Annotated in this window: 49 protein-coding genes (2 of these 49 only partly in view); 17 read left to right on the top strand and 32 right to left on the bottom strand. The window is 61.0% G+C overall.

Annotated elements, in window-relative coordinates; translation table 11 throughout:
- The 3 genes in view from J3P81_RS07255 to J3P81_RS07245 are tightly spaced (at most 22 nt apart) and all read right to left on the bottom strand, a layout consistent with a single transcriptional unit that may run on beyond the window.
- Positions 1-5,833 carry the 5' portion of a hemagglutinin repeat-containing protein gene (locus J3P81_RS07255; protein ID WP_434562909.1) on the bottom strand. 4,250 nt of this gene lie to the left of the window's left edge, so only the first 5,833 of its 10,083 coding nucleotides appear in the window; its start codon is at positions 5,831-5,833; its stop codon lies beyond the left edge, outside the window.
- Positions 5,721-6,350 (bottom strand): filamentous hemagglutinin N-terminal domain-containing protein, encoded by a 630-nt coding sequence (locus J3P81_RS07250; RefSeq protein ID WP_434562907.1) that lies wholly within the window; start codon positions 6,348-6,350, stop codon positions 5,721-5,723. Before J3P81_RS07250 ends, J3P81_RS07255 begins: the two co-directional genes overlap by 113 nt.
- A gap of 22 nt (positions 6,351-6,372) precedes the next feature.
- Positions 6,373-8,079: a ShlB/FhaC/HecB family hemolysin secretion/activation protein gene (locus J3P81_RS07245; protein ID WP_434562905.1), complete on the bottom strand. Its 1,707-nt coding sequence runs from the start codon at positions 8,077-8,079 to the stop codon at positions 6,373-6,375.
- Between the two features lie 245 nt (positions 8,080-8,324).
- Here J3P81_RS07245 and J3P81_RS07240 point away from each other — a divergent pair, with 245 nt between their 5' ends.
- Complete coding sequence (locus J3P81_RS07240; RefSeq protein ID WP_434562903.1) at positions 8,325-8,600, top strand: hypothetical protein; 276 nt, start codon at positions 8,325-8,327, stop codon at positions 8,598-8,600.
- Between the two features lie 223 nt (positions 8,601-8,823).
- On the opposite strand, the gene J3P81_RS07235 is transcribed toward J3P81_RS07240, so the two are convergent.
- Positions 8,824-10,170 (bottom strand): DEAD/DEAH box helicase, encoded by a 1,347-nt coding sequence (locus J3P81_RS07235; protein WP_434562901.1) that lies wholly within the window; start codon positions 10,168-10,170, stop codon positions 8,824-8,826.
- A 192-nt stretch (positions 10,171-10,362) separates the two neighbouring features.
- Here J3P81_RS07235 and J3P81_RS07230 point away from each other — a divergent pair, with 192 nt between their 5' ends.
- Entirely contained in the window at positions 10,363-11,661 is a 1,299-nt protein-coding gene (locus J3P81_RS07230; RefSeq protein WP_420766657.1) for a mechanosensitive ion channel family protein, read from the top strand.
- A gap of 28 nt (positions 11,662-11,689) precedes the next feature.
- On the opposite strand, the gene J3P81_RS07225 is transcribed toward J3P81_RS07230, so the two are convergent.
- From J3P81_RS07225 to J3P81_RS07210, 4 genes are all read right to left on the bottom strand, one after another.
- Entirely contained in the window at positions 11,690-12,652 is a 963-nt protein-coding gene (locus J3P81_RS07225) for an IS110 family transposase (protein ID WP_434560453.1), read from the bottom strand.
- Between the two features lie 288 nt (positions 12,653-12,940).
- Positions 12,941-13,807, bottom strand: coding sequence for a carboxylate/amino acid/amine transporter (locus J3P81_RS07220; RefSeq protein WP_420766658.1), 867 nt, complete (start codon positions 13,805-13,807; stop codon positions 12,941-12,943).
- A 341-nt stretch (positions 13,808-14,148) separates the two neighbouring features.
- On the bottom strand, positions 14,149-14,748 hold the full coding sequence (locus tag J3P81_RS07215; RefSeq protein WP_434562899.1) for an FMN-dependent NADH-azoreductase: 600 nt from the start codon (positions 14,746-14,748) through the stop codon (positions 14,149-14,151).
- Positions 14,749-14,898: 150 nt separating this feature from the next.
- Positions 14,899-15,213 carry a 3-phosphoglycerate kinase gene (locus J3P81_RS07210; protein ID WP_420766660.1) on the bottom strand — a complete coding sequence of 105 codons (315 nt, stop codon included), beginning with the start codon at positions 15,211-15,213 and terminating at the stop codon, positions 14,899-14,901.
- A gap of 50 nt (positions 15,214-15,263) precedes the next feature.
- On the opposite strand from J3P81_RS07210, the gene J3P81_RS07205 reads away from it, so the two are divergent.
- The 4 genes from J3P81_RS07205 to J3P81_RS07190 all read left to right on the top strand — a co-directional run bounded on the left by J3P81_RS07205 (position 15,264) and on the right by J3P81_RS07190 (position 19,490).
- Positions 15,264-16,187, top strand: coding sequence for a LysR family transcriptional regulator (locus tag J3P81_RS07205; RefSeq protein WP_256233402.1), 924 nt, complete (start codon positions 15,264-15,266; stop codon positions 16,185-16,187).
- A 14-nt stretch (positions 16,188-16,201) separates the two neighbouring features.
- Positions 16,202-17,005, top strand: coding sequence for an alpha/beta fold hydrolase (locus J3P81_RS07200; protein WP_434562897.1), 804 nt, complete (start codon positions 16,202-16,204; stop codon positions 17,003-17,005).
- 4 nt (positions 17,006-17,009) lie between these two features.
- A complete protein-coding gene (locus J3P81_RS07195) occupies positions 17,010-17,573 on the top strand; it encodes a peptidylprolyl isomerase (protein ID WP_434562895.1) in 564 nt (187 codons plus the stop codon).
- Positions 17,574-17,657: 84 nt separating this feature from the next.
- A complete protein-coding gene (locus tag J3P81_RS07190) occupies positions 17,658-19,490 on the top strand; it encodes an ABC transporter ATP-binding protein (protein WP_434562893.1) in 1,833 nt (610 codons plus the stop codon).
- A gap of 163 nt (positions 19,491-19,653) precedes the next feature.
- Here J3P81_RS07190 and J3P81_RS07185 read toward each other — a convergent pair whose 3' ends face one another.
- From J3P81_RS07185 to aceK, 5 genes are all read right to left on the bottom strand, one after another.
- Positions 19,654-20,778 carry a GNAT family N-acetyltransferase gene (locus J3P81_RS07185; RefSeq protein ID WP_434562891.1) on the bottom strand — a complete coding sequence of 375 codons (1,125 nt, stop codon included), beginning with the start codon at positions 20,776-20,778 and terminating at the stop codon, positions 19,654-19,656.
- Between the two features lie 130 nt (positions 20,779-20,908).
- A complete protein-coding gene (locus tag J3P81_RS07180) occupies positions 20,909-22,219 on the bottom strand; it encodes an OprO/OprP family phosphate-selective porin (RefSeq protein WP_434562888.1) in 1,311 nt (436 codons plus the stop codon).
- A 374-nt stretch (positions 22,220-22,593) separates the two neighbouring features.
- Complete coding sequence (locus J3P81_RS07175) at positions 22,594-23,715, bottom strand: beta-ketoacyl-ACP synthase III (RefSeq protein ID WP_434562886.1); 1,122 nt, start codon at positions 23,713-23,715, stop codon at positions 22,594-22,596.
- 240 nt (positions 23,716-23,955) lie between these two features.
- On the bottom strand, positions 23,956-27,867 hold the full coding sequence (gene hrpA / locus J3P81_RS07170) for an ATP-dependent RNA helicase HrpA (protein ID WP_434562884.1): 3,912 nt from the start codon (positions 27,865-27,867) through the stop codon (positions 23,956-23,958).
- Between the two features lie 209 nt (positions 27,868-28,076).
- Positions 28,077-29,798 carry a bifunctional isocitrate dehydrogenase kinase/phosphatase gene (aceK, locus tag J3P81_RS07165; protein WP_434562882.1) on the bottom strand — a complete coding sequence of 574 codons (1,722 nt, stop codon included), beginning with the start codon at positions 29,796-29,798 and terminating at the stop codon, positions 28,077-28,079.
- A gap of 130 nt (positions 29,799-29,928) precedes the next feature.
- Between aceK and J3P81_RS07160 the strand changes: the two genes are divergently transcribed.
- Positions 29,929-30,837, top strand: a complete 909-nt coding sequence (locus J3P81_RS07160; RefSeq protein ID WP_420766669.1) for a DMT family transporter — start codon at positions 29,929-29,931, stop codon at positions 30,835-30,837.
- 114 nt (positions 30,838-30,951) lie between these two features.
- On the opposite strand, the gene J3P81_RS07155 is transcribed toward J3P81_RS07160, so the two are convergent.
- The 3 genes from J3P81_RS07155 to cysK all read right to left on the bottom strand — a co-directional run bounded on the left by J3P81_RS07155 (position 30,952) and on the right by cysK (position 34,412).
- Entirely contained in the window at positions 30,952-31,815 is an 864-nt protein-coding gene (locus J3P81_RS07155) for a DMT family transporter (protein WP_434562880.1), read from the bottom strand.
- A 334-nt stretch (positions 31,816-32,149) separates the two neighbouring features.
- Complete coding sequence (locus J3P81_RS07150; protein WP_434562878.1) at positions 32,150-33,088, bottom strand: aspartyl/asparaginyl beta-hydroxylase domain-containing protein; 939 nt, start codon at positions 33,086-33,088, stop codon at positions 32,150-32,152.
- Positions 33,089-33,437: 349 nt separating this feature from the next.
- Complete coding sequence (cysK, locus tag J3P81_RS07145) at positions 33,438-34,412, bottom strand: cysteine synthase A (protein WP_434562876.1); 975 nt, start codon at positions 34,410-34,412, stop codon at positions 33,438-33,440.
- A gap of 126 nt (positions 34,413-34,538) precedes the next feature.
- Between cysK and J3P81_RS07140 the strand changes: the two genes are divergently transcribed.
- The 3 genes from J3P81_RS07140 to J3P81_RS07130 all read left to right on the top strand — a co-directional run bounded on the left by J3P81_RS07140 (position 34,539) and on the right by J3P81_RS07130 (position 37,980).
- Positions 34,539-35,615: a DUF748 domain-containing protein gene (locus tag J3P81_RS07140; RefSeq protein ID WP_434562874.1), complete on the top strand. Its 1,077-nt coding sequence runs from the start codon at positions 34,539-34,541 to the stop codon at positions 35,613-35,615.
- A 306-nt stretch (positions 35,616-35,921) separates the two neighbouring features.
- On the top strand, positions 35,922-36,767 hold the full coding sequence (locus J3P81_RS07135; RefSeq protein WP_053143593.1) for an AAA family ATPase: 846 nt from the start codon (positions 35,922-35,924) through the stop codon (positions 36,765-36,767).
- A gap of 34 nt (positions 36,768-36,801) precedes the next feature.
- The gene (locus tag J3P81_RS07130) at positions 36,802-37,980 is read left to right on the top strand and encodes a vWA domain-containing protein (RefSeq protein ID WP_003198888.1); all 1,179 of its coding nucleotides are present in this window, start codon (positions 36,802-36,804) and stop codon (positions 37,978-37,980) included.
- Positions 37,981-38,098: 118 nt separating this feature from the next.
- Here J3P81_RS07130 and J3P81_RS07125 read toward each other — a convergent pair whose 3' ends face one another.
- From J3P81_RS07125 to J3P81_RS07095, 7 genes are all read right to left on the bottom strand, one after another.
- Positions 38,099-39,019 carry a biotin-dependent carboxyltransferase family protein gene (locus tag J3P81_RS07125; RefSeq protein ID WP_434562872.1) on the bottom strand — a complete coding sequence of 307 codons (921 nt, stop codon included), beginning with the start codon at positions 39,017-39,019 and terminating at the stop codon, positions 38,099-38,101.
- Positions 39,016-39,720, bottom strand: a complete 705-nt coding sequence (pxpB, locus tag J3P81_RS07120; protein ID WP_434562870.1) for a 5-oxoprolinase subunit PxpB — start codon at positions 39,718-39,720, stop codon at positions 39,016-39,018. Before pxpB ends, J3P81_RS07125 begins: the two co-directional genes overlap by 4 nt.
- Positions 39,717-40,469, bottom strand: a complete 753-nt coding sequence (locus J3P81_RS07115; RefSeq protein WP_434562868.1) for a 5-oxoprolinase subunit PxpA — start codon at positions 40,467-40,469, stop codon at positions 39,717-39,719. The genes pxpB and J3P81_RS07115 overlap by 4 nt, the downstream gene beginning before the upstream one ends.
- A 62-nt stretch (positions 40,470-40,531) precedes the next feature.
- Complete coding sequence (locus tag J3P81_RS07110; protein ID WP_420766678.1) at positions 40,532-41,818, bottom strand: MFS transporter; 1,287 nt, start codon at positions 41,816-41,818, stop codon at positions 40,532-40,534.
- Positions 41,819-42,095: 277 nt separating this feature from the next.
- Positions 42,096-42,638: a DUF2937 family protein gene (locus J3P81_RS07105; RefSeq protein ID WP_003184238.1), complete on the bottom strand. Its 543-nt coding sequence runs from the start codon at positions 42,636-42,638 to the stop codon at positions 42,096-42,098.
- A 12-nt stretch (positions 42,639-42,650) separates the two neighbouring features.
- Positions 42,651-43,427: a class II glutamine amidotransferase gene (locus J3P81_RS07100; RefSeq protein WP_420766680.1), complete on the bottom strand. Its 777-nt coding sequence runs from the start codon at positions 43,425-43,427 to the stop codon at positions 42,651-42,653.
- A gap of 31 nt (positions 43,428-43,458) precedes the next feature.
- The gene (locus J3P81_RS07095) at positions 43,459-43,953 is read right to left on the bottom strand and encodes an MFS transporter (RefSeq protein WP_434562866.1); all 495 of its coding nucleotides are present in this window, start codon (positions 43,951-43,953) and stop codon (positions 43,459-43,461) included.
- Between the two features lie 159 nt (positions 43,954-44,112).
- Between J3P81_RS07095 and J3P81_RS07090 the strand changes: the two genes are divergently transcribed.
- Positions 44,113-46,167, top strand: coding sequence for a S9 family peptidase (locus J3P81_RS07090; RefSeq protein ID WP_434562864.1), 2,055 nt, complete (start codon positions 44,113-44,115; stop codon positions 46,165-46,167).
- Positions 46,168-46,297: 130 nt separating this feature from the next.
- The gene (locus J3P81_RS07085) at positions 46,298-46,771 is read left to right on the top strand and encodes a cyclic nucleotide-binding domain-containing protein (protein WP_420766683.1); all 474 of its coding nucleotides are present in this window, start codon (positions 46,298-46,300) and stop codon (positions 46,769-46,771) included.
- A gap of 40 nt (positions 46,772-46,811) precedes the next feature.
- Here the strand turns inward: J3P81_RS07085 and J3P81_RS07080 are convergent, their stop codons facing one another.
- Entirely contained in the window at positions 46,812-47,096 is a 285-nt protein-coding gene (locus tag J3P81_RS07080; protein ID WP_434562862.1) for a hypothetical protein, read from the bottom strand.
- 76 nt (positions 47,097-47,172) lie between these two features.
- Between J3P81_RS07080 and J3P81_RS07075 the strand changes: the two genes are divergently transcribed.
- The 4 genes from J3P81_RS07075 to J3P81_RS07060 all read left to right on the top strand — a co-directional run bounded on the left by J3P81_RS07075 (position 47,173) and on the right by J3P81_RS07060 (position 49,411).
- Entirely contained in the window at positions 47,173-47,859 is a 687-nt protein-coding gene (locus J3P81_RS07075) for a spermidine synthase (protein WP_039593339.1), read from the top strand.
- A 48-nt stretch (positions 47,860-47,907) separates the two neighbouring features.
- Complete coding sequence (locus J3P81_RS07070; protein ID WP_003184246.1) at positions 47,908-48,282, top strand: YajD family HNH nuclease; 375 nt, start codon at positions 47,908-47,910, stop codon at positions 48,280-48,282.
- A gap of 203 nt (positions 48,283-48,485) precedes the next feature.
- Positions 48,486-48,956, top strand: coding sequence for an RNA methyltransferase (locus J3P81_RS07065; protein ID WP_420766685.1), 471 nt, complete (start codon positions 48,486-48,488; stop codon positions 48,954-48,956).
- A 77-nt stretch (positions 48,957-49,033) separates the two neighbouring features.
- A complete protein-coding gene (locus J3P81_RS07060) occupies positions 49,034-49,411 on the top strand; it encodes a YgaP family membrane protein (RefSeq protein WP_434562860.1) in 378 nt (125 codons plus the stop codon).
- A 121-nt stretch (positions 49,412-49,532) separates the two neighbouring features.
- Here the strand turns inward: J3P81_RS07060 and J3P81_RS07055 are convergent, their stop codons facing one another.
- Both J3P81_RS07055 and J3P81_RS07050 read right to left on the bottom strand, forming a co-directional pair.
- A complete protein-coding gene (locus tag J3P81_RS07055) occupies positions 49,533-50,762 on the bottom strand; it encodes a hypothetical protein (protein ID WP_420766687.1) in 1,230 nt (409 codons plus the stop codon).
- Between the two features lie 35 nt (positions 50,763-50,797).
- Positions 50,798-51,247: a YcgN family cysteine cluster protein gene (locus tag J3P81_RS07050; RefSeq protein WP_420766688.1), complete on the bottom strand. Its 450-nt coding sequence runs from the start codon at positions 51,245-51,247 to the stop codon at positions 50,798-50,800.
- Positions 51,248-51,406: 159 nt separating this feature from the next.
- Here J3P81_RS07050 and J3P81_RS07045 point away from each other — a divergent pair, with 159 nt between their 5' ends.
- The gene (locus J3P81_RS07045) at positions 51,407-52,000 is read left to right on the top strand and encodes a nitroreductase family protein (RefSeq protein WP_434562858.1); all 594 of its coding nucleotides are present in this window, start codon (positions 51,407-51,409) and stop codon (positions 51,998-52,000) included.
- A 121-nt stretch (positions 52,001-52,121) separates the two neighbouring features.
- Here the strand turns inward: J3P81_RS07045 and J3P81_RS07040 are convergent, their stop codons facing one another.
- The 6 genes from J3P81_RS07040 to J3P81_RS07015 form a co-directional block, all read right to left on the bottom strand.
- A complete protein-coding gene (locus tag J3P81_RS07040; RefSeq protein ID WP_434562856.1) occupies positions 52,122-53,054 on the bottom strand; it encodes a D-2-hydroxyacid dehydrogenase in 933 nt (310 codons plus the stop codon).
- A 122-nt stretch (positions 53,055-53,176) separates the two neighbouring features.
- Positions 53,177-53,470, bottom strand: a complete 294-nt coding sequence (locus tag J3P81_RS07035; protein ID WP_420766691.1) for a YcgL domain-containing protein — start codon at positions 53,468-53,470, stop codon at positions 53,177-53,179.
- Entirely contained in the window at positions 53,467-54,600 is a 1,134-nt protein-coding gene (gene rnd / locus J3P81_RS07030) for a ribonuclease D (RefSeq protein ID WP_420766692.1), read from the bottom strand. Before rnd ends, J3P81_RS07035 begins: the two co-directional genes overlap by 4 nt.
- Before the next feature lie 121 nt (positions 54,601-54,721).
- Positions 54,722-55,363, bottom strand: a complete 642-nt coding sequence (locus J3P81_RS07025) for a class I SAM-dependent methyltransferase (protein WP_420766693.1) — start codon at positions 55,361-55,363, stop codon at positions 54,722-54,724.
- Between the two features lie 64 nt (positions 55,364-55,427).
- Complete coding sequence (locus J3P81_RS07020; protein WP_434562854.1) at positions 55,428-57,077, bottom strand: phosphoethanolamine transferase; 1,650 nt, start codon at positions 57,075-57,077, stop codon at positions 55,428-55,430.
- A 162-nt stretch (positions 57,078-57,239) separates the two neighbouring features.
- Positions 57,240-57,671: the end of a glutamine synthetase family protein gene (locus tag J3P81_RS07015; RefSeq protein WP_434562852.1), read on the bottom strand. 942 nt of this gene lie beyond the right edge of the window; the window shows 432 of its 1,374 coding nt (coding positions 943-1,374); its start codon lies off the right edge, out of view — the gene reads right to left on this strand; its stop codon occupies positions 57,240-57,242.

The following is a 57,671-nucleotide window of genomic DNA, read 5'->3' as shown; positions in this document are numbered from 1 at the left end:
TCGCGCTGTAGACACTTGTGTTGGCGGAGCGGCCCGTCACGCTGGAAGAAGTGTTCAGGACGACCAGGCTGCTGATGTCGTTGGATGCGGTGAGCTTCGCAGTGCCACCGGCTTGAATGATGGCCGCTGCGACCGATGCCCCATCGGCCTGGACAGCAACCGGCCTGTTGATGCCGTAAAACAGAGAGGGATCGAACTTGCCGACCAGTTCGTTGAATGCCACGGGATCGAACGGTCCGGAGCGCGGGTGTTTCCTGTTGTAGTCCTTGACCTCATCAATGAGTCGATAGAAATACTCACCGGTGATCCAAGTGCCCGCGCCTACTTCATGGCCGGATGTTCCGGAAGCCGAAAGCGCAGCCTTGTTGGTGATGTTGGTACTGGTGATGGACAGGTCGTTGGCCGCCGACACCACACTGTATTGGTTCAGGAAATCTGTGCTGTTGACGGTCAGGTTGCGTCCGGCCAGCAGCGTCGCGGTTGGCGAGTCCTCGCTGACAACGCTTTCTACGGTGTTGTAGATAAACACCGGGCCACGCACTCGCGGGGTATCCGGACCGTCGCAATGTTGGACACACCGGATGGTCATATAGCCGCCGGTGACCTGCTGCGCCATGCTGAACTTGTCGCGCTGGTTGACGATGTTGTCCGCGGCCAGGGTGATATCCCCTCCAGCTTCAATGCTGGCGGAGCTATTGAGCACGTTTTGAGCCGAAGTGCCTGCTGTGGCTCCGCTGACCAGCAGATTGCCCAGACTGTAGACGTCGGCGTAACGGTTGGTAAAGGACGCCGTCCGCAGCTCCATGTTCCGCCCGCTGAACAAGAACCCACGACCGCCATCCGGTGCTTGGGCGTTAAGCAGGGCCTGGGTTGTAACCGTTAGATCTCTAGAGGCCGCTATAGCCCCATAGTTGCTGACGCCGGCGGCCGTCACGCTTAAATCATTGGCTGATGACAACTGCCCGTAGTTGGTCAATTGCCCGCCAACTTTGATAACGGTTGTCGCGCCGCCCGCGATGCTTGCGGCGTCAGCCAACTCCAACTGCCCGGCGTCAGCGGTCAGGTTGCCGAGACTGGTCATTCGACCGCTACCGGAGTATGTCCCGCCAAGCGTCAGCACCAATGTGCCGTCACTGGCCAGCAGTCCGTCGTTGCGCCAGTTACCTCCGCTGCCCACAAAGGCCGTTGTCGCCAGCAATTGTCCCGTCGCGGTCTGGGTGAAATTGTTGACATTGACGTTCAGGGTGCCGGCTTGGAGTACGCTGGTGTTGGTCCAGCTGTCAGCGTTGAGTGTCATGGCTCCGTGCGTAACGAAGCTACCGCCGGCATTGACGACATTGTCGGTGGCGACACCAAAGGTGCCGATGCCGATGTGCAGGACGCTGCCATCGGCATTAAGCAAGTCGCCCACACCCAAGCTCAAATCGGTATTGGCGCTTTCCAGCACACCACTGCGGTTATCGAACAAACCACCGATCTGGAAGTTGGTTTTGCCGCCGGTACCCAACGCACGGATTTTTCCGGTCTGGTTGTCCAGGCTCCTAGCCTTGACCGACAAGGTGCTATCGCTCTCGATGATGCCCAGTCGGTTGTTCAAGGCGCCGGTCAGGTTCAAGTCGATCTGGCTGCCGGCGATCTGGCCGTCGTTGTCGCCGCTGTTGTCAAAATCGTTGGCCGTAACGTTGACTTTGCCTTTGGCGTAGAGGCCACCGTTGCGGTTGTCGAAGTTACCGGTGGTGATGACGACGTCGCCGGTTTGGGCCGAGATGCGTCCGCCGTAGTTGTCCAGGCCACCCAATGCGATAAGGTTCAGGCGCTGGGCCTGGGTGATACCGCCCTGGCGGTTGTTGTTCAGGTCGTAGCCGTTTCTCAGCACGCCGGTCAGGTCGGTTTTCAGCAGGCCTTGCAGGCTGGCGAGCACGCCGCCGCGGTTGTCGAGGTTGCGCGCTTCAACGCTCAGCTCACCGGTCTTGGCCTGGATGCGGCCGCTCTGGTTGTCGATGTCTTGGTCGACGACCAGGGTCAGGTTGCCCTGGCTTTGTACGGTGCCCTTGCCGTTGACGAGGCTGTCGGCGTCGATTTGCACGGCACCGTTCTGACTGTAGATGAGGCCGTCGGCGCTGTTCTGAACCGCGCCGGCGGTGGCCAGGACGAGTGCGTCATTGGCCGCGACAGTGCCGCGATTGCGGTTGTCCAGGCCGCCGATGAGCAAGGTAAGCAGGCTTTGGCTGGCAATCTGGCCGCCCTGGTTGTCGAGCTGCGTGGCGCGCTCGACCCGCAGCGGCCCGGTGCTGGCAAGCTTGCCGTTGGTGTTGGTCAGGGCGCCGAGCAGGTCCAGGGTCACGGCGGCATTGCCGATCAGCGTGCCGCCGGTGTTGTCCAGGGTGGTGCCGGTGAAGGTCAACGCTTGTTGCGCGTTGACGGTGCCGTCCGCGTTGCCCAGGGTCATGGCGTTCATGACCAGGGTCGCGGCGCTGTCGATCAAGCCACCTTGGGCGTTGTTCAGCAAACCACCGGTGACGGTCAAGGTCTGGTCGGCGCCGCTGGACAGAATCCCGCCGCGGTTGTCGATGCTGGCCGCGGTGACGGTGAGTTTTTTCTTGCCGGCCAATGCGCCGTCAGCACTGTTGAGCAGTGCACCGCTCAAGGTCACGCTGACGTCTTCGTCGCGGCTCGACAGCGTGCCGGCGTTGCGGTTGTCCAGGCTCGCGGCGCTCAGGTCGAGGCCTTTGAAGCCCGACATCAGACCGCCCTGGTTGGTTACGTCGCGGGCCTTCACGGTCAGCAAACCGTTGCTGATGAGTTTGCCGGCGCTGCTATTGAGATCGCGAGCCGTCAGGTCGAGGTTCTGGCTACTGGAGATTTCGCCGCCCTGGTTGTCAAGGTCCCGCAGGTTCTTGAGGCTGAGTACACCGGCGGTGGTGATAAGGCCGGCGCCGTTGTTCAGATCGCCAGTGGCGGCACCGAAGTCGATGGCGATGGCGCTGCCCAGCAACGAACCTTGCTGGTTGTTCAAGTCGCGGGTGCTGATGGTCAAGGCGTCAGTGGCGTTGATCAGGCCCTGGTTCTGGTTGACCAACGGACCGGTGAGTTTCAGGTCGAGGTTGGCGCGGCTGGTCAGGGTGCCGCCGCTGTTGTCCAGGCTGGCGGCCTCGACATCCAGCACGGCGGCGGCGATCAGGCCCTTGAGGTTGGTCAGGGCGTTGTCGATGCGCAGGGTCATCGCCTGGTTGCTCAGCAACTTGGCGTTGTCGTTGATCAGGTTTTGCGCGGCCAGGGTGAACGCCTGGACGCTGGAGATTTCACCCCCAGCGTTGTTGACGCCCTTGAGGTTTTTCAGCATCAGCAAGGGGGCGTTGATCAAGCCGTTCTGGTTGTTCAGTTGCCCTTGGTTCAGATCAAGACTCAGCGACGTGTCGCTGAAGAGTTGGCCGCCCTGCTGCTCGAGGCCGGTGACGCTGGCGGTCAGCGCGCCGCTGCTGGCAATGCGGCCGCCGTCCTGGTTGGTCAACTGTTTCGTGGTGAGTTCGAGGTTGGCGCCGCTGCTCAGGCGTCCGGCCTGGCTGTTGTCGAACGCGCCGGTTTCAATAGTGACCGCTTGCTTGGCGCTGATGCTGCCTTGGTTGCGGTTGTCCAGGCTTGCGCTTTTGAGGGTGAGACCGGCATCGGTGACGATGCCGCCGCCCTGGTTCAGCACGGCGTTATCAAGCGTGAGCGCCAGTGCCCCAGCACTGGAAACGCTGCCCAGGGTGTTGATGAGGCTGGCGGCGGTAACGTCGAGCGCCCCTTCGGCGCTCAAGGCGCCCTTGGCGTTGTTCAGGTCGCCGTCGAGGTGCGCGGTGAGGTTCTTTTGGGTCAGCAGCGAGCCGCCGCTGTTATCCAGCGTCTCGCCGGTCAAGGTCAGGCCGGTCTTGCCGGAGAGCAGGCCCTTGGTGCGGTTGAGCACGTCCTGCACCGTCAGGGCCAATGCGCCGTTGGCGATGACTTGACCGCCGTCGCTGTTGTCCAGCGCGTCGCCGGTCAAAGCAACATCGCCGTGGCCAGACAGTTCGCCGCCACGGTTGTCGATCGAACCGACGTTCAGCGTCAGCGTGTCGGTCGCCCCGACCAGCCCTGCCGTGCGGTTGTCCAGCGAGGCGCCGGTCAGCGTCAATCCGCCGAGGGCGATCATCTGGCCGCCCTGATTGTTCACACTGTCGAAAGTGGCCGTGACGTTGGTTTTGCCGGCGACCTGGCCGGCGCCGTTGTTGAGGTGGGTGGCCTCGATGTGCAGGTCACCGTCGGCAATGATCGCGGCGTCCCGATTGATCAGTTGACCGTCCACGGTCATGACCAGGACGCCACGGCTGCTGATCAGGCCATCGGTGTTGTCCAGGCTGGCGCTGTGGGCGTCGATGGATTGGGCGGAAACCAGCCCCTTGATGTTATTGAGCGCCTGGTCGATACGCAGGGTCAGCGCCTGGTTGCTGATCAACTTGCCGTCGCGGTTATCGAGGTTGCGGGCCGCCAGCGTGAACGCCTGGGCACTGGAAATCTCGCCGCCACGGTTGTCCACGTCCTTGAGGTTTTTCAACACCAGGAGCGGCGCGTTGATCACGCCCTTGAGGTTGTTCAAATGGCCGTTGTTGAGGTCCAGGGTCAAGGCTGTTTTGCTGAACAGTTCGCCGCCCTGCTGATCCAGGCCGGTGATGCTGGCGGTCAGCGCCTTGTCGCTGGCGATGCGGCTGGCGGCGCCGTTGTTGACCTGGGTGGCGGTGAGATCAAGGGTGTCGCCGCTGACCAGATAACCGCCGGCGGTATTGTCGAATGTACCCGTGGTCACACGGGTGGCGCCTTTGGCGCTGAGCAGGCCGTTGCTGTTGTCGAGGGCGGTGCCGGTAACTTCAAGGGTGGCGGCACTGGACACTTCACCGTCGTGGTTATTCAACTCCCCGACATTAACCGTCAGGCTATCGTTGCTGCTCACCACGCCTTGGGTATTGAGCACTTTGTCAGCGGTAACGCTCAGCGCGCCGTTGCTCAGCACCCGGCCCTTGTTCTGGTTGTCCAGCGTCCCGGCTTTTACCGTGGTGGTTTGTCCGGCGCTGAGGGTGCCGCCCTGGTTGTTCAGCGTTTGCGCAACATTCGCCGTCAGGTTACGGCTGGCAACAATGCTCTTGCCGTGGTTATCGAGTGTATTAGCCGTAACACTCACATCCCCCGAAGCATTCCGCGTGTTATCCCCATTCACCCCGGCTTCAATAATGCCGTTGTTGCTCAACTGCCCACCGGCATTCAAAACAATCCCATCGCGCGCCGCCAACGTTTGCCGGTTGACCAAATCCCCTTGAGCCTGCGCATTCAACGTCGTACCGGCGTAAACCGGTCCCTTCGCATCAAGACTCGTAGCCTTGACGTTAACCGCCCCGCTGGCCGAGGTATCGACCATGCTCAAATGCCCATTGGCATCGAGCTGGATATCCCCGCCACTGGCAATCAGCTTGCCGTCCAGCTTCACCCCAACCCCGGCCTCGGTGCCGACCAGCTTGATGGCACCAGCGTACATCCCACCCAGCGCCGATGAGTCGATCGCCAGTTCCGGTTTGGCGCTGCCGTCATCGGCGCGGGCGGTAGCGCTCAAGGTGTCAGCGTCGACGTCGTTACGACCGGCGACAATCGTCAGGTTCTTGGCCTGAATTTCGGCATTGATCCTGGCGCTGCGAGTGATGATTTCGAAGTGATCAACGTTGCTGGCATTGAGGCCCGCGCCTTCGATGGCGACGCTGCCCTGGTCCACCTGGTAGCGATCCAACCGACCGTTTTCCACCACCGGTTTGCCGGTGCTTAAGGTCACTTTTGGGCTGTTGATGGAAGCCGCAGCCGTTGCAGGTGATGCCGTAGGGGTTGGCAACGATGACGTGGGCCGATTGCCCCGCCACTTCGGTGTAGCCGCGCAGTTGGCTGGGATTGCCGCCGTTGACTTCGTTGAGGATGGTCGTGGCGGCCGTGCCGTTGAGATTCGGGTTGCCGAGGATGATTCCGCCCAGCTGCGTGGATTGGGTGCGGGACGTGGCGTTGTTGAGGATCACGCCGTTGCCGCCAACGTTGTAATCCTTGAATTTATTGTGTGACAGGCCGCTGCCATTGGGCTTGGCGATGTTGACGATGGGCACGCCGTTGCCCGCCCGGTCCAAGCCGGTGCCGGGCGCGCTGACCACGATGCCGTCGGCCTGGGCCCACAGCGGTTGCCAGAACATGACGTTGGCCAGCAGGAACGCCAAGCCGCGCTTGGGCATGCCGAGAAACCGCTCACGGCTCTCCACCACAGCAGAAGGTTGGCGGGTCAGGAAGGCGTAATGGCGGTCGTCCATGATCGGGTCTCGTTGCAGCTGATTAAATGGATACGTCGAGTTGGAAGTAGATCGGCGCTTCGCGCTCGGTCAGGGCATCCGGGCGCTCCAGGGAATGGGCGAAGGTGACGCTGGCGCTCAGGTATTGGCCGCGGGCGAACAACTCCACCGAGTTGCTGGACATGCGCCCGTGTTCGCTGCCGTTGTAGCGATCACCCCGGATCACACCTTGGTCGTAACCGAGGCTGGTGCCGTATTCGGCGAATACCGGGCGCAACCATTGCAGCGTCACCGGGCGGCTCCAGCGCACGTCGTTGCGCCAGTAGCAGCCGCTGTCACCGGACAATGACTGATCCTTGTAGCCTCGGATCGAAGACAGCCCGCCCAGGCTCATGCGTTGTGGGCTGAACAACACGTCTTCGCTGCGCTGGCCCGTTATCAAGCTGCTGAAACTGAAGGACTCGCCCCACACCTTGAACGGTTGCAGATAGCTGACGGTGGCGGTGTATTTGCGGTAGCGGGCGTCGGCTTGGCCGGGGCCTGGGTCGTTGTCCCCTTGGGCATCGAAAGCACCGATGCCTTGCTGCACACCCAGGTCCAGGTTGACGAAAGCGTTGCCGACCCGGCGACCGTGGTTGATGCCGAACTGGCCTTCGCTGAGGCGATTGCTGCTGACATCGAGTTTGCTGTCCTCGATGTAACTGTTGGTACGCAGGTAGGCCAGGCCGGTGTTGAGGGCGGTCTTGCTCACGGCGTCGCGATGGATCACCCGCTCGACGCGCAGCTGATGGTTCTGGCTGTCGCCGGTCTGCTTGAAGTTGAAGCCATTGGCCGGGGTCTGCGAGCGGTACTCGCTCTGGCTGTAGATGTAGCTGAAATTCCACCAACCCCAGGGCAGGTTGTAAAAGAGCATGGCGTTGTTGGAGGTGTGCTGGTGGTCGGTCATCGCATCGTGACCGCCGCGCAACATCAACTGATCGGCCAGCCCCAGCGGGCTGTCCCATTCAAAACGGGTGCCCCACTGCTGCTCGCCGGTGCTGCGCTGGCCGTCGTTACTGCGGGACAGGCCGGCGCGCCAGGACTTTTGCGGATCGTTGGTGACCAGAACTTCGCTACCGCCGACGTTCTGGCCGGGGGTCAGCTCCATTTTGGCCTGGTTCGACGGCAGGCGGTTGAGCTGATCCACCAGTTGTTCAATTTCCCGCAGGTTGACCAACTCGCCAATCTTGCCGGGAAACGCCATCGCCAGTTCACGCTCGGACAACCGGCTGTTCTCGGCGCCCTTCAGGCCTTCCAGTCGCCCCTCCACGACCAACACGCTCAGGTGCCCGCCGGACAAATCCTGCTGGGGCAGATAGGCACGGCTGGTGACCAGGCCTTTCTCGATGTAGTAGTCGGTGATGACTTTGAGCAGTTCGTTGAGCTGCGGCACGCCCAGGCATTGGTCGATATAGGGCTTGAGCAGGCGCTCGCGCTCGCTGGAGGAAAGGCTGTCGGCGCCCTTGAGTTCAATGGTTTTGATGTGGAAACAACGGGTGTTGGCAGGTGCGGTCGGCTGGGCAGGCTTGGTCTCCTTGCCCGGCAGATCCTTGAGCTCTTCGAGGCGCCGACGCTGATCTTCGAGCAAGCGATTCTGGCGTTCACGGATCAGGTCGGTGTCACCGGGAGTTGGAGCGGCGTGAGCCAGGGAAAGCGGAGAAAGGCACAGCAAAGCCACGCACAACCTCGCCCAAAAGGCGGGTGAGAACATGTTCGATCCCTCGACAAAAGCAATATCAAAATAGTGGCACGATATTAATGAGCCATCATTTTGACGTCAACCAACCGTGCGTGCTTTGAGTTGATCGAGGCGTCCGTTCATCTGTAATCAAGCTGGAGCCGAAAAAGCGAGTTCCGCCACGCCCTAGGACGCCGCCATGGCGATCAAATGAACTTTCCAACGCAGCCCAGCCTCAACCGAATATCCGCCCATCAAAGGAACACGAGGCCCGAGCCATGAAAACCTTCCTCAAACTCACCCTCGCCGCCACTCTCGCCTGCGCCCTGCCGGCCTGGGCGACGTGCACGCCTGAAGAAGCCACCATCAAACGCGAGCAACTGGCGGACAAAGTCGCCAAGCTCACCGAGCAGGACCCATCCAAGGCAAAAGAGATGAACGAAGAACTGCAGGCCATGAACATGGAGACATCCAGCAAGGACGTGCCGGACAAGTGCCAGTTGATCGACAAGCGTCTGCAGGAGTTGGAAGAGGCGCAGAAGAAGGCGGAGTGATGAGTCGGGCACGACCCGCTTTTGTGGCGAGGGAGCTTGCTACCGCTGGGCTGCGCAGCAGCCCCAATAAAAGCCCCCCGTTTGCTCCTGGCACACCGAGTCGCTGGTTTTAGGGCTGCTTCGCAGCCCAGCGGGAGCTTGCTCCCTCGCCACAGGGTTGTGGAATTCCCTCAATAAAAAACCGGACCAAGGTCCGGTTTTTTTATGCAGCGTTAACGCGATTTCACTCAGCCGCCGGCGCCTCTGGCTTGCGGCGCTTGAGCGGGGCCATGCCGTCCTTGCTGATCAGCGACGGCGCGTCGGTCTTCGGGCGGTTGGCGGTCTTGCGTTTGGTCGGAGCCTTGGCGCCGGTCTTTTTCTTGTCGCCCTTGCCGTCGACCTTTTTCTTCTTCACGCCAACGGCCTTGCCCGATGCCTTGACCTTCTTCGGTCCGCTGTAGGTGCCTTTGACTTCCTTGATGGTGCGGCGCTCGAAGCTCTGCTTCAGGTAGCGCTCGATGCTCGACATCAGGTTCCAGTCGCCGTGGCAAATCAGCGAGATCGCCAAGCCATCGTTGCCAGCACGACCGGTACGGCCGATGCGGTGAACGTATTCATCACCACTGCGGGGCATGTCGAAGTTGATGACCATGTCCAGGCCTTCCACGTCCAGGCCACGGGCGGCGACGTCGGTGGCGACGAGGATTTTCACGCCGCCCTGCTTCAGACGGTCGATGGCCAGCTTGCGGTCCTTTTGATCCTTCTCGCCGTGCAGCACGAACGCCTTGTATTCCTGGGCAACGAGGCGGCCGTAGATGCGGTCGGCCATGGCCCGGGTGTTGGTGAAGATGATGGCCTTTTCGTAGGTCTCGTTGGCCAGCAGCCAGTTCACGATCTGTTCTTTGTGCTGGTTGTGGTCAGCGGTGATGATTTGCTGGCGGGTGGTGGAGTTCAGCTGGCTGACCGCGTTGAGCTGCAGGTGCTCGGGGTTGTTCAGCACCTTGGCGATCATCTCGCGCAGGCCCGAACCGCCGGTGGTGGCGGAGAACAGCATGGTCTGCTGGCGGTTCACGCACTCGTCTACCAGGCGTTGGACGTCTTCGGCAAAACCCATGTCGAGCATGCGGTCGGCTTCGTCGAGCACCAGCACTTCGACTTCCTTGAGGTCGAGGTTGCCGGCGTTCAGCTGCTCGATCATCCGCCCAGGGGTGCCGATCAGGATGTCCGGAACCTTGCGCAGCATGGCGGCCTGGACCTTGAAATCTTCGCCGCCGGTGATCAGGCCGGACTTGATGAAGGTGAACTGCGAGAAGCGCTCCACTTCCTTCAAGGTCTGCTGGGCCAGTTCACGGGTTGGCAGCAGGATCAGCGTCTTGATGCTGACACGGACCTTGGCCGGGCCGATCAGGCGATTGAGGATCGGCAGCACGAACGCGGCCGTTTTGCCGCTGCCGGTCTGCGCCGTCACCCGCAGGTCACGCCCTTGGAGCGCGAGCGGAATAGCCGCTGCCTGCACCGGCGTTGGCTCGACAAATTTAAGCTCGGCCACGGCTTTGAGCAGGCGTTCGTGCAGGGCGAATTGGGAAAACACGGGTGCTACCTCGAAGAAATGCAAAAAAACAGCTGCATAGGGTAACGGTTTCGAGCGCGAAGGCCGAGTTTCTTTATGCAAACGGCCGCAAATCAGTGTGTTGTCATGATTGGATTCACGATCAACGGTCACTTCCCGCCGCTTAAAATGCTCTAATTCGCCCCTCGCGCTCATAAAAGAACCGACTCGCCCATGGATATCAAAAAACTCTGGCTCAACCTCCAGGATTTCTGGGGCGCCCTTGATCAACATCCGATCCTGCATTCGAGCCTTGCGCTGGTGTTGCTGCTGGCGATCGCGCTGGTGCTTGGACGGGTGGCGCGCTATTTGATCCTGCACGGCGCCAAGCTGATCGGCCGCCAGCCGGCGCTGCACTGGGTCAACGACCTGCGCCAGAACAAAGTTTTTCATCGCCTGGCGCAGACGACGCCGTCGCTGATCATTCAGTTCGGCTTGCACCTGGTGCCAGGGCTGAGCAAGACCAGCATGATTTTCCTGGGCAATGTCGCACTGTCCTTCACCATCCTGTTCGTGTTGCTGGCCATCAGCGCCTTGCTCAGCGCCCTGCTGGACGTCTACGCCCGCACCGAACACGCGCGCACCCGCTCGATCAAAGGCTACGTGCAGCTCACGAAAATGGTGTTGTACGTGTTTGGCGCGATCATCATTGTCGCCACGCTGATCGATCGTTCGCCGCTGTTGCTGCTGTCGGGCCTGGGTGCGATGTCGGCGGTGATCCTGTTGGTCTACAAGGACACCCTGCTGTCGTTCGTCGCCAGCGTGCAGCTAACCAGCAACGACATGCTGCGGGTTGGCGATTGGATCGAAATGCCACAAGTGGGCGCCGACGGTGATGTAGTGGACATCACGCTGCACACGGTGAAGGTGCAGAATTTCGACAAGACCATCGTCTCGATCCCCACCTGGCGGTTGATGTCCGAGTCGTTCAAGAACTGGCGCGGCATGCAGCAATCCGGCGGACGACGGATCAAGCGCAGCCTGTTCATCGACGCCAGTGGCGTGCGCTTCCTGCATGACGACGAAGAGCAGCGCCTGTCCCAGGTTCGCCTGCTGACTGATTACATCGGCCGCAAACAGGCCGAGCTCAAGGCCTGGAACGAAGCCCAGGGCAACGTCGCGGCGATGTCGGCCAACCGTCGGCGCATGACCAACCTGGGTACCTTTCGCGCCTATGCCCTGGCCTATCTGAAAAGCCACCCCGAGATCCAGCCGAACATGACCTGCATGGTCCGGCAGCTACAGACCACCGCCCAGGGGATCCCGCTGGAGATCTACTGCTTCACGGGTACCACCGTGTGGGCCGACTACGAGCGCATCCAGGGGGATATTTTCGATTACCTGCTGGCGGTGATGCCGGAGTTCGGGCTGGGCTTGTACCAGCAGCCGAGCGGCACGGATTTGCGGGCGGGATTGCTGCCGGCGGCGCTGGGGGCGAGTCACTTGTCGGAGCCGGAGAAGCAGGCGGTCTAAAGCCAACCCCATTCGCCTGTGGGAGATTCTATGTTGCAGGGGAACCCTGCAGCATAGAATTAGAGCGATATTCGCTCTGGTTTTTCATCAGGGCGAATGCCACCCGACACAATTTACGGGCGAGGCTCACCAACGCTTGGGTTCTGGCGAAACCTCTTGCCAAGCAGGACTCGTAGTAAGGCTTCCAGACTGGAGACCGGCAAGCCGCCATTGCTGCGGTGTGTGCCAAGCGTCGCAGCTCGCCATCTCCTTTCTTGCTCAGGTGTCTGGGACTGTGTTTTTTTCCGGAGTCTTTTGGCCTCAGGTCCATCCCTAAAAAGGCAATGAACGCATCGCCGCTGGCGAAGTCACCTCGCATGAATGCGGTCGCCAGGCTTGTTGCCGTCAGTTCGCCCACACCCTCAATGGCTTTGCAGCGGTTGATATTCTCAGTAATCCCCGCCCCTTGGCTGGCTTCACGCAATAACTTCTGAATGGCCCGATCGCTTTGCTTGAAGGCGTCCAGTTGCTGGGTCAGGATATCTTTCAGAAGCGGTTCGCTCGACCAGCTCAGCATGAGGCTGACGCGAGCTTTGATCAGTTCTGCACGCTTGCGTAGCAGGCTTCTTAGCACTTTGTAGGCATCTGAAGGTGGTGTCCAGGCACGTAACCGTTGCTGTTCATTCGTCAGATAACGCGCCAGCAAACGTGCATCACAAGGGTCGGTTTTTGCCCGCTGCCCAATGCTTTCGCGGTAATGGGCCACACGATAGGCATCCACAACATAAACCCTGTGCCCCATCCCATGGGCCAGTTCAGCCGTATCCAGGTGATAAAAGCTGGTGGCTTCCAAGGCAATCAAGCTTTGCGCTGGCAACATTTTGAGCCAACGGACAAGGGCTTCACGATTGTTATCGACGATTTGAATGCTTTTCAGATCCTCGCGATAAGCGACAATTTCAGCCTTGGCGACATCAATACCGATAACCGCTGGAGAGGTAAGGATTGTCATCTCGAATCCTCGGAGCTAGGGTTTAGATGCTTGTCGGGGTCTACCGTAGCGCTGGCTTGCTTCTATCGTCGGTTTTACCGATGAATTCCTTATCGGCGCTTTAGGTAGAAAGGGCGGGATGAGAAGTCTCCCACGGTCCGTACTGGCTAGAGTCGGAATCGAGCTTTTAGTCCTGCCCACCCCTTCAAGTCTAAACATACAAGCGAGCTTGCTCGCGATAGCAGTGTGTCAGAAACATAGATGCTGACTGATACAACGCCATCGCGAGCAGGCTCGCTCCCACAGAGGTCAGCGTGTAACGAGCGGTTGGCGTACCCCCAACCGACTGATCCACACCGCCGCCAGTATCACCGAACCACCCAACACCAACCGCCCCAGCGCCTCGTGCTGGTTCCAGATCAGCAGGTTCACCAGCAACCCCACCGGCACGTGCAGGTTATTCATCACCGCCAGCGTGCCGCCGTTGACCAGGCACGCGCCTTTGTTCCACCAGTAGAGGCCCAACGCGGTGGAAACCAGGCCGAGGAAGACCAGCACGCCCCACTGCAACGGCGCTTGCGGCCAGAAGTCGGCTTTGCCGAACAGCAGGAACGCCGGCAACGCCACCATCAATGCACCGAGGTAGAAATAACCGAAACGCCGGTAATGCGGCAGATCGCTTGGGTGACGCGCCACCAAGTGCTTGTAAAGCACCTGCCCGGCCGCGTAGGTGAAGTTGGCCAGTTGCAGCAGCAGGAAACCCATGAAGAAGTCCGGGTTGATCCTGTCATAACGAATCACCGCCGCACCGGCCACGGCCACCAGTGCCGCAACCAATGCCCAGGGATTGAAGCGCCGATTGAGGGCGTCTTCGATCAAGGTCACGTGCAGGGGTGTAAGGATGGTGAACAGCAGCACTTCCGGCACCGTCAACACCCGGAAACTCAGGTAGAGGCAGACGTAGGTCACACCAAACTGCAAGGCACCGATCAAGAGCATGCCGCGCATGAACGACGGCTCGACCTGGCGCCAGCGCGTCAGGGGGATGAACACCAGCCCCGCCAGCACGACCCGCACCAGCACCGCGAAATAACTGTCGACATGCCCCGCCAGGTATTCGCCGATCAGGCTGAAGGAAAACGCCTGGATCAGCGTTACAAAAAGTAGATAGCCCATACCGCCCCTCGTTTTGAATGGCGGCGAAGATAGCGGGTTTTGATGGTTGTCGCGAATCTCCGAACACTGAACCCTGTGGGAGCGAGCTTGCTCGCGATAGCGGCAGGCCGGCCAACATCTACATGGCTGATCCACCGCTATCGCGAGCAAGCTCGCTCCCACATGGGCATTCAGCGAATGGAATATCCCAGACAAAAAAAAGCCCGATCTCGCTTAAGCGTTCAATCGGGCGGGTGCACTCAGGAGCTGTGAAAGTGCGAAGGGAGGTTCGATGCGCAAAACGGTTTGAAGGGAAGCGCCGAGTCACTAGAACACCCGGCGATTATCCGAAGATTAACGGCTCAGGCGACCTGGGAAAGCTTGGCGTTGGCCTGGTTCAAACCCTTCTCCTGGAAGTCGCCACCCAGGTTCATGCCCTCGGCGTGAATGAAGGTCACGTCGTGGATACCGATGAAGCCCATGACCTGGCGCAGGTACGGTTCCTGGTGATCTGTGGCGCCGCCGGCGTGGATGCCGCCGCGAGCGGTGAGCACGAAGGCGCGCTTTTCGGTCAGCAGACCTTGAGGACCGGTGGGAGTGTATTTGAAGGTCACACCAGCACGCAGCACATGGTCGAGCCAGGCTTTCAAAGTGCTGGGAATGGCGAAGTTGTACATCGGCGCCGCCATCACCAGGACGTCGGCGGCCAGCAGTTCGTCAGTCAGTTCGTTGGAGCGTACCAGCGAAGCGTTCTCGATGTCGTTGCGTTGCTCGGCAGGCTTCATCCAGCCGCCCAGCAAGTTGGCATCCAGGTGCGGCACCGGATTGATTGCCAGGTCGCGGACGCTGATCTCATCGGCCGGGTGCGCGGCTTTCCACTGGCTGATAAACGTTTGGGTCAGTTGACGGGAAACCGAATCTTGCTGGCGGGCGCTGCTTTCGATGATCAGGACGCGGGACATGGCTTGTAGGCTCCATCTGAGAATGTTGTCAGTCGATGGAGTGAAGGTTAAGCGTGATCATATCGATGAAAAAGCGCAAATAATTGCTGCCAACCATCGATATTTTTGTTTATAAGCGGGGCAAGCTTTGTGATGCTGCCCCGCCGCTGGCTATTTCGGCTTGCAGGTCAGCTCGATGCGCAGCTTGATGATGTTGCGGTTGAACTTGGCGGTGGCGTTCTTGAACTTGCCGGCGGCGACTTCGATGTTGCGGGTGCGCGGCGCCTCCGGGCCGTTGCGGAACACTACTTTGCAGGTTGCATCGGTGCTGCCGTAGTTGTTGACCTGGATCGAGCCGATGTCGGCGTCGGTGTCGTAGGCGTTGTAGTCGATGCTCAGGCCGTTGAGGTGTTTTTCCACATCGATCGGGTAGGCAAATGCAGTCAGCGGCAGCAGGGCCAGCACCGCACAACAGATTTTTTTCATTCGGCAGTCTCCACCAAGGGACCGCCAGCTTAGGACAAGAGGAGCTCAATATGAAAGCGCCCCGCGTGACCCTTGATCAATGGCGAACGTTGCAGGCGGTGGTGGACCACGGTGGTTTCGCCCAGGCCGCCGAAGTGCTGCACCGCTCGCAATCGTCGGTGAGCTACACCGTGGCTCGCATGCAAGACCAGCTCGGCGTGCCGCTGCTGCGCATCGATGGGCGCAAGGCGGTGCTGACCGAGGCCGGCGGCGTGCTGCTGCGCCGCTCGCGGCAACTGGTGAAGCAGGCCAGCCAACTGGAAGACCTGGCCCACCACATGGAGCAAGGCTGGGAAGCGGAAGTGCGTCTGGTGGTGGATGCGGCCTACCCCAACGCCCGCCTCGTCCGCGCCCTCACGGCATTCATGCCACAAAGCCGGGGCTGCCGGGTGCGCCTGCGCGAAGAAGTGTTGTCGGGCGTCGAAGAAGTGCTGCTCGAAGGCGTGGCCGACCTGGCCATCAGCGGCTTCAGCATCCCTGGTTACCTGGGCGCGGAGTTGAGCGACGTCGAATTCGTCGCGGTGGCCCACCCCGAACATGCCCTGCATCGCCTCAACCGCGAACTGAGTTTCCAGGACCTGGAAAGCCAGCTGCAAGTGGTCATCCGTGACTCCGGTCGCCAGCAGCCCAGGGACGTCGGCTGGCTCGGTGCCGAACAACGCTGGACCGTAGGCAGCCTGGCCACCGCCGCGACGTTTGTAGGCAGCGGCCTGGGGTTCGCCTGGCTGCCGCGGCACATGATCGAACGAGAGCTCAAGGAAGGCTTGCTCAAGCGTCTACCCTTGGAGCAAGGAGGCAGCCGCAACTCGACTTTCTATCTGTTCTCCAACAAGGAAAAACCTCTGGGCCCGGCCACGCAAATCCTCATCGAGCTGCTGCGCACCTTTGATACCGCGCCGCTGGATGCGCCGTTCGCCGCACCTGAACAAGCCTGACAAGGAACTCGCCGATGGCCTATTTTGCGCACGAAGGTTGCAACCTGCACTATGAGGAATATGGCCACGGCGCGCCCCTGGTGCTGGTCCACGGGTTGGGCTCCAGCACACGGGATTGGGAAAAGCAGATCCCGGTGCTGTCCGCCCGCTATCGCCTGATCGTGTTGGATGTGCGCGGACACGGTCGGTCCGACAAGCCGCGTGAGCGCTACAGCATCGAAGGGTTCAGCGACGACCTGAGCGCCCTGATCGATTACCTCGGCCTGGGCGCGGTGCATCTGGTGGGCTGGTCCATGGGCGGCATGATCTGCTTCCAACTGGCCGTGGACGAACCCGCGCGGGTCAAGAGCCTGTGCATCGTCAACAGCGCCCCGGAGGTCAAGGTCCGCACGCCCGACGATTGCTGGCAATGGTTCAAGCGCTGGAGCCTGATGCGGCTGCTCAGCCTGGAAACCATCGGCAAGGCCCTCGGTGCCAAGCTGTTCCCCAAACCTGAACAAACCGAGTTGCGCCTGGAAATGGCCCGGCGCTGGGCAATGAATGACAAACGTGCTTATCTGGCCAGCTTCGACGCCATTGTCGGCTGGGGCGTACAGGAACGCCTGTCGCAAGTTGCCTGTCCAACCCTCATCATTTGCGCCGACCACGACTACACCCCGGTGGCGCTGAAAGAAGCCTATTCAAAGCGTTTGCCTGACGCACGACTGGCAGTCATCACCGATTCACGGCACGCTACGCCGCTGGATCAACCCGAACGCTTCAACCAAACCCTGCTCGAATTCTTGATCGCAATCGATTCCACTACTCAGGATCACTGAACCCATGCTGAAAAAAATCGCCCTCGCCGCCGGCTCCGTCCTCTTTGCTGCCAACCTGATGGCCGCGCAACCGGCCAAGGCCCCTCACGTATTGCTGGACACCACCAACGGTCAGATTGAAATCGAACTGGACCCGGTCAAGGCCCCTATCAGTACCAAGAATTTTCTTGAGTACGTTGACAGCGGCTTCTACAACAACACGATTTTCCACCGTGTGATCCCGGGCTTCATGGCCCAGGGCGGCGGTTTCACCCAACAGATGCAACAGAAAGACACCAAGGCGCCGATCAAGAACGAAGCCAGCAATGGGCTGCACAACGTACGCGGCACCTTGTCGATGGCCCGCACATCCAACCCGGATTCGGCCACCAGCCAGTTCTTCATCAACGTGGCCGACAACGCCTTCCTGGATCCGGGTCGCGACGCTGGTTACGCGGTGTTCGCCAAGGTGGTCAAGGGGATGGACGTGGTGGACATCATCGTCAACTCCCAGACCACCACCAAGCAAGGCATGCAAAACGTGCCGGTCGACCCTGTGATCATCAAGTCGGCCAAGCGCATCGACTAAACCCACAGGGCAAGCCTGGGCGGCGTCGGCGATCCCGCGCCGCCCACAGCAAAAAAGGAGAGCCCTGCCCGGGCTAGGTACCCCATGGTTTATCGCCGTTTCGAAAAACTGATCGACATCTTCCGCGACGCCCCGACTTCGGCCCCGCCGAACCGCGTCCTGCCCTTTTACACGTATTACCTGAAACAGGTCTGGCCCAGCTTCGCCGTGCTGCTGGTGGTCGGCCTGATCGGCGCGCTGATCGAAGTGGCGCTGTTCAGCTACCTGAGCCGCATCATCGACCTGACCCAGGCCACGCCCAACGCAGAGTTCTTCAAGCTCCACGGCCTCGAACTGGCCTGGATGGCGGTGGTCGCACTGGTTCTTCGGCCGATTTTCGTCGCCCTGCATGACTTGCTGGTTCACCAGACCCTGAGCCCCAGCATGACCAGCCTGATCCGCTGGCAAAACCACAGCTATGTGCTCAAGCAGAGCCTCAACTTCTTCCAGAACGATTTTGCCGGGCGTATCGCCCAACGCATCATGCAGACCGGCAACTCGCTGCGGGACTCGGCGGTGCAGGCCGTGGATGCGTTGTGGCACGTGCTGATCTACGCCGTCAGCTCGCTGGTGCTGTTCGCCGAAGCCGATTGGCGCCTGATGATCCCGCTGTTGATGTGGATCGCCGCCTACATCGGCGCGCTCTATTACTTCGTCCCCCGGGTCAAGGAACGCTCGGTGGTGTCCTCCGATGCCCGTTCAAAGCTCATGGGGCGGATCGTCGATGGCTACACCAACATCACCACCCTGAAGCTGTTCGCCCACACCAACTTCGAACAGCAATACGCTCGCGAAGCCATCGAAGAGCAGACTCAAAAAGCCCAGCTCGCCGGTCGCGTCGTGACCAGCATGGATGTGGTCATCACCAGCATGAACGGGCTGCTGATCGTCGGCACCACAGCCCTGGCGCTGTGGCTGTGGACCCAGTCGCTGATCAGCGTCGGCGCGATTGCACTGGCCACCGGACTGGTGATCCGCATCGTCAACATGTCCGGCTGGATCATGTGGGTGGTCACCGGCATTTTTGAGAATATCGGCATGGTCCAGGACGGCTTGCAGACCATCTCCCAGCCCGTCAGCGTCACCGACCGAGATCAGGCCAAGCCGTTGGCGGTGGCCCAGGGCGAAGTGCGTTTCGAGCAGGTGGATTTTCACTACGGCAAGAAAAGCGGCGTGATCAGCGACCTCAACCTGGTGATCAAGCCGGGCGAGAAAATCGGCCTGATCGGCCCGTCCGGCGCCGGCAAATCGACCTTGGTCAACCTGCTGCTGCGCCTTTATGACGTGCAGGGCGGGCGCATCCTCATCGACGGCCAGGACATCGCCCACGTCGGCCAGGAAAGCCTGCGCGCACGCATCGGCATGATCACCCAGGACACGTCGCTGCTGCACCGTTCGATTCGCGACAACCTGCTTTACGGCAAGCCCGACGCCACCGACGCGCAACTCTGGGAAGCGGTACACAAGGCCCGGGCCGATGAATTCATTCCGTTGCTCTCAGACGCTGAGGGCCGCACCGGTTTCGATGCCCACGTGGGCGAGCGCGGCGTGAAGCTCTCTGGCGGCCAGCGTCAGCGCATCGCTATTGCCCGGGTGCTGCTCAAGGACGCGCCAATCCTGATCATGGACGAAGCGACCTCCGCGCTGGACTCGGAAGTCGAGGCGGCCATCCAGGAAAGCCTCGAGACGCTGATGCAAGGCAAAACCGTTATCGCCATCGCCCACCGCCTCTCCACCATCGCCCGGATGGACCGGCTGGTGGTGCTGGAGAAGGGTCGCATCGCCGAGACCGGCAGCCATGCCGAGTTGCTGGCCCAGGGTGGGTTGTACGCGCGGCTGTGGCAGCATCAGACGGGTGGGTTCGTGGGGATCGACTGAACCCTGGTTAGGTACAAACCCCCGTGGCGAGGGAGCTTGCTCCCGCTGGGTTGCGTAGCAGCCCCAAACTGTATCTGACACTGCGATGTGTCAGATACACCGCAGGGGCCTGCTGCGCAGTCCAGCGGGAGCAAGCTCCCTCGCCACGGGGGCTCAGAGAACTTCAGCACTGCCGATAAGGCAGTGCCGTTTTCGCTTCTTCGGCATACGCCATCACGCCCTCATGCTCGCGCGCAAGAAAATCCGCCACCGCCGCTTTCAAGCCCGGATGGCGAAGGTAGTGCCATGAACGGGTGATCACCGGTTCGAAGCCGCGAATCAACTTGTGCTCACCCTGGGCCCCGGCGTCAAAACGCTGCACGCCGTTGGCAATCGCGTAGTCCATGCCTTGGTAGAAACACGTCTCGAAATGCAGCCGATCGAACTCTGCCAGGCAGCCCCAATAACGCCCATAAAAACTGTCGCCCGCCAACAGGCTGAACGCCATCGCCACCGGCCGTGAACCTTGCTTGGCCAGTACCACGCGAATGGCCTCGGGCATGCGCTCGGCCAGCAGGCTGAAAAAAGCACGGGTCAGATAAGGCGCCTGACGACGCACCGCGTAAGTGTTGGCGTAACAGGCGTAGACAAAATCCCACTGCGCCTCGTCCAATTGATGTCCTTCCAGCCATTCGAAATCAATGCCCTGCCCCGCCACCTGCTCGCGCTCCTTGCGCATCTGCTTGCGCTTGCGGGAACTGAGCGCGTCGAGGAAATCCTGGAAATCCCGATAGCCGCGATTCTGCCAGTGGTACTGGCAACCGATTCGCTGCAACCAGCCCTCCTGCCTGGCCAATGCCTCGTCGGTGAAGGCGTCGGTGAAGTTGATGTGGGCGCTGGATAGCCCTTCGATCTCCAGATAGCCCGGCAGGCTGCCCAGCAGTTCCAAGCCATCCTCAACACGCGCCGTCAGCAGTCGCGGCCCGCTCACCGGACTGAATGGCACCGCCGTCAGTAGCTTGGGGTAATAGTCGATGCCGGCCCGGGCACAAGCGTCGGCCCAGCCATGATCGAACACGTACTCACCGTAGGAATGCCACTTGCGATAGCTGGGCAAGGCCGCCAGCAGCCGCCCCTCTTCAAGGTGCAGCAGATGCTCGGGCTGCCACCCGGAATGCGAACCCAGGCTGGCGCTGTCTTCCAGGGCGGTGAGAAAAGCGTGGCGCAAGAAGGGTTGATTGACGGGCACCAGCGCGTCCCACTCATGTGGCGCGATGGCGGACAGGCTGTCCAAGACGTGAAGCGGCATGCGGTTCCCCGATATCCAGACGACGGATTGGGCGAGTATCGCCGATCCAGAATAAAAAAACCCCGCCGGAGGCGGGGTTCAAAGGAGCTGTAACGGATGAAAGTGCAGCGGTGTATCAGGTCAAAAGGGCTTAGAACACGTACTGGGCACGGACTACGAAACCGTCGCCATCATCATCGCCATTGGCGTTGGTGACTTTATCGGTCTTGGCCTTGACGTAGGCACCGGTGATTTTCACCGCTTCGTTGGCGTACCAGTTCACACCCAGGTTGTGCACCTTGGCTTCGGCATCGCCCACTTCGCGGGTCGCCGAGGCGGTGGTGATGTTGTCGTCTTCGACGGTCATGCTGTCGAAGCGGTAGAACACTTCCCAAGCGCCGATGGATTTGTTCTGAGGCTTGATGGCGTCGAATTTGCCGAGTTTATAGCCACGGGATTCACCGGTGAGGGTGTAGGCACCCTGGACGTAGAAGCCGTGACCTTTGAGGTCTTCGAAGGCGTCGCTGTCAGCCTTGGTCTTGCGGCTGATGTATTCACCCTGGATAGACGCTGGGCCCATGGCGAAAGCGGCTTCCAGACCGAAGGCGGTGTCGGTGTCGTAGGAACCGGCCGGCGAGTTGTTGGCGCCGCCCAGGACCGGACGGTTGCCGTTAGGGCCGGCGTCATTGCCGCCCAGGGTTTCAACGCCACGCATGCCCAGACGGGAGCGATAACGAGCGTCGAATGCGGTGTCCGAAACGTCACGCGAGGCCACGTTCAAACCGAAGTGCAGCACGTTGCCAGCTTCGTGCATCGGGGCGAACACGAAACGACCATTGGCTTGCTTGATGCTGTTGCCGTCGGTGTCGTCGGTGTCTTTGCTGAACACACCGGCCGAGACGTAGAACGAATCAGCGAAGACGCCGGATGCTTGCAGGCCCAGGCCGTTCTGGTGGCCGTTGGCCCAGTCGATCAGGTCGTAGGCGGCATTACGCTCAGGTGCGGTGACCCATTTGGAGCTGGTGGCTTTTTCAAGGCCGAAATCCGGGTCGAAACGGCCGACCTTGATCGAAACCGGCTTGAAGCCGTTGTAGGCCAAGGAAGCTTCGTCGAAGTAGCCGTTATCGGAATCGCCGCTGTTGTGGGAGAAATCGTAGTTGATGGTGTAGGCCCAGTCCGTGTACAGCACACCGGACAACTCCAGGAAGCCACGGCGGATGTAAGCGGCATCGGCCTTGTCACCGTTGTCGGTGTAGATGCCATCGAACTGGCTGTAGTCAGCCTGCAAACGACCGCCGAGCTTGAAGCTGAACTCTTTGTCAGTGGTAGCGACCTCCAGGCCGCCCTTGGTCTTGACCACGATATCGGCGCCGTCAGTGGTCACGGTGCCGGCGAAAGCCTGGGCGGTTACTGCCATTGCCAGAGCGCTGGCGGCAAAACCTGCGAAGTGCTTACGGATCATCGAAGAATTCCCCTAGTTGGTAGTCTATGCGTTAGAAAACACGCGGAACTGGGCCCGCTGGTGTTGGGAGGGGATCTTGGCGATGGGGTGTGTCAGGCAAGTTGCTATCACATAAAGATTTTATGACAGCGGAACTTTTTACTTCGAAAGGGAATAACAAAAAAGCAGTTTCGAGAGAGGAGCCTCGCGCTGCAAGCTAGAACGCAGAAGAGCAAACCAAGCTGCTCCTGCGGCGAGGGAGCTTGCTCCCGCTCGGCTGCATAGCAGCCTCCAACTCTATCTGGCACTGCGATGTATCAGACAGGACGCTGGGGGCTGCTGCGCAGCCCAGCGGGAGCAAGCTCCCTCGCCACAGGTTAATCGAGCAGGTCAGTTCAACGCTTGCGCAGGATCACGCTGCCGATCGAATAGCCGGCGCCAAACGAGCTGAGCACCGCGACGGAGCCGCTGGGCAGGTCGTCCTGGTAGAGGTGGAACGAAATCACCGAGCCGGCCGAGCTGGTGTTGGCGTAGCGGTCGAGGATCACCGGGGCTTCCTCTTCGCTGGCTTCGCGTCCCAGCAACTTGCGCACGATCAGCTGGTTCATGCTCAAGTTGGCCTGATGCAGCCAGAATCGCTTCACTTCGCCGACGTTCAGCTGGTTTTCCTCCAAATGGGCGCCGATCAGTTCAGCCACCATCGGGCAGACGTCGCGGAACACCTTGCGTCCTTCCTGAACGAACAGTTTGTCCCGGGTGCCGATGCCCTCCTCCGCCGCGCGGTTGAGGAAGCCGAAGTTGTTGCGGATGTTGTTGGAAAACTTGGTGAGCAGCTTGGTGCTGACCACATCGAACTGATACGGCGACGTGGCCTGGTCCGCGCGCTCGATGATCACGGCGGTGGCCGCGTCGCCGAAGATGAAGTGGCTGTCGCGGTCACGGAAATTCAGGTGGCCTGTGCAGACTTCCGGGTTGACCATGAGGATCGCCCGGGCCTGGCCCAGTTGAACGCTGTTGGCGGCGGCCTGGATGCCGAACGTCGCCGAAGAACAGGCCACGTTCATGTCGAAACCGAAACCTTCAATGCCCAGGGCTTCCTGTACTTCGATGGCGATGGCCGGGTATGGACGCTGCAAGTTCGAACAGGCCACGATTACGCCGTCGATGTCGGCGGCGGTGCGACCGGCGCGTTCCAGGGCCTGCTTCGCGGCGCCGACGGCCATTTCGCAAAGCACCGACCATTGTTCATTGGAGCGCTCGGGCAGGCGTGGAGTCATGCGTTGTGGATCAAGAATGCCGTCCTTGTCCATGACAAAGCGGCTCTTGATGCCCGACGCCTTCTCGATGAACGCGGCGTTGGATTCGGTCAATGCTTGCACTTCGCCGCGCTCGATGGCCTCGGCGTTATCGGCGTTGAACTGCGCGACGTAAGTATTGAAGGATTGCACCAGCTCTTCGTTGGAGATGCTGTTGGCCGGGGTGTACAGGCCGGTGCCGCTGATGACGACGTTATGCATGGTCGTGTCTCTATTCTGTTCAGGCAGAAAGTATTGGCACCGACGTACCAACACGCAAAGGGACTTTTCCCATCCCGGGGAAGCAGCCCTGGCATCGCTTTATTCCGATCCGCCCGTGACCTTGAAGCGCAAAACCACGGGACCGGTATTTATAGGCGCGAAGTTTGCCATAAACGCTGGCTTTTGGCCCATGTTCCCTTTTACCAGACAAGAGTCCACAGGGAATAGGTGGTGGTCTGATCAACCCTCCACCAACCCCCACTGCTTACCCAGGCGCTTGTCGGAAATCGGCACCTTGGTCCCCAACTGCTGGGCGAACAGCGACACGCGGTATTCCTCCAGCCACCACCGGTAGAGCTCCAGTTGCGGGTCGCGCTTGCCTTCCTGGGCGTGTTTGCTGGCGCGGGCCTGGTATTGAGCCCAGAGATTGGAGAGCTCGCCGCTCCAGACCCGGTCCTTCTGGACTCGGCTGCCCAGCTTCTCGAAACGTTGCTCGATAGCCTTGAGATAGCGCGGCAGTTCCTTGAGCCATTGATGCGGGGTTTCCCGCACGAAGCCTGGGTACACCAGGTGGCCGAGCTGTTGCTTGATGTCGTTCAGCGCCACGGCCTGGGCCAGGTCGATCTTGCCCTTGAAGCGTTTTTGCAGGCCGTGCCAGAGCTTGAGGATGTCCAGGGTCAGCTTCGCCAGGCGTTCGGCGTGCTCGGTCCAGCCGCCGCGCTTGCGTTCGGCCAGGGCCGCCAGCGCGGCACCGTCACGGGGCAGGCTCGGCTCGCCTTCGAGGATGCAGCTGTCGAGGCTCGCCAGCAGGATGTCTTCCACCAGAGCGTCGACGCGCCCCAATTCACGATAGAGCAGGCCCAACTCCGTCAATCCCGGCAGCTTGCCACGGAGGAATTTCGCCGTTTCGGCCAATTGCTGCATGAGCAAACGCTGCAAGGCACGACGGTGCTGGAACTCGGCTTCGGCCGGGGTCGGGAAGCGCCCTTCCTTGACCACGCCGCCCTCTTCCACCAACGCCGGGTACACCGTCATCGACAACCCGGCGATCTTCTGCTGGGTTTTCTCGGCCACCGGTGCGAAGACTTTCGCCTCCACCGGTTCTTGGCTCTTGGCTGTTTGCGGCACGGCCAAGGCGGCCTGGCTGGCCTCGGCAAAACGCGCCGTCAGCTCGGCCAGGTCGCGGCCTTCACCGAGGAACTTGCCCTGGCCATCGACGATTTCCAGGTTCATGCGCAAATGGCTTTCTACCTGCTGCGCCGCTTCCGCCCAGGCGTCATCGCTGACCCGCGCACCGGTCATGCGCAGCAATTCGCGCCCCAGGGATTGCGGCAACGAACCTTCGGCAAACGTGATGCGTTGCAACGCGGCCTTGACGAAGTCCGGCACCGGCACGAAGTTCTTGCGCAAGGCCTTGGGCAGGTTGCGCACCAGCGCGATGCACTTGGCTTCGATCATCCCCGGCACCAGCCATTCCAGGCGCTCGGGTGGCAGCATCGGCAGCAGCGGCGCCGGTACACGCAACGTGACGCCGTCGCGGGGATGGTTGGGCTCGAAGTGATAGCTTAACGGCAACGTCAAGTCGCCGACGCGCAAGGTGTCGGGGTACTGGTTGGCCGTCACCTCGCTGGCCTCCCGGGCCAGCACGTCTTCTTCGCGCATGATCAACAGCTGCGGATCTTTCTGGCTGTTGATCCGATACCAGCTGTCAAACGTCGCGGTCTGATGAATTTCGGCAGGCAGGCGCGCGTCGTAGAAGGCGAACAGCGTTTCCTCGTCCGCGAGGATGTCGCGGCGACGGGCCTTGGCTTCGAGCTCGTCGAGTTGTTCAAGCAACCGCGTATTGGCGCTCAGGCACTTGGCCTTGGACTGGATCTCGCCACGCACCAGCGCCTCGCGGATGAACAATTCACGGGACACCACCGGGTCCACCGGCCCGTAGTGAACGGGCCGACGACCAACGACGATCAGCCCGAACAAGGTGATCTGCTCATAAGCCACCACTTGCCCGCGCTTTTTCTCCCAATGGGGCTCGAAGTGGTTTTTCTTGATCAGGTGCCCCGCCAGTGGTTCGATCCAGTCCGGCTCGATCTTCGCCACCATGCGCGCGTATAACTTGGTGGTTTCCACCAGTTCGGCGGTCATCAGCCACTGCGGACGCTTCTTGCCCAGGCCTGATGATGGATGGACCCAGAAACGCCGCTGGCGAGCGCCGAGGTAATCGCCGTCTTCGGTTTTCTGGCCGATCTGGCTCAACAGCCCCGAGAGCACCGCCTTGTGCAGTTTCGGATAATCGGCCGGCTCTTTGTTGAGGCTCAACTGCATGTCGCGGCAGATCAGGCTCAACTGGCGGTGGGAATCACGCCATTCGCGCAGGCGCAGATAATTCAGGAAGTTCTTGCGGCACCAGTTGCGCAGCGGGTTGGCTGTCAGGGCCTGGCGCTGCTCTTCGAAACCGCGCCACAGATTGACCAGCCCGGCGAAGTCCGAATCCGCGTCCTTCCATTGGGCGTGAGCCTGGTCGGCGGCCTGTTGGCGCTCGGGCGGACGCTCGCGCGGATCCTGGATCGACATGGCGCTGGCGACAATCAGCACTTCCTGCAGGCTGCCCAGCTTCGCCGCTTCCAACAGCATGCGGCCCATGCGCGGATCCACCGGCAAACGCGCCAATTGTCGACCCAACGGCGTCAACTGGCTGTTTCGATCCACCGCCGACAGTTCTTGCAGCAGGTTGAATCCGTCGCTGATGGCCTTGCCGTCCGGCGGCTCGATGAACGGGAAATCGGTGATCTCGCCGAGACGCAGGTGCAGCATCTGCAGGATCACCGCCGCCAGGTTGGTGCGCAGGATTTCCGGATCGGTGAATTCAGGGCGATTGATGAAATCCTCTTCGCTGTACAACCGCACGCAGATCCCCGGCTCGACCCGCCCGCAACGGCCTTTGCGCTGGTTGGCGCTGGCCTGGGATATGGCTTCGATGGGCAGGCGCTGGACCTTCGCGCGATAGCTGTAGCGGCTGATGCGCGCGGTGCCGCTGTCGATTACGTAGCGGATACCCGGCACGGTCAATGAGGTTTCGGCGACGTTGGTGGCCAGCACCACGCGACGGCCCGGGTGGGACTGGAAGATCCGTTGTTGTTCGGCCGGCGACAAGCGCGCGTACAGCGGCAGGATCTCGGTGTGCTTGAGTTGGGCCTTGCGCAGCATTTCCGCGGCGTCGCGAATCTCCCGCTCGCCCGGCAGGAACACCAGCACGTCGCCGGGGCTGCGCCGTTCGCTGCGCTCGTAAGCAGCGATTTCGTCGAGGGTGGCGAGAATCGCCTGGTCGACGGTCAAGTCATCCTCGACCCGGTTACCCTCCTCGTCTTGCTCAAGGGTCAGCGGGCGATACCAGGTTTCCACCGGGAAGGTGCGGCCCGAGACTTCAACGATGGGGGCGTCATCGAAGTGCTTGGAGAAACGCTCCAGGTCGATGGTCGCCGACGTAATGATGACTTTCAGATCGGGGCGACGCGGCAACAGGGTCTTGAGGTAGCCCAGCAGGAAGTCGATATTCAGGCTGCGCTCGTGGGCTTCGTCGACGATGATCGTGTCGTAGCGTTCGAGGTAGCGGTCGTTCTGGGTTTCCGCCAGCAGGATGCCATCGGTCATCAACTTGATGAGCGTGTTGGCGTCGCTCTGGTCCTCGAAACGCACCTGATAACCCACCAGCGCCCCCAGGGGGGTCGCCAGCTCTTCGGCGACACGGCTCGCCACGCTGCGGGCGGCGATGCGGCGTGGCTGGGTGTGACCGATCAAACCCTGCTGGCCACGGCCGATCTCCAGGCAGATCTTCGGCAACTGGGTGGTTTTGCCCGAGCCGGTTTCGCCGGCGATGATCAGCACCTGATGCTTTAGCAGCGCCTCCTTGATCTCGTCGCGCTTGGCGGCGATCGGCAAGTTGTCGTCGTAGCGAATCGACGGCACGCTCGCCTTGCGCGCCAGCACCAGGTCGCACGACGCTTGCATCCGCGCTACCCACTGGGCCAGCTTGGCCTCGTCGGGCTTCTTGCGCAGCTCGAGCAACTGCCGCCGCAACCGGTGCCGGTCGGCGAGCATGGCGTGATCGAGGTTTTTCAGCAGTTTGTCGATAGCGGGGGTTTGGTCAGTCATCAGGTACGCAGGGTTCGTCGGTTTGAGCGAGGGGGCGATTGTCGCAGATTTGCGGCTATTGCGCCGAACACCAGAAGTGGCCTCACCACCGTCCCCTTGTGGAACGAGCTTGCTCGCGATAGCGGTGGATCAGCAATCGTTGATGTTAACTGGCACACCGTCATCGCGAGCAAGCTCGCTCCCACAGGTGGCTTTTGCTTGCCTGCTGGTTATTCGCTGTCCAGGTCTTTACGCCGATACGGGAACACATCGATCACCTTTCCCGCCCGGATCGCGTCCTGCAGGCCTTTCCAGTAGTCAGCGTTGTACAACTCGCCGTGCAACTGGTCGAACAGCTTGCGCTGCCCGGCGTCGGCGAACAGGAACGGCGGGAACTCTTCAGGGAAAACGTCCAGCGGGCCGATGGAATACCAGGGCTCGGACGCCATCTCATCTTCCGGCGTGCGCGGCTGGGGGATATGGCGGAAGTTGGCCTCGGTGAGAAAGCAGATCTCATCGTAATCGTAGAACACCACGCGGCCATGGCGGGTTACGCCGAAGTTCTTGAGCAACATGTCGCCGGGAAAGATATTGGCGGCCGCCAGTTGCTTAATCGCCAGGCCATAATCTTCCAGCGCCTCGCGCACCTGAGCTTCGTTGGCGTTTTCCAGGTAGAGGTTCAGAGGCGTCATCCGGCGTTCGGTCCAGCAGTGGCGGATCAACACCGTGTCGCCCTCCACCGACACCGTGGACGGCGCCACATCCAGCAGCTCTTCCAGGCAGGCCGGCTCGAATTTGCTCAGGGGGAAGCGGAAGTCGGCGAACTCCTGGGTGTCGGCCATGCGCCCGACCCGGTCAACGCTTTTCACCAGTCGGTATTTCTCGATGACCGTGGCCCGGTCGACGTTCTTCGACGGCGAGAAACGGTCCTTGATGATCTTGAACACGGTGTTGAAGCCCGGCAGGGTGAACACGCTCATGACCATGCCGCGCACGCCCGGCGCCATGATGAACTGGTCATCGGTGTTCGCCAGGTGGTTGATCAGCGCCCGGTAGAACTCCGACTTGCCGTGCTTGTAGAAACCAATCGAAGTGTACAGCTCGGCAATGTGCTTGCCCGGCAGGATGCGCTTGAGAAAGCCAATGAATTCCGCCGGCACCGGCACGTCCACCATGAAGTACGAACGGGTGAACGAGAAGATGATCGACACCTGCGCCTCGTCGGTGATCAGCGCGTCGATCTGGATACCCCGGCCTTCGCGGTGCAGCAACGGGATCACCAGGGGCCACTGATCGTCACGGGTGTAGATGCGGCCCACCAGGTAGGCGCCCTTGTTGCGATAGAGCACCGAAGAAAACAGTTCGACCGTCAGTTCCGGGTCCTTGCAGACCCAATCCGGCAGGTTTTCGCGTAGCTGGCTTTCGAGACGTCGCAGGTCGCCGGGCAGGTCTGCGTACTCTTCACTGAAGCGATAATCGGCAAAGACCGCCGCGAGCATTTTGTCCAGTTGCCCTTCGGGTTTATAGGTGCGGGTCTGTGCCGCGCGAGCACGACGCAGGCTCGGCCGGGTCGTGTGGATGAACATGGTGCCGTCGCTGATCAGATCATGGCTGAACAGGCCGCAAAAGATCGAGTTGTACCAGGTCTCCGACAATTCATCGTCGAAGCGCAGGTCGATCAGGCTGATATAGGCGCTCTTCACCAATGGCCAGCAACCGACGTCCATCAAGGCCTCGGCGCTAAAGGCCTGGCGCAACCGGGCGACGGTTTCGAAGACTTTTTCTTCATACAGATTGATGCGCGCCGCTGAGGCCGCCTGCGCCTCCAACCATTGCGCCTGCTCGAACCGGGCGCGAGCGCCGTCGGTGATCTGCCGGAAATGCTCACGATAATCGTCGAAACCGTCGAGGATCGAACGGGCGATATCGGTCGCGGGCCATGGCTGCGGCATAGGGTAAACCTCGGCGGGTCATGCTTGTTATTGGCGACTGAGCTTAGAGGCCAATCCCTGGGCAACGCAACCATTGCCATCGGTGTTTAGCGGGGTGACACTTGCGACCCGATCAAGGAAGGATGCACCCGTGAACCTCGTCGATATCCTGCGCTTGCTGTCACTGGCCGCCATCTGGGGCGCGAGCTTCTTGTTCATGCGCATTATCGCTCCGGTCATCGGCACGATTCCCACGGCTTTCTTTCGCGTCTCCATTGCCTTCGTCGGCCTGCTGGTCATTCTTGCGCTGATGCGTGTCGACTGGAATTTTCGCGGCAAGCTAAAAGCCGTGATGGTTTTGGGCTTGATCAATTCCGGCATTCCCGCAACGTTTTACTCCCTGGCGGCCCAAGTGTTGCCGGCGGGCTACTCGGCGATCTTCAACGCGACGACGCCGCTGATGGGCGTGCTGATCGGTGGATTGTTTTTCCGTGAGCCACTCACGGCGGCCAAGGTCAGCGGGGTTTTTCTCGGCCTGATGGGCGTCGCGATCCTCACCCGCGCAGGTCCGGTGGCGTTCGACCAGCAACTGTTGATGGGCGCCCTCGCCTGCCTGCTCGCCACGACCTGCTATGGCTTTGCCGGTTTTCTGACCCGGCGCTGGCTCGATCATCAAGGCGGGCTGGACAGCCGCTTGTCCGCCCTTGGCAGCATGTTCGGAGCCACGATCTTCCTGTTGCCGCTGTTTGGCTACAGCGTGATCACCCAACCACCGGCCAGCTGGGGCGGCTGGAGCGTGTGGCTGTCGCTGCTGGGCCTGGGCCTGGTGTGTACGGCGCTGGCGTACATTCTTTATTTCCGCTTGCTCAGCTCCATTGGCCCAGTCAAATCCATGACAACGACCTTTCTGATCCCGCCGTTCGGCGTGCTGTGGGGCGCATTGCTGCTGGATGAGCCACTGGGCATGGCCCATGTGTATGGCGGGGTGTTGATTGCGGCGGCGTTGTGGTTGGTGTTGAAGCCTGGGGTGGTCAAGCCGGTTGGAGCGTCTGCCCGGTAATTCATCGGTGTAGCGGAGTAGGCCATCGCGAGCAAGCTCGCTCCCACAGGGTTATGCGCAGCCTTTTGTGGGAGCGAGCTTGCTCGCGATAGCGGTGGAACTGCCAGCGATCAGCTAGCGACTTTTACGAAACACAAACACCAACCCCACGATGATCAACCCCATCCCCAGCAAGCTCAACAACGCCAACCGGTTGCCGAACACCAGGTAGTCCATGATCGCCGTCACCGCCGGCACCAGGTAGAACAGGCTGGTGACGTTGACCAGGTTGCCCCGGGCAATCAGCCGGTACAGCAGCAACGTCGCCAACACCGACACCACCAGCCCCATCCACAACACCGGCACGATGAAACCAGCGCTGCGCTCGAAGTGGAAGGGTTGGAACGGCACGAACACCGAGCACAACACCAGCCCGGCCAGGTACTGCACCGGCAGCGTGCCCAGTGGGTTGTCGGTGATGCGCTTCTGCATGATGGAGCCCGCCGTCATGCTCACCAGCGCCAGCAACCCGCACAGCATGCCCGCCAGGGACATGCCGGCCAGGCCAATGCCTTGGTAAACCACCATCACCAACCCCACCAGCCCCAGCGCCAGGCCGAACATGCGCTGCCATGAACGCTGACGCTCCATGAGCACCACGGTAAGGATCGGCTGCACGCCCATGAGCGTCGCCATTACTCCAGGGGTGACGTTCAGTTGCAGCGCCAGCAGATAGAAAATCTGATAGGCGCCCAACAGCACCAGTCCCGTCGCCGCCGCGTACAGCATCGGCTTGCCGGTGCCGGGCAGCTTGAACTTCAACATGGGGATCAACAGCACCAATGCGCACAACGCGATGGCGAAGCGGATCAGCAGGAAGGCGAAAGGTGACGCGTGGGCCAGGCCCAATTTGGAGAAGATCGCCCCGCTGCTCCACAACAGAACGAACAGGCTCGTGGAAGCCGTCGCCAATAAGGCGTTTTTGGAAAAGGAAAACATGAAAACCACCTGTAGTCAGGCAAAAAGCCAACTCAGCCGAAGCTGAAATCCAGTCGTTTTTTCAGGCGCGCGCAGGGAACGGCAACCGTTGCCGATCAGCCCTGAACGCCAACACCCGGCGGTGATACGCAGGCGTATACCGGTGAGCGACTGACAGGTGGAGGGTATTGACCGATCTGCTCAGGCGACCTTTTCCCGCACGGCACGACGCCAGCGTTGAACGCTGGGACCACGACCGCGGTGACTGGGAATGAAGGCATGAGCCGATCTCTTGGAGGGTGGGTTCGAAAACCGAGCGCTGACTATAACCAGCGCTCGACATGTAACGCAATGTTTAAACAAACAACCAGTAGCCGAGCGCCGTCAGCACAGCCACGGCCAGCACCGGACGCATCACCCGATACGCCTTGGGGTGCTTGCGCTTGAATTGCTTGACCCTACCGCTGATGCCGTCACTGAACGACTTGCTCCAGGCGTAGGCCCGGTTGATACCGCCGACGCGTTCGTCGTCGAGGTTCTGCGGCGCGGTAGCGCGGCCAAGGAATGCACTGATAGCGCGATTGAGACGAGTCATCAGCGGGTTTTTAAGTGGACGCTCGACATCGCAGAACAGGATAACGCGGGTCTGCGGCGTTTCGTTCTTGACCCAGTGCACGTAGGTTTCGTCGAACATGACGTCTTCACCGTCGCGCCAGGCGTAGATTTGTCCGTCTACGAAGATCCGGCAATCATCGGAGTTGGGCGTGGACAACCCGAGGTGATAGCGCAGGGACCCAGCGAACGGATCGCGATGGGGGTTCAGGTGACTGTCGCCCGGCAGCAGGGCAAACATCGCGCCCCGAACGTTGGGAATTCGATTGACCAGCTCAACGGTCCTTGGGCAGAGCTGCTTGGCCGAGGGCAGCGGCTTGTCATACCACTTGAGATAGAAGCGCTTCCAGCCCTTCTTGAAGAAAGAGCCGAAGCCGGCATCGTTGTTCTTCTCGGCGGCGCGAATATAACCCTCGTCGAACAGGCGCATGGCTTCGTCGCGGATCACTTGCCAGTTCTCCTTGAGCACATCCAGCTCTGGGAACTGGCTGCGATCCAGATAAGGCTTGGACGGCACGCTGGAGAACAAGTACATCAGGGCGTTATAGGGCGCGAAGAATGCCGAGTGGTTGACGAACTGGCGCAGGACAGGCAAACGCGCCTTGCCACGTAAATGCACGTAAAGCGTGCTGCCCAAAAACAGCAGCAATACCGAAGCCTTCGCGACAAACGAAACGGTCATTTCTTTTTCAACTCCTTGTTTAAATGCAACTTGCGCTACGCCATCTGCCCGACGCGGCGGCCGGCCATGTTAAATATCCCTGTCCAGGTTAAACATCGCCGGAGGCGACATTCACTGTTGAGAGAAATGCAACAAAGCCCTTGTTACCATGCGTCGCCTGAACCTTGGCTGACGCACTCTCAAACGTGACTCCTTTTCGTGGCGAGGGAGCTTGCTCCCGCTCGACTGCGCAGCAGTCGCCTCCAACCGCAAGGATCGCCGGGGCGCGCTTCGCATGCCAGCGGGAGCAAGCTCCATCGCCACATGGATCAAGCTTCCACAGAAAGCTATTTCGCCATTGCAAAGAGGTCTACTGCTGGGTCTCCTGCTCGGTAAACAAGTCACTGAACAACATGCTCGACAGGTATCGTTCGCCCGAATCCGGCAGGATTACCACGATGGTCTTGCCCTGCATTTCCGGCTTTTCCGCCAGGCGTGCCGCCACGGCCATCGCCGCGCCGCAAGAGATGCCGCAGAGAATTCCCTCTTCCTGCATCAAGCGCAGGGCCATGGCCTTGGACTCGTCATCGGTCACCCGCTCCACCTGATCGACGATCGACAGATCGAGGTTCTTCGGCACGAAGCCCGCGCCGATACCCTGGATCTTGTGGGGGCTGGGCTTGATTTCCTGCCCCGCCATCACCTGGGTAATCACCGGGGAAGCCTCGGGCTCTACCGCCACCGACAGGATCGGTTTGCCGCACGTATTCTTGATATACCGCGAGACACCGGTAATGGTTCCGCCCGTCCCGACGCCCGCGACCAGAACGTCCACCGCGCCATCGGTGTCGTTCCAGATTTCCGGGCCGGTGGTTTTCTCGTGGATCGCCGGGTTGGCCGGATTCTCGAACTGCTGCGGCATGAAGTATTTCGAGGGGTCGCTGGCCATGATCTCGGCGGCTTTCTCGATGGCACCTTTCATGCCCTTGGCCGGCTCGGTGAGCAACAGTTCCGCCCCCAGGGCCTTGAGCACCTTGCGCCGCTCGATGCTCATGGACGCCGGCATGGTCAGCATCAATTTATAGCCACGGGCGGCGGCCACGAATGCCAGGCCAATGCCGGTGTTGCCCGAAGTCGGTTCGACGATGGTCATGCCGGGCTTGAGTTTGCCGGAGCTTTCGGCGTCCCAGATCATGTTCGCGCCTATCCGGCACTTGACCGAATAACCCGGGTTGCGCCCTTCGATCTTGGCCAGGATGGTCACGCCGCGCGGGGCGATGCGATTGATCTGCACCAGTGGCGTATTGCCAATGGAATGGGCGTTGTCAGCGTATATACGACTCATGACCGGGTCCTTAATGCAGAGGGAATTTAGCGCTTAAAGGTAAGCCTGTTGCCCAAAGGCGTCCAGTTGCACCGAACGTTCCCGTTGTTACAAGAGTCAATGGCTTTAACAACGGAGACTACTGTCATGAAGCGTCGATACAGCTGGCCACTGTGGGCCTTCGTCGCCATCGTTGCGCTGTTGGTGGCCCTGCATTTCGCATTGCCTTACCTGGTGCGCAACTACCTCAACGACAAACTGGCGGACATGGGTGATTACCGCGGCCAGGTCGTCGATGTCGACCTGGCCCTCTGGCGTGGAGCCTACCGGATCAATGGCTTGAAGATCGTCAAGGTCGACGGCAAGGTGCCGGTGCCATTCGTCGATGCTCCGGTGGTCGACCTGTCCGTGAGCTGGCACTCGCTGTGGTATGACCATGCGGTGGTGGCCGAAGTGGAATTTGCCCGTCCCGAAGTCAACTTCGTCGACGGCGGGGCCGACCGGCAAAACTCCCAGACCGGCCAGGGCACCAACTGGCGCGAGCAGTTGAGCAAACTGTTGCCTATCACCTTCAACGAAGTGCGCCTGCGGGATGGCAAGGTCACCTTTCGCAATTTCAACTCCAAGCCACCGGTCAACCTGCGGGCCACAGAGGTCAACGCCAGCTTCTATAACCTGACCAACGTGGTCGACACCGAAGGCAAGCGCGACGCCCGGTTCGAGGGCAAGGCCCTGGTGGCCGAACACGCGCCCCTGGAGGTGCAAGCGACCTTCGATCCCTTGAGCAATTTCGAGGACTTCGACTTCCGTCTGCGGGCCAGAAACATCGAGTTGAAACGCCTGAACGACTTTGCCGCGGCCTATGGGAAATTCGACTTCAATGCCGGTCACGGCGATCTGGTGGTCGAAGCCGAAGCTGACAATGCTCGGCTCAGCGGCTACATCAAGCCGCTGCTTCGCGACGTCGACGTGTTCGATTGGCAGCAGGACGTGGAGAACGAGAAAAAGAACATCTTCCGCTCGGTCTGGGAAGCCTTGGTCGGCACGGGCGAAACGGCCCTGAAAAATCAGAGCAAGAACCAGTTCGCCACGCGGGTGGAGCTGAGTGGCAACGTGCATCAGCAGAACATCAGTGCCTTCGAAGCCTTCCTGCAAATCCTGCGCAACGGTTTCGTACAGGCCTTCAATACCCGGTACGAGCAACCGCCGCCTTCCAAAGATTAGATCTTGCGTTATTGGTGGCGAGGGGATACATCCCCGCCAGGGTGCGAAGCGGCCCCAAACCAGGCAACTCGGTGTGCAAGGTAAAACGGGTTCACTGCCTTAGGGCTGCTGCACAGCCCAGCGGAGCGGTGCGACGTTTCGCTTAATCCCCTCGGCACAAGACTGAGTCAACATGTGACGCTCCATTCAGAGACTGAATACAGCGTCTGCGTTCACAGTCGGCGGGGCCTCGCGGTATAGTCGGGCACGACATTTATTTCGCGCGCCCCGCCTCGCCGGGCCGGCGACACGTTCGAGGAATTGCAGATGAAGTTCGAAGGCACCAGCGCCTACGTGGCCACCGATGACCTGAAACTGGCCGTCAACGCCGCCATCACCCTGGAGCGGCCGCTGTTGGTCAAGGGCGAACCGGGCACTGGCAAGACCATGCTCGCCGAACAACTGGCGGAGTCCTTCGGCGCGCGCCTGATCACCTGGCACATCAAGTCCACCACCAAGGCCCACCAGGGCCTGTACGAGTACGATGCAGTCAGCCGCCTGCGGGACTCGCAGTTGGGCGTGGACAAGGTCCATGACGTGCGCAATTACTTGAAGAAGGGCAAGCTCTGGGAAGCCTTCGAGTCCGAAGAACGGGTGATCCTGCTGATCGACGAGATCGATAAGGCCGACATCGAGTTCCCCAACGACCTGCTGCAAGAGCTCGACAAGATGGAGTTCTACGTCTACGAGACCGACGAAACCATCAAGGCCAAGCAGCGCCCGATCATCATCATTACCTCCAACAACGAAAAGGAACTGCCGGACGCCTTCCTGCGTCGCTGCTTCTTCCACTACATCGCATTTCCCGACCGCGCCACCCTGCAGAAAATCGTCGACGTGCATTACCCGGATATCAAGAAAGACCTGGTCAGCGAAGCGCTGGACGTGTTTTTCGATGTGCGCAAAGTCCCGGGCCTGAAGAAAAAGCCTTCCACCTCCGAGTTGGTGGATTGGCTCAAGCTGCTGATGGCCGACAACATCGGCGAAGCGGTGCTGCGCGAGCGTGATCCGACCAAGGCCATTCCGCCGCTGGCCGGCGCCTTGGTCAAGAACGAACAGGACGTGCAATTGCTTGAGCGCCTGGCGTTCATGAGCCGTCGCGGCACTCGCTGATCCTCTTCGTCCAACAAGAGCGAGGGCGATTGCCATGCTGCTTAACCTGTTCAATGAGATGCGCGCCGCCAAGGTGCCCGTGTCGGTGCGAGAACTGCTGGACCTGATCAACGCGCTGAAACAGCGGGTGATTTTTGCCGACATGGATGAGTTCTATTACCTGTCCCGGGCCATCCTGGTGAAGGACGAGCGGCATTTCGACAAGTTCGACCGGGCGTTCGCCGCGTACTTCAATGGCCTGGAGAAACTCGACGATCACCTCCAGGCGCTGATTCCCGAAGACTGGCTGCGCAAGGAATTCGAACGCTCGTTGACCGACGAGGAACGGGCGCAGATCCAATCCCTGGGCGGCCTGGACAAGCTGATCGAAGAATTCAAGAAGCGCCTGGAAGAACAAAAGGAACGCCATGCCGGCGGCAACAAGTGGATCGGCACTGGCGGCACCAGCCCGTTCGGTTCCGGCGGCTTCAACCCCGAAGGCATTCGCGTCGGCGACGCCGGCAAGCGCCAGGGCAAGGCCGTCAAGGTCTGGGACCAGCGCGAATACAAGAACCTCGACGACCAGGTCGAACTGGGCACCCGCAACATCAAGATCGCCCTGCGCCGCCTGCGCAAGTTTGCCCGTCAGGGCGCGGCGGAAGAGCTGGACATCGACGGCACCATCGACCACACCGCCCGGGATGCCGGCCTGCTGAATATCCAGATGCGCCCGGAGCGACGCAACACCGTCAAGCTCCTGTTGCTGTTCGATATCGGCGGTTCGATGGACGCCCACGTGAAGATCTGCGAAGAGTTGTTCTCGGCCTGCAAGACCGAGTTCAAGCACCTGGAATACTTCTACTTCCATAACTTTGTGTATGAATCGGTATGGAAGAACAACCTGCGCCGTACCTCGGAGCGCACGTCGACTCAGGATTTGTTGCACAAGTATGGCGCCGACTACAAAGTGATCTTCATCGGCGACGCCGCCATGGCGCCCTATGAAATCACTCAGGCCGGCGGCAGCGTCGAGCACTGGAACGAAGAAGCCGGTTACGTGTGGATGCAGCGCTTCATGGAGAAGTACAAGAAACTCATCTGGATCAATCCCTACCCCAAAGACACCTGGGGTTATACCGCCTCGACCAACATCGTGCGCGAGCTGGTGGAAGACCGGATGTATCCGCTGACCTTGCGGGGGCTGGAGGAAGGGATGCGGTTTCTTTCCAAGTAAAGTTCTTTGGTGCCTTCAGGGCCTCATCGCGAGCAGGCTCGCTCCCACAGGGGTCTTGTATACGACGAAGATTCAGTGTGGGAGCGAGCCTGCTCCGGGCGGCGATCCGACGATGCTTTTAGCGGTTTAACAGCGCCCGCATACACTCAACCTGCTGCCGATGCGCAACTTCCTGCACCACCGGACGCAACCGCACCTGAGTTCCCGGCAGGCATTGCGCCAACCGCGCCAGGGACAGCGGCGTCAACGCACCCAGGCGTGGGTAACCGCCGATGGTTTGCCGATCATTGAGCAACACGATCGGCTGGCCGTCCGGCGGTACCTGCACGGCACCGAGGGGAATGCCCTCCGAGATCATCGCCGGCCCCTGATACTCCAGCGCAGTCCCCAGCAAACGCATGCCCATGCGGTCGGCGCGACTGTCCAGCGTCCACGGGCTGTTGAACGCATCGAACAGGCTCCGTCCGCTGAACTCGCCATTCTGCGCACCCAGGATCAGATCCAGCGGCTGTACCTGCTGGAAATCCGGAATCCGCGTATGCGGCATGGGCCGAGGCGTCGCCGAGCCTGAATAGCTCAAGCGCGCCCCACGATTCAGGGCCCGCCCTCGCCCATCCAGGCCACCGAGTTCTTCGCGCACGACGGTCGAACGGCTGCCCAGGACTTGCGGTGCATCGAACCCGCCAGGCGCCGCCAGGTAGGCCCGGGCACCGAGCACGGGCTGGGTCAGCGCCAGCACCTGGCCCCTGCGCAAGCTGAAAAAGCGCCACGACGCCACGCCCTGGCCGTCTATCCGCGCACCCAGGTCCGCTCCGGCCAGGGCCAGCACACAATCCTCTTCTGCCACCACGGTGAAGCCGCCGAGGGTAACCTCCACCACCGCCGCGTCGAGATCATTGCCGAGCATCCAGTTGGCCCACGCCATCGACAGCCAATCCGCCGCGCCGCCCTGGGTCACGCCCAAGTGCCTCACGCCGAAGCGGCCGGTGTCCTGCAACAGGCACAGCGGCGTGCTGGCCTCGATCAACAACCGACTCATGCCTGGGCCTCCAACGGTGTGTCGTCGCCACCCAGGGCAATGAATTCGGCGTGGTCCACGGCAGCGAAGCGCACCGTGTCCCCCGGCTGCATCAGGCTGTAGCCGTCGCGCTCACGATCAAACAGTCTGGCCGGGGTGCGCCCGATCAGGTTCCAGCCGCCGGGCGACACCGCCGGATACGCTGCGGTCTGCCGTTCGGCAATGCCGACACTGCCCGCCGCGACCCGTTTGCGCGGCGTGTCGAGGCGCGGGGCGGCCAGTGCTTCGTCCACCAGCCCCATGAAGGCGAACCCCGGTGCGAAGCCCAGGGCAAATACCTGGTATTCGCGCTCGCTGTGGCGCCGGATCACCTGCTCCACCGTCAGCCCACTGCGACTCGCCAGCAGGCCCAACTCCGGCCCGACGGTAGCGTCGTACCACACCGGCAGCACGTGGCATTGACCGGCGGATCGGGCATCCGGTGAAAGGTTATGCAATGCCTCGTCGATCAGTTCGCGGGCCTGGACCGGGTTCAGGACGAGCAAATCGTAATGGACCATCAACGTGGTATAGGACGGCACCAGGTCGAGCAAACGCTCGGCAAACACCGCTCGCAGGCGCTCGCTGGCGGCCAGCATCCAAGGCATGTTGGCCTCTGCGATTTCGTCGAACAGGCGCACCATCAGGCAGTCCACCGCCACCACTTCCAAGCGTGGTTTCATGGCGCGCTCTGCCGGTCCAGGGCTTCACGGATGCGTTGCACAGCGGCTACCGAACTGGCGTTGTCGCCATGTACGCACAACGTAGTCGCGTGCAGGTTCAGGGCGCTGCCATCGCTGGCCGTCAACGGATCGCCGCGAGCGATCGTCAGGGCCTGCGCGATGATGACCTCGGGGTCGTGATGCACCGCGCCCGGCGTTTGCCGCGAAACCAGGCGGCCGGCACTGTCATAAGCACGATCGGCGAAGGCTTCGAACCACAGCGTCAGGCCATACTCATCGCCCAGGGCCTGGGCGGCGCTGTTGTCCCGGGTCGCCATGAGCATCAACGGCAACCCGCGATCATAAGCGGCAACGGCCTGGATGACGGCGCGCAGTTGCGCCGGGTTGGCCATCATGTCGTTGTACATCGCGCCGTGGGGCTTGACGTAGCTGACCTGCCCGCCCTGGGCCCGGCAAATGCCGTCCAGCGCGCCGATCTGATAATGCAGCAAGTCCTGCAGTTCCTGGGCGCCATAAGCCATGGAACGCCGGCCGAAGCCCGCCAGGTCCTGATAGGCCGGGTGGGCGCCTATGCGCACGCCGTGGCTCAGGGCCAGACCGACGGTCTTGCGCATGATGCTCGGGTCGCCGGCATGGAAACCGCAGGCGATGTTGGCGCAATCGATGAAGGGCATCACCTCGGCATCCAGACCCATGGTCCAACTGCCGAAACTTTCGCCTATGTCGCAATTCAATAGCAGGCGGTTCACGGTGAACGCTCCTGTAGGTTCTTTCTTTTAAGCCTGTGGGACCTCGTCCCTCAGGGTATCAGTTACTCGGCTTCCAGCTGCTTGCCTTGGGTTTCCGGCAGGCTCAGGGCCGCCAGGATCACCACGCCGTAGGACACTGCGGCAAACGCACCGATGCCAACACTCAACGGCACCTTCTGGCTCAAGATACCGATCAGCAGCGGAAACAGTGCCGCCACCGCCCTGCCGATGTTGTAGCAGAAACCCTGGCCAGAACCCCGGATGCGCGTGGGAAACAGCTCGGTGAGAAACGAGCCCATGCCACTGAACATACCCGATGCGAAAAAGCCCAGGGGAAAGCCCAGCCAGAGCATCACGTTATTGCTCACCGGCACCTGGGTGTACAGCAAGACAATGGTGAACGAGCCTACGGCATACAGGACGAAATTCTTCTTTCGTCCCAGGATGTCCGACAGGTACGCACTGATGACGTAACCCACGTAGGAGCCGACGATCACCATGGCCAAGTAGCCACCGGTGCCCAGGACGCTCAGGCCACGTTCGTTCTTGAGAAAAGTCGGCAGCCAGGACGTGATCGCGTAGTAACCACCCAGCGCGCCGGTGGTCAGCAACGAGGCGCGTATCGTGGTGAAGAGAATGCCGGGGGCGAAAATCTCGTAGAACTTCGCTGGGTTTTCCGGCGTCAGGCGGGCCTTGGTCTGGTTATAGACTTCCGGATCCTTGACCAACCGACGGACGAAAATCACGAACACGGCGGGCACGATGCCGAGAATGAACAATGCGCGCCAGGCGTCTTCCGGCGGCAGCACCGAAAACAACAGCGCATACAGGATCGCCGTCATGCCCCAACCCAGCGCCCAGCCCGATTGCACCATGCCCACCGCTTTACCGCGGTCCTTGGCGCGAATGACTTCGCCCATCAACACCGCGCCGGCGGTCCACTCGCCGCCGAAACCGAAGCCCATCAGCGTGCGGGCGATCAACAGTTGTTCGTAGTTCTGGGCAAAGCCGCACAGAAAAGTGAAGAATGCGAACCACAGCACCGTCAGTTGCAGGGTACGGACCCGGCCGATGCGGTCAGAGAGAATGCCCGCCACCCAGCCGCCAATGGCGGAGGCGATCAAGGTGCTGGTGTGGATCAGGCCTGCCTGCCCGGTGGTGATGCCCCACATCGCAATCAGGGTCGGCACCACGAAACTGAGCATTTGCGTGTCCATGCCGTCCAGGGCGTAACCGATCTTGCAGCTCCAGAATGTGCGCCGTTCCTGCTGGTTGATGTTGCGATACCAATCGAACGGGCCGGACCGGGCCTGGGGTTGGGGGACGCCGAGCGTGTCGGGTGCACTCATGGTGGTTCTCCACGGTTTTATTGTTGTGAGTCTCGACGATGCTGGCGCGGAGACCGTTGCCCCGATTCTTGAGCGCGCAGCCGATCCCGTCCAACGAATAAAACCTTGGCCGGGTCATAAGAAAAATTTGATTGGGCAGCACATTGCCAGAAAAGGCGGACCGCTTTTGTGGCGAGGGAGCTTGCTCCCGCTCGAGTGCGTAGCGCTCACAAAATCTTGGGGCCGCTCCGCAGCCCAGCGGGAGCAAGCTCCCTCGCCACAGGAAATCGTGGCAGCGCTACAGCCCGCGCAGGTCACGCTCTTCGATCGGCCGGCTCTGGCGCAGGCGCTTGCCGCCCAGCACCACCCAGTCGATCAGGCGGAACAGGCATTCCAGGCCGAACGACAGCAACATCGCGCCGCTGATGCCCCAGATCATCGCCTCGGGGGTCAGCAGGATCTGGTAGCTGTAGCCGTTCCAGGTTTCCTTGCGGATGTCCGGATCGGCGGCCAGCGCCACTTGCAGCAGGCGGATGTACCACGGGCCTTGCATCGCCTGGAATTGCTTGTCCAGGGCCTGCTGGCGCACGAGCAAGGTGTTCAGGCTGTCGGCATCGCTGCGAAAGATCGGGTCTTCGCTGGCGCGGTAATGGGCCACGAGGGCCTGCATGTCGCCTTTGAAGAATTGATTGGCGGTGCCCTGGAAACCTTGCAGGCCAGTCTGCGCCTCGATCAGGTGAGCCTCGACCCGCTTGGCGTAGTCATTGATGAACCCCGGAACCTGGACCCCCACCAACAGGCCCACCGCGAACAACACCAGCCGTAGATAACTGAGCAACATAACGTGACGTCCTTATTCGGTCCGGCCGTGGCTGACGCATTCGCCGCGCCGCCACAGGCTCCATTGGCCCGGCTCGTAGCGGGTCCAGGTTTCGTTTTCGGTCAAGGGTTCGGTAGCGATCACCGTGACCACGTCGTTGGGGGTGGTTTCCGCCTGGAAATCGACAATCACGTCCACGTCCTTGAGCCGCGCCGGGCCGAACGGCGCGCGACGGGTTATCTGCGCCAGTTTCGTCGAGCAATAGCAGAACAGCCAGTCGCCATCGCTGAGCAAGCAGTTGAACACGCCTTTGCTGCGGTATTCGGTGCAGGCCTCGATCAACGACGGCAGCAACTGTTCCACGTCCACTGGCTCGGGAAACGCCTGGCGCACGCGGTTAAGCAGGTCGCAGAACGCCGCTTCGCTGTCGGTATCACCCACCGGACGGTAGAAGCTTGCGCCCGGCTGGAAATCAGCGAGCTGGCCGTTGTGGGCGAAACACCAGTTGCGTCCCCATAACTCCCGCACGAACGGGTGCGTATTGGACAGGCAGACCTTGCCGACGTTGGCCTGGCGGATATGCCCGATCACCACTTCGCTCTTGATCGGATAACGCTGCACCAGGTTCGCCACTTCAGACTCGCTGCTCGCGGCCGGGTCCTGGAACAGGCGCAGGCCACGGCCCTCGTAAAAGGCGATGCCCCAGCCGTCGCGGTGCGGCCCGGTCTTGCCGCCGCGCTGCATCAGCCCAGTGAAGCTGAACACGATGTCGGTCGGCACATTCGCGCTCATGCCCAATAACTCACACATGCTCGAACCCTCGTTTGAATGGGCGGCCCGATTACAGGCGCGGTTCGATACGCGAACGCTGGGGGTTGCTCGGCACGGGTGGGCGACCGTAACGGTCGTCACCGGCCACGCCGAACGGCGGCTCGTCGTCAGGCTCGGCAGCGGCGGCGGTTTTAGCGGCGGCGGCCCGTTCCCTGCGAGCGTTGGCAGCGCGTTCGATGGGGAAGCGGATCAGCACGAAAATCAGATAAAGGCCGAACGCGATCATGCCGTACATAAGCAGGTCGGACGCTGCGCGCCATACGTTGTTGCCGACCTTGAACAATACGTCCAGGGCGACGATGGCCAAGGCCGGCGCGACCTTTTCCTTCACCGGGTCGACGATGGTGGGGCTGAACAGCAACACCGCCATCAGCAGCCGCAGCGGCTCGCGCAACCAGCGCCACATGAAGCGGGTCATGCGCATCCAAACCAGGAGGCAGCCCACGGCGGCAAAGGCGTACAGGCCCCAGGCAATCAGATAGTCGTTCTCGGTCATGGTGTCCATGGCAAGGCAGGCAAAGAGGCGCTTATAGTAACGGCTTTTCGCTCGTCAGGCTGCCCCGGCATCCAGCGGATGCCCGGCATGGAGAGTTTTTCGGTCCGGCGGCAGAACTGACCCCGCCAGGCACTTGTCCCTTTTCGTATCACGCTCGAGAGTTTTTCCATGCCCCGATCTGCCCACGTTACCGATGCCCCGATTGCCCGCAAGGCCCCTGGTATCGACCCGTATGCCTGGCTGCAAGACCGCGACACCGACGCCGTGCTCGATTACCTAAAGGCTGAAAACAGCTACCAGGAGGCCCTGCTTGCCGACCAGGCCGAACTGCGCGAGACGCTGTTTAAGGAAATCAAGGGACGGATCCTCGAAACCGACCTGTCCCTGCCCTCGCCCTGGGGTCCCTACCTGTATTACACCCGCACCACGGCGGGCGACGAATACCCGCGCCACTACCGCTGCCCGCGTCCGGCCGACGACAGCCTGACCGTGGATGAAAGCCATGAACAGCTGTTGCTGGACCCGAACGCCCTGGCCGGCGGCGGATTCTTTGCCCTGGGTGCGTTCAGCATCAGCCCCGATCACCAACGCTTGGCCTACAGCCTGGATACCACGGGTGATGAGATCTACACGCTGTTCGTGAAGGAATTGTCCAACGACAGGGTCAGCGAACTGTCCTTCGAAAACTGTGATGGCAGCATGACCTGGGCGAACGACAGCCTGACGCTGTTCTTTGGCGAACTGGACGACACCCATCGCCCGCATAAGCTGTTTCGTTATCGTTTGGACGGCACCGCCGCCGAAGAGGTCTTCCATGAGCCGGACGGGCGGTTTTTCCTGCATTGCTACCGCTCCAGCTCGGAAAAACAGTTAATCCTGTCCCTGAGCAGCAAGACCACGAGTGAAGTCTGGGTGCTCGACGCGGCGCAGCCGCAACAACCGTTTACCTGCGTGGCGCCACGGGTGGAAAACCATGAGTACGACGTCGACCACGGCTTGCTCGATGATCGTTGGACCTGGTTTATCCGCAGCAACCGTGACGGCATCAACTTCGCGCTGTACGAGGCCGTCGACACGGGCGAGGCGCCGACCGAGGCCGACTGGCAGAACCTGATCCCCCACAGCGACACGGTGATGATCGACGGCCTAAGCCTGAACGCCATGGCCATGACCTTGAGCTTGCGCGAAGGCGGCCTGCCGATCATCGAAGTTCACCCACAGGGATCGCCGACATATCGGGTGCAACTTCCAGACGCGGCCTACAGCCTGCACGTACAGAACAGCCTGGAATTCGTCAGTGAGCGCATCCGCCTGCGCTACGAGGCACTGAATCGCCCGGCCCAGATCCGCCAGTTGGACCTGGCCAGCGGCAACCAGGTCGTGCTCAAGCAAACCCCGGTACTGGGTCCGTTCGATGCCGACGCCTATGTCAGCCAACGGCTTTGGGCCACGGCACCGGACGGCACGCAAGTGCCCATCAGCCTGGTGGTCAAGCGCGAGGCCCTGGGTCGGCCGGTGCCGCTGTATCTGTATGGCTACGGCGCCTATGGCGAAAGCCTCGACCCGTGGTTTTCCCATTCACGGTTGAGCCTGCTGGACCGCGGCGTGGCGTTTGCCATCGCCCATGTGCGCGGTGGCGGTGAACTGGGCGAAGCCTGGTATCGCGCCGGCAAGCAAGAGCACAAGCACAACACCTTCAGCGACTTCATCGCCTGCGCCGAACACCTGATCGCCAATGGCTTCACCACCGCCGGCCAGTTGGCGATCAGCGGCGGCAGCGCCGGTGGGCTATTGATCGGCGCGGTGCTCAACCAGCGCCCGGAGCTGTTCAAGGTCGCGATCGCCGAAGTGCCGTTTGTCGATGTTCTAAACACCATGCTCGATCCCGAGTTGCCATTGACGGTGACCGAATACGACGAATGGGGTAATCCCGAGGAGCCGCAGGTCTATGATCGGATCAGGGCCTACGCCCCGTACGAAAACGTCCGCGCCCAGGAATATCCGGCGATGCTGGTGATCGCTGGCTACAACGACAGCCGCGTGCAGTACTGGGAAGCGGCCAAGTGGGTCGCGAAGCTGCGGGCCACCAAGACCGACGACAACCTGCTGCTGCTCAAGACCGAACTGGGCGCTGGCCATGGCGGCATGAGCGGTCGCTACCAGGGATTGCGTGACGTAGCGCTCGAATATGCGTTTGTGTTGAAGGTTTTGGGAGTGGCCTGAGGAACTCTGTGTGAAGGCCGGGTCTTAGCTCCATGCGCTGGGCCCGGATTTGACACAATCCTCTGTGGGAATTGGCTGATACCCAAGCACTCCAAAACCGCAACGAGCACAAGAAAAAGACCGTGACGACATGTCAGAACCGACCTTACTGAACAACCAAATCCGCGATTGGCTGATGGACTGCGGTCTGTTCGACCAACTGCTGCCCGTCGACTTCGCCGCCGCATCGGGTTACTTCAGCATCAGCACCGTCGCCGAGGGCGAGGCGATTTTTCGCGAGGGCGATGCCGGCAGTTTCATGTGCATCCTTCATACAGGGCAGGTGGCCGTGCAGAAAACCGGCCCCGACGGCCAACCCGTGACCATTGCCACACTGCGCAGCGGCAGGGCGTTCGGCGAAATGGCCGTGCTCGACGGCGAACGGCGCTCGGCCAGCTGCATCGCGGCCACTCACTGCCAATTGCTGAACCTGGGCAAGGACTCATTGGAAAAAATGCTCAACGACGCACCGAAGGTCGCCGCCAAGATCATCCGCGCCCTCGCCGTCTCCCTCTCCAAGCGTCTGCGCATGGCGGATGGACAGCTGCTGTCGCAGCAGGTCTAGCCCCTAGCTGAAACACAGGGGATGGCGTCGTATTCGCAATCTACCCCCCCGGCGACTTGGCCTTCTCCGGCTTCGGCTCCATACCCGGTATCGGCTGGTCCTTGGGCGGCCTGGGCATTTCGATGGGCGGCAACAGGGGCGGGCCGTTTCCTGGCGCCACCTTTGGGACACCGCTGGGCGTAACCGGTGGATACGGCATGGGCGTGGCGGTGCCGGGAGAGCCGGGAATGCTCGGCGGCGCGACCGGAATCGTCGGTTGCTGGGCCTGGGCGCAACTTATCGAGAGCGTCACCAGCGCAATGGCCGTTAGAATGATGCACTTCATCAATGGCTCCGTGGCTATTGTCTGCTTTCAGGCTAGCCCCTGCCGGGCCGGTCTGCTTCTTCTCCATGAGATTTCCATGAAACGTTTTGTTCTGCTCGACACCACGCCTATCCCCGACAACGGCGGCGCCTTGTGCCTGTTCGAGTATGGCGAGGATTTCGTCATCAAGATCCAGGGCGGCGACGGCGGGCAACTGATGAACACCCGCATGCACGGTTCCGAAGACGCCTTGGCCGAGATCCCCTGCCGCAAGGTCGCCGGTCGCCCCGGCTCGCGCGTGCTGATCGGCGGGCTTGGCATGGGCTTTACCCTCGCCTCGGCCCTCAAGCATTTGGGCAAGAGCGCTGAAGTGGTGGTGGCTGAACTGGTGCCAGGCGTGGTGGAGTGGAATCGTGGCCCCTTGGGCGAAAAAGCCGGGCGACCGCTGTCGGACCCACGCACGGTGATCCGCCTGGAGGACGTTGCCAAGGTGTTGCAAGCCGAACCTCAGGGGTTCGACGCGATCATGCTGGATGTCGACAACGGCCCCGAAGGCCTGACCCAGAAAGCCAACAGCTGGTTGTATTCGGCCGGGGGCCTGGCCGCCTGCGCCAAGGCCCTGCGGCCCAAGGGCGTACTGGCCGTATGGTCGGCCAGCGCCGACCGGCAGTTTTCCGACAAGCTGAAGAAGGCCGGTTTCAAGGCTGAAGAGGTGCAGGTGTTCGCCCATGGCAACAAAGGCACCCGCCACACCATCTGGATTGCCGAGAAGCTCAAGGGCTGAGCTAAACTCTGTCCAACCGTCATCAGTCTTTTCTACAAAGGTGAACCCATGAGTTCGTCCACCCCGCCGTCCAACACTGCCAAGCTGGACCGTATCCTCGCCGACGCCCAGCGCGACCGGGAGATGGGCTACCGCGACAAAGCCCTGAAAATGTACCCCCACGTCTGCGGCCGCTGCGCCCGTGAATTTTCCGGCAAGCGCCTGAGCGAACTGACCGTTCACCACCGCGACCACAACCACGACAACAACCCGCAGGACGGTTCCAACTGGGAACTGCTGTGCTTGTATTGCCACGACAACGAGCACTCGCGCTACACCGACCAGCAGTATTTCGGCGACGGCTCCCTGAGTACGCCGAAGATCGCCAAGGCGACCCACAACCCCTTCGCCGCGTTGGCGGGGTTGATGAAAAAAGACGAGTGATTGGCATCATCGAAGAATCTTTACAGGCTGCAAGGCCGCCATCGCGAGCAGGCTCGCTCCCACAATTTTTTGAACGCCAAAAAATTCAATGTGGGAGCGAGCCTGCTCGCGATGACGATCGAACGAACACCACACATCTCGAACCTGACCAGCCTCCCCCATTCCCCGTATAATCGCGCCTTTTCCCAAAGGCACTCCCGTCCGTGGCCAACAAACGCTACAGCTGCATCGGTCTGTTCAACCCCAAGTCACCGGAAAACGTCGGTTCGGTCATGCGCGCCGCCGGCTGCTACGGCGTGGCGTCGGTGTTCTACACCGGCAAACGCTATGAACGCGCGGCCGACTTTGTCACCGACACCAAGAAAGTCCACTACGACATCCCGCTGATCGGCATCGACGACTTGAAAAAGATCCTGCCCCTGGGCTGCGTGCCGGTGGCCGTCGAACTGGTGGAAGGCGCCCGTCCGTTGCCCGAATACACCCATCCGGACCGCGCCTTGTATATCTTCGGCCCGGAAGACGGCTCGCTGGACAAAGACATCCGCGACTGGTGCGAAGACGTGATCTACATCCCCACTCATGGCTGCATGAACCTGGCGGCCACGGTCAACGTCGTGCTGTACGACCGGATGGCCAAAGGCAACAACACGCGCTCGGGACCGCAATTCCGCTGACCGGCGGGAAATTCCATGGAACGACGGATTCGCTCTGGCAGTCAGCTTTATACAAATTCCCACACTGGAGACAGATCATGAGCGATAACAATCCGTTCGGGCCGGTTGAAACCACCCCCTTCCAATCCCACAGCCCACAGAACGTTCACGGCTGGGAGCGCATTGGTTCATTGGCCGGCGGGGTGCTGATGATGGGCAAGGGTCTGCGTCGCGGCGGGGTGATCGGCCTGGCGCAACTGGCAATCGGTGGCATGGCCTTGGCGCGCGGCATCACCGGGCATTGTTCGGCCAAGAGCATGCTGGAAAGAAATCGTCAGCATCTGCATGACGCCCGCGCCCGCATCGAACAGGCCGGCGACGAACTGAGCCGCATGAAGGCCAATGCCGAGGCGGCGACAGGTACGGCCACGGTGACGGGGAATGATTCGTTGAGTTCGCCTAGGGCTGGGCTCTGATTCTTGCAGTGCCGCTGATGCCCTCATCGCGAGCAAGCTCGCTCCCACATTGGATTTGTGGTGTTCACAAGAACCCTGTGGGAGCGAGCTTGCTCCGGGCGGCGTTCCGACGATAGCGGTATTACTGAAGTAACCGGGTATCCAGAACAGTTGAACCACCACCCAGAATGCTCTCGCTGAGCTGCACAAATTCCTCGGTGTCGACCGTTTCCAGGCGCATCGCCGCCTGCAGCACATCATCGAGCGAGCGCTTGTTGCGAGTCTTCAGGCGAATCTCCCGGTCCAGCTCCTGCAACAACAGCACCGCCCTGGACACCATCGCGGGGCTCATCTGCTCGCCGCGCAGCGTGGTGACGCCCTTGCTGTCCCGGGCGAGCCGATCGTTCAGGGCCTGATAACGCTCATCGCTCATGCCTCCGGCTCGGCGCAGCAATTCGATGGCGTAGTATTCATTGAACCCTTCGCTGATCCAGTCGCTGCGATCATGATCGTTGATACGCGCCAGCACCTGCATCAACTCGCGCAACAACGGGCTGCTGCCTCGCTCGCTGACCAACGGTGGGCGGCTATGCAGATAAATCGATTCGCGGCCGGCCTGGGCGCCACGCCACAACGGATCGCCAGCGCCGACAATCAGCAACTTGCCGGGATGACGCGGCACCACCGCCTGAACCTGCGGCCAGACAAACGTCAGCAGTGTCAGTACGTCCATCCTGCGCATGCCCTGGCCCTTGGGCGAAGTCACCGTCACGTCGGTCTCGCCCAGGCGCGTGCGGCGACTGCCGAGCTTGCCGGCAAGCATCCAACCGGTGGGGCGATCAAAGAGGCGAGATGGATTATCGATACGAAAGCGTTGCTTGCCGATACGCGGCCAGGCCGTCTCGATGCTTTGCCAGCCGCCCGGCAACTCGAACGCCAGGCGCGACACCAGCTCAACGCCGTCCTGCTGGTCCAGCTTCGCCGGCGGCACCAGGGCATCGCCGCGCAGCAGCGCCCAGCCAGGGGTCATGCGGGTTTCGAAAGAGCCGTTCTTGCGCGACTCGCTGATGCGTACGCGGTAAGTCAGGCTCGCCTTGTCAGCAGCGGGACGCCAGACGCCTCGCGACGCCTTGCCGGATGTGAGCTGCCATTGGCCGTCCGCCTTGAAATCGCTGTAGCGGCCATCATCGCCGAGGTCAAAATCCAGGCTGCGCACCGCCGAGCCCCGCGCGAGGGTCAGGCGCACTTCAGCCTGGTCGCTCTGCGGCAACAAGTGCACGTGATAATCCAGATCGACTTTCTGCGCCGCCCACAGCGGCCCGCACACCGCCAGCAGCCCCGCCGCCAGTGTCTGTCTCAATCCTGAAGCCATGGGCGCTCCCGTGATGCGATGCGATGTCTTTTGATTCAACCAGCGCGGAAAATCAGATGATCTTCCCAATCTTCTTCAGCCACGCTGCCTTCGGCCAGCATGCGCCCCGACTGGGAAATGCGCTCGTGATGCACGGCATCCCGGTCGCCACAGACCAAGTGGTGCCACAGCGGCAAATCCTTGCCCTCGCTGACCAGGCGATAACCGCAGGTCGGCGGCAGCCATTTGAACTCGTCGGCCTTGCCCGGCGTAAGCTGTATGCAATCGGGAACGAAGTCGCGGCGGTTGGGGTAGTCGGTGCACTGGCAGGTCTTCAGGTCCAGCAGTTTGCAGGCGATGCGCGTGTAATAGACGGCGTTGTCGTCTTCGTCCTCGAGCTTTTGCAGGCAGCACAGGCCACAGCCGTCGCACAACGATTCCCACTCCTGCGGATCGAGCTGATCGAGGGTTTTGCGTATCCAGAACGGTTCGACTTTGGCGGCCATGGCTCGAGCATCAACATCACGTGGTGAAAAGGCCGACAGTCTAGTGCCGAGGCTTCGTGAGGCCAAGCATTGGCGACTGTCGGTAGAAGGGACTTGTCAGGCCACACACCGGGACGTAGGTTGCGTCATCAGATTCCCTAACCTAGCCAAGGTGAACCCATGAGCGCCAACTCCCGCATTGCCGACTACGCGATCCATCCCCAATTCATCGAACGCTGGTCCCCCCGCGCTTTCACTGGCGAACATATTGCGGAAGAAACCTTGCTGAGTTTCTTCGAAGCCGCGCGCTGGGCGCCTTCGGCCTACAACTCACAGCCGTGGCGCTTCCTTTATGCCCGTCGCGACACGCCGAACTGGGAGCGTTACCTGGGCCTGCTCAACGAGTTCAACCGTGGCTGGGCCCGGCACGCCTCGGCGCTGGTGATCATTGCCTCGAAAACCACGTTCGCGGTGCCCGGCGCCACCGAAGAAACCCCGGCGCAATGCCACACCTTCGACACCGGCGCGGCGTGGGGCCATCTGGCGCTGCAAGCGAGCCTAAGCGGCTGGCATACCCATGGCATGGCCGGCTTCGACCAGGAGCTGACCCGCAAGGAATTGAAAATCCCGGACGGCTACGCCCTGCATGCCGCCGTGGCGATCGGCAAGCTGGGGGATAAATCCACCTTGGCCGACTACCTCCAGGCCCGCGAAGTCCCAAGCCCGCGCCGGCCGTTGAGCGAACTGGTGGCCGAGGGGGATTTCACTCTCTGAGCGTCACAAGCAACAGTGGGAGCGAGCTTGCTCGCGATGGCGTCAGGCCAGTCACTTTTGATGGCAACTGACACACCGCTATCGCGAGCAAGCTCGCTTCCACAGTTTGATCGGGGCTTGCTCAATAGCCCCGACTGAAATCCACTTCCCCACGCAGCGCTTCGCCAGCCTGGTAAGCGCGCAGGTTCTCCAGGAACAGCTGCACCATCATGGACGGCGAGGTCGGTGCCGAGCTATGCCCCGTCAACAGCAAGCCCCAAGCCGTCCAGAACGGATGGCGCTGCGGCAACGGCTCCTGGCGACACACATCGATCACCGCCCCGGCCAGGTGCCCGTCCTTCAGGGCTTGCACCAGGTCGGCATCAACCACGGCCACGCCACGGCCGACATTGATAAACAAACCGGTGGGCTTGAATCGCTTGAACAGCGCGGCGTCGTAGATGTCATGGGTATCCGGCGTGTTCGGCAGCAGGTTGATCACGTAATCCATCTCGCCCACCAACCGCGGCAAATCCGCCAGCGCACCGACTTCGATAAACGGCGCCAACTCACGGGCTTCACTGGCGATGCCGTACAACTGCACGCCAAACGGCACCAGGAACTGCGCCACGCGCTGGCCGATATCGCCGGTTCCGACGATCAGCACCTTGCGCCCCGCCAGGCTTTGCCCCTGGCGGTTGTCCCACTTGCGCTCCACCTGGCTGACCAGCCGAGCCAGCACCTCGCGCTCATGCCCCAGCATGTAGGTCAATACATATTCAGCCATCACTTGGCCAAAGATGCCCACTGCGCGGGTCAGGCGGTACTCGCGGGTCAGGCCCTCGGCCAGCAGCGGCGTGATGCCCGCCCACGTCGATTGCAACCAACGGGGTCGATGGCCCTGACGCAACAGCGTCGCCAATAGATCAGGCTGGCCGAGCCAGACCGGGCAGTCGGTGGCAAGCCGCGACAGCTCGGCGGAATCGCCGCTGGTCAGCACCTCGATATCGGGTGCAGCCTGACGCAGGAGCTGGGCATAGACCGCGTGGTCGTGTTCGGCAATCAGAACGCGCATGAATCAAACCTTTCAAAAACAGTGCAGACGACCGCTGACAGAGTATCGCTCCATCCTTGCGGCCAATCGCCAATAATCATTTTTCGTTTTCAACAGGCGCCTGGACAGGCGCCCAGGCATCGTCAGACCGGATCGTTGCGTCGCAGCAACTCTTCAGGCAGATGCTCGATGTACTCATCTTCGGCCGGTGGCATTTGCAGGTGATAACCCTGGGTGTCGAGGTTCTCCAGCACCTTGCCGATGTCCTCCCGGGACAACTGGCGCTCCGGGCTCAATACCAGGTCGAATGCGTGGATGGCCTTGCCGAATGCCGCCATCAACGGTTCCGGCACACGGGCCAACGCGTCGCTCTTGAGCACGTACAGGTACATCTCGTTTTTCTTCGAGCTTCGGTAGATGGAGCAAATTCGTTTCAAGGCTGTTCTCCGGCGGTGGCCAGGCTGTCGAGCAATGCCTGGCCCATCAACTCGCGGCGCCAGCCACGCAGCGAATCGGGCAGTTGGTAAGGGCCCTCGGGAAAGCCACTCTTGATCAGGGCTTCGAGGGTTTTCTTGCGCAGCATCAATTCCGGGGCGATGCCCAGGCGCTCGGCTTCGGCCTGTCCCAGTGCCTTGAGACGCTTGAGCAGCGCCGAGGCCTCGATGGGCAAGGGTTCAGCCACGGCGGGCGGCCACTGTTCGGGCGGCACGCTGCCCGCGCGCTTGATCAGGTCCAGCAGGAACTCACCGTCCTGACGCACGGTACGCGGATGCATGTCTTCGATTTTTGCCAGCGCAGCGAGGTTATCCGGCTGCGTGCGGGCCAGGGGCCACAACGAGTGCTCGCGAATGATCCGGTTGCGCGGCAAATCACGAGCCCTCGCCTCGCGCTCGCGCCAGGCACACAGTTCGCGCAGCACGGCCAACTGCGCGCGGGACAGTTTCCAGGCCAGCTTAGCCTCGCGGTAAACCTCGTAGGGGTCCACTTCGCGACGCAGGTTGGCGACCAGTTCGGCGCCGTCTTCCAGCACCCAGGCGTATTTGTCGTCGCAAAGCTTGGGACGCAGCTCTACAAAGACTTCCGCCAGATGCACCGCGTCCTCCGCGGCGTAGCTGATCTGCGTCTCGGACAAGGGTCGCTGCAGCCAGTCGGAGCGCGTCTCGCCCTTGGGCAACTCGATGCCCAGCACCTCCTGCACCAACCGCGAGTAACCCATGGAAAAACCCAGGTTCAGGTAGGCGGCGGCCAGTTGGGTGTCGAACAGCGGCGCGGGCAGGCTGCCCGTCAGGCGTAGCAGGACTTCCAGGTCTTCGCTGCAGGCATGAAGCACCTTGAGCACAGCCGGATTTTCCAGCAGCGCGGCCAAGGGCTGCCAATTGTCGATGCTCAAGGGGTCGATCAGGTACGCACTTTTACCATCGCCAATCTGCAGCAAGCCGGCGATGGGATAGAAGGTGTCGACCCGCATGAATTCGGTGTCGAGGGCGACGAACGGCAACTGTTGCCATTCGGCGCAAAACCGACCGAGGCTATCGTTGTCGCGAATCCAGTGAATATCGATGGCCACACGGCTCTCCCTTGAAGAATGGCGCGCAGTATATATCGCCGTCGGCGATTGCGAGCATCTACGGAGCAAGAGCTTGAGAGAAATCGCCTACGCAATCGCAAGAATAGTCCTACATCAGAACTTAACTGGCCTTGCGCAATACATAAACCCGTCTCAAGGCGAAACCCGGAAGGAAATCCTGATACCACAGCACACTGAAACCGGCTTCGACAAACTCCCCTTCGACGTCGTTCTTGCCAGCCAGGATTCGCCGCCCAGGCTGGCCGAGCTTGAGACGCCCTTCGATCCGGACCGACACGACCACCGTATCGCGGCTGACCCGATGAAACTCGCGCAACAAGGCCTGGCGATGTTCGCTGGCCTTGATGTGCTGAAACAGTTGCAGGCAGAAAATGCAGTCCACGGCGTTGGCTGACAGCCCAAGGGTAAACGCCGAACTGGGGAAGGTCTTGACCCGCTTGAGCAACGCACCACCGTGGTGGCTGCGTGCGTGATCGAGGGTGTCCGGCGAAGGGTCCGCCGCCAGGATGACCCGGTTGGCATGTTCGGCCAACACCGGCCAGAAGCGCCCGGCTCCACACGCGACATCCAACACCAGCCCAGGCTCACCGGCTACTTTCATGGCGTTGCGCACCAATTGCTCGTCACGCCAGAAGGTCAGGCGTAAACGGCGGGGCACCGGCTGGCGACAGATTTGTGCATGCTCTCGGTCATGCTGCCTGGCGAATTCAAGCTCGACGGTGGATGGGGGTTGCCCGGACATACTTACGCTCATGGAAGATTCGACAACAGCTTAAACAACGCCAGGTGAAAAAAAGGTGTAGGAATCATTCCCGGGCAAGCACGCCATCGATCACCGCTCCCCGGCAATTGGCAAACAGATCGAGGTCCGGGTTGTAGACCTTGCTGTTGACTTCCAACAGCCCAATCATCGAATGAAACAAGTTGTCCTGGCTCAGGGGCTTGTCCCGACTCAGTTGCAAGCAATGGGTGTCGACAGCAAAGGACTTCTGATAGCTATCGGAGAACCATGCCAGCATTGCCACATGTTTCTGTTGCTCCGGCGCTAGCATGTAGGGCGTGCCATGGAGGAACAGGTTGTACTCGCCCAAGGATTCGCCATGGTCCGACAGGTACAGCATGGCCGTGTCGACTTTGTCCTGGTTGGCCCGCAACAGATCGATCAGCGTCGACAACACGTGGTCGGTGTACACCAGCGTGTTGTCGTAGCCGTTGACGATGCTTTCGCGGCTGCAGTTGTTCAACGCGTTGCTTTCACACACCGGGGTGAAATGCTCGTATTCCTTGGGGTAGCGCTTGAAGTATTCCGGCCCATGGCTGCCCATCTGATGCAGTACCAGCACGGTGTCCTTGTCGAGGCTGTCGATGAAGTGCTGCAAGCCCTGAAGCAGGATTTCATCACGGCATTCACTGTTGGCGCACAGGGCCGGGTCCTTGAGATTGCTCACGTCCTGCACCGTGACCCGATCACAGGTGCCTTTGCAGCCGGACTGATTGTCGCGCCAGATAACGTCCAGCCCGGCGTGCTTGAGCACGTCGAGCAACCCCTCTTCGTTCTTGGCCTTGCTCGCGTCGTAGTTCTTGCGCCCCATGTTGGAAAACATGCAAGGCACTGACACGGCGGTTTCGGTGCCACAGGAATGCACGTCGGTGAAGGCGATCAGGCCGGCCTCTTTGTCCAGTTGCGGCGTGGTATCACGGTTATACCCAAGAATGCCGAAGTTCTCGGCACGGGCGCTCTCGCCCACGACCAGCACAGTGAGAGATTTTCGTGGATGGGTTTGCCAGGCCGGGTTGCGACTCGCATCCTCGCCCAACGGGATGAACGGTTGTTTGGCCGATGCGACCTGCTCGCGCAAATAGCCGATCGACGCACCGATGTAGTTGCTCGGCACGACCATCAAGTGCAACTCGTGATGATTGCGAAACAACGACGCCAAGCCCTGGTAGTTGACCAACGCCACCCCGCCGAGCACGGCAATCGTGACCACGGAGACCAAAAACTTACTTAACAACTCCTTGGGCCAGCGACGATATTTTATCGGTGTCTTGAATAACAACCAGGCTGGCAGGACTCCCAACGAGAATAAATAGGCAAACAACTTGAACGACAACAGGTCGCGAACTTCCGTGGCATTGGTTTCGGCGAAGTTGCGCAACATCCCGGCATCGATCAACACGCCGTACTCGGCCATGAAATATGCCACGCCAGCGCTGATCATAAACAGCGCCATCAACAACGGCTTTAGCAGCGGCCGGAACGCCAGCAGCGTGAGCACCAGGTTGAACGCGCAGAACACCATCACGCCAAACGCCAGGCACAGCAGCGCACCGTGCCCATCGGATGCGGTTATGGTGAGCAGATGCTGCCAGAGGATCAGATTGAAACCCACTAACAAAAAGGCACTGGCGGCCAGCGTCACCCACTCGGGGCGCACGGCTTTGATAGTCAGCATGATGGGTGGAAACTTCCTGAAAAGTTGCTCTAAAAAAGAAAAGCGCCGCAAGGAAAATGTGAAAATTCATTCCCTACGGCAGCACAAACTTTAGGTAGCCCACCATCAATTTTTCGTGAAAAAGTTGCCGTTAAATAATTATTTAAATCTTCCTGAACGCCCTCAGGCCTGGTTCAGGTACCAACGCCAATCCTGCTCGCCGACCTCACCCATGAACTGGCGATACTCCGCACGTTTGACCGCCAGGTAGACACCGAGGAACGCCTCCCCAAAAGCGTCCCGCGCCCAAGTGGACGCCTCCAGGGCGCGTAAAGTCGTGAGCCAGTCGGTGGGCAATAATTGGGTGGCCTGGGCATAGCCGTTGCCTTCGACAGGCGCACCAGGATCAGACTGTCCGCGGATGCCCCGATGGATGCCAGCCAATATTGCCGCCGCAGCCAGGTAGGGGTTGGCATCGGCGCCACAGATACGATGCTCGATGTGCCGCGAGGACGCCGGGCCGCCGGGCACCCTCAAGCTGACGGTGCGATTGTCCACGCCCCACGTCGCCCCCAGCGGCGCGTAGCTGTTGCTTTGAAACCGACGGTAGGAATT

It is taken from the genome of Pseudomonas sp. R1-6, assembly GCF_051132115.1.
Taxonomy (GTDB): domain Bacteria; phylum Pseudomonadota; class Gammaproteobacteria; order Pseudomonadales; family Pseudomonadaceae; genus Aquipseudomonas.
Note: the sequence above shows the minus strand (reverse complement) of the source record. Positions and strands in the feature narration are given on the sequence as shown.

Excerpts from the sequence above, each read along its gene's own strand:
- J3P81_RS07155 (WP_434562880.1), bottom strand. The coding sequence starts at position 31,815 with ATGTTTTCCTTTTCCAAAAACGCCTTATTGGCGACGGCTTCCACGAGC.
- J3P81_RS07095 (WP_434562866.1), bottom strand. The coding sequence starts at position 43,953 with ATGGACACCATGACCGAGAACGACTATCTGATTGCCTGGGGCCTGTAC.
- J3P81_RS07150 (WP_434562878.1), bottom strand. The coding sequence starts at position 33,088 with ATGACCGTTTCGTTTGTCGCGAAGGCTTCGGTATTGCTGCTGTTTTTG.
- J3P81_RS07085 (WP_420766683.1), top strand. The coding sequence starts at position 46,298 with ATGTCAGAACCGACCTTACTGAACAACCAAATCCGCGATTGGCTGATG.
- J3P81_RS07045 (WP_434562858.1), top strand. The coding sequence starts at position 51,407 with ATGAGCGCCAACTCCCGCATTGCCGACTACGCGATCCATCCCCAATTC.
- J3P81_RS07110 (WP_420766678.1), bottom strand. The coding sequence starts at position 41,818 with ATGAGTGCACCCGACACGCTCGGCGTCCCCCAACCCCAGGCCCGGTCC.
- J3P81_RS07050 (WP_420766688.1), bottom strand. The coding sequence starts at position 51,247 with ATGGCCGCCAAAGTCGAACCGTTCTGGATACGCAAAACCCTCGATCAG.
- J3P81_RS07070 (WP_003184246.1), top strand. The coding sequence starts at position 47,908 with ATGAGTTCGTCCACCCCGCCGTCCAACACTGCCAAGCTGGACCGTATC.
- J3P81_RS07230 (WP_420766657.1), top strand. The coding sequence starts at position 10,363 with ATGGATATCAAAAAACTCTGGCTCAACCTCCAGGATTTCTGGGGCGCC.
- J3P81_RS07200 (WP_434562897.1), top strand. The coding sequence starts at position 16,202 with ATGGCCTATTTTGCGCACGAAGGTTGCAACCTGCACTATGAGGAATAT.
- aceK (WP_434562882.1), bottom strand. The coding sequence starts at position 29,798 with ATGCCGCAGCCATGGCCCGCGACCGATATCGCCCGTTCGATCCTCGAC.
- J3P81_RS07185 (WP_434562891.1), bottom strand. The coding sequence starts at position 20,778 with ATGCCGCTTCACGTCTTGGACAGCCTGTCCGCCATCGCGCCACATGAG.
- J3P81_RS07175 (WP_434562886.1), bottom strand. The coding sequence starts at position 23,715 with ATGCATAACGTCGTCATCAGCGGCACCGGCCTGTACACCCCGGCCAAC.
- J3P81_RS07060 (WP_434562860.1), top strand. The coding sequence starts at position 49,034 with ATGAGCGATAACAATCCGTTCGGGCCGGTTGAAACCACCCCCTTCCAA.
- J3P81_RS07180 (WP_434562888.1), bottom strand. The coding sequence starts at position 22,219 with ATGATCCGTAAGCACTTCGCAGGTTTTGCCGCCAGCGCTCTGGCAATG.
- J3P81_RS07245 (WP_434562905.1), bottom strand. The coding sequence starts at position 8,079 with ATGTTCTCACCCGCCTTTTGGGCGAGGTTGTGCGTGGCTTTGCTGTGC.
- J3P81_RS07195 (WP_434562895.1), top strand. The coding sequence starts at position 17,010 with ATGCTGAAAAAAATCGCCCTCGCCGCCGGCTCCGTCCTCTTTGCTGCC.
- J3P81_RS07225 (WP_434560453.1), bottom strand. The coding sequence starts at position 12,652 with ATGACAATCCTTACCTCTCCAGCGGTTATCGGTATTGATGTCGCCAAG.
- J3P81_RS07205 (WP_256233402.1), top strand. The coding sequence starts at position 15,264 with ATGAAAGCGCCCCGCGTGACCCTTGATCAATGGCGAACGTTGCAGGCG.
- J3P81_RS07105 (WP_003184238.1), bottom strand. The coding sequence starts at position 42,638 with ATGTTGCTCAGTTATCTACGGCTGGTGTTGTTCGCGGTGGGCCTGTTG.
- J3P81_RS07055 (WP_420766687.1), bottom strand. The coding sequence starts at position 50,762 with ATGGCTTCAGGATTGAGACAGACACTGGCGGCGGGGCTGCTGGCGGTG.
- J3P81_RS07135 (WP_053143593.1), top strand. The coding sequence starts at position 35,922 with ATGAAGTTCGAAGGCACCAGCGCCTACGTGGCCACCGATGACCTGAAA.
- J3P81_RS07125 (WP_434562872.1), bottom strand. The coding sequence starts at position 39,019 with ATGAGTCGGTTGTTGATCGAGGCCAGCACGCCGCTGTGCCTGTTGCAG.
- J3P81_RS07020 (WP_434562854.1), bottom strand. The coding sequence starts at position 57,077 with ATGCTGACTATCAAAGCCGTGCGCCCCGAGTGGGTGACGCTGGCCGCC.
- J3P81_RS07080 (WP_434562862.1), bottom strand. The coding sequence starts at position 47,096 with ATGAAGTGCATCATTCTAACGGCCATTGCGCTGGTGACGCTCTCGATA.
- J3P81_RS07090 (WP_434562864.1), top strand. The coding sequence starts at position 44,113 with ATGCCCCGATCTGCCCACGTTACCGATGCCCCGATTGCCCGCAAGGCC.
- J3P81_RS07025 (WP_420766693.1), bottom strand. The coding sequence starts at position 55,363 with ATGTCCGGGCAACCCCCATCCACCGTCGAGCTTGAATTCGCCAGGCAG.
- J3P81_RS07190 (WP_434562893.1), top strand. The coding sequence starts at position 17,658 with ATGGTTTATCGCCGTTTCGAAAAACTGATCGACATCTTCCGCGACGCC.
- J3P81_RS07250 (WP_434562907.1), bottom strand. The coding sequence starts at position 6,350 with ATGGACGACCGCCATTACGCCTTCCTGACCCGCCAACCTTCTGCTGTG.
- pxpB (WP_434562870.1), bottom strand. The coding sequence starts at position 39,720 with ATGAAACCACGCTTGGAAGTGGTGGCGGTGGACTGCCTGATGGTGCGC.
- J3P81_RS07130 (WP_003198888.1), top strand. The coding sequence starts at position 36,802 with ATGCTGCTTAACCTGTTCAATGAGATGCGCGCCGCCAAGGTGCCCGTG.
- J3P81_RS07215 (WP_434562899.1), bottom strand. The coding sequence starts at position 14,748 with ATGTCCCGCGTCCTGATCATCGAAAGCAGCGCCCGCCAGCAAGATTCG.
- J3P81_RS07075 (WP_039593339.1), top strand. The coding sequence starts at position 47,173 with ATGAAACGTTTTGTTCTGCTCGACACCACGCCTATCCCCGACAACGGC.
- J3P81_RS07040 (WP_434562856.1), bottom strand. The coding sequence starts at position 53,054 with ATGCGCGTTCTGATTGCCGAACACGACCACGCGGTCTATGCCCAGCTC.
- cysK (WP_434562876.1), bottom strand. The coding sequence starts at position 34,412 with ATGAGTCGTATATACGCTGACAACGCCCATTCCATTGGCAATACGCCA.
- J3P81_RS07240 (WP_434562903.1), top strand. The coding sequence starts at position 8,325 with ATGAAAACCTTCCTCAAACTCACCCTCGCCGCCACTCTCGCCTGCGCC.
- J3P81_RS07210 (WP_420766660.1), bottom strand. The coding sequence starts at position 15,213 with ATGAAAAAAATCTGTTGTGCGGTGCTGGCCCTGCTGCCGCTGACTGCA.
- J3P81_RS07220 (WP_420766658.1), bottom strand. The coding sequence starts at position 13,807 with ATGGGCTATCTACTTTTTGTAACGCTGATCCAGGCGTTTTCCTTCAGC.
- hrpA (WP_434562884.1), bottom strand. The coding sequence starts at position 27,867 with ATGACTGACCAAACCCCCGCTATCGACAAACTGCTGAAAAACCTCGAT.
- J3P81_RS07140 (WP_434562874.1), top strand. The coding sequence starts at position 34,539 with ATGAAGCGTCGATACAGCTGGCCACTGTGGGCCTTCGTCGCCATCGTT.
- J3P81_RS07100 (WP_420766680.1), bottom strand. The coding sequence starts at position 43,427 with ATGTGTGAGTTATTGGGCATGAGCGCGAATGTGCCGACCGACATCGTG.